Origin of the sequence: Myxococcus llanfairpwllgwyngyllgogerychwyrndrobwllllantysiliogogogochensis (assembly GCF_006636215.1) — a bacterium.
GTDB lineage: Bacteria > Myxococcota > Myxococcia > Myxococcales > Myxococcaceae > Myxococcus > Myxococcus llanfairpwllgwyngyllgogerychwyrndrobwllllantysiliogogogochensis.
On the sequence record NZ_VIFM01000045.1, the window covers coordinates 1 to 56,648 of the forward strand.

Sequence of the window (56,648 nt, forward strand, 5' to 3'; positions counted from 1 at the left end):
GGGAGGGGGCGGCGGGCGGAACGGATGCAATCAGCGACGCCAGGGTGCGTAGGTAGGGATGAGGGTGCTTGACGCCAAGGGGGTTGCCCCTCTGGGGAGACAGGTCATGGACGCGATGAAGCGGTGCTCGGGATGCGCGGAGGAGATGAGGGCGGAAGCGGCGAAGTGCCCTCGCTGCGGGACGCGAGGGGAGCGGCTTCACCGGGGTGTGGAAGGACGGGCGCTGACGGGCGTGTGCGCGATGCTGGCTCGCGAGCTGGGCATCGACGTGGCGCTGGTCCGCGTGGCGCTCGTCATCGCCACCCTGTTCTCCGGCGGCACGCTGCCCCTCGTCTATCTGCTCCTCTGGGGCTTCACTCCTTCGTCTCCGGTGGGGCAGGCCCCGCTGCAGCGCACGATGGAGTGGCTGTCGGGACTCGGGCAGTCGGAAGCTTCTCGGGTCGAGCGCCGGGTTTGAGGGCGCGGATTCACGGGCCCGCGGCCACGGTAGACACGGCTCGCGGGCCCCTCGGCTCGGCGCGGGTCCCCCCGTCAGCGGACGGGGCCCCCCACGCCGGCCGTCCCGCTCCCTTGCGGCACATGGCGCTGGTGCACACCCTTCGGCTCATTTCGGTCCGCACCGAAACGTTCGTCCTCGGGGACCCGTAGAAGCTCCTCACCGCTTCGCACTCCATCCCGGAATGCACGGCGGTTCGAGGACTCCGGATGTCACCCCCTCTGGACCCCATCGCCGCCGCGACCCACCCGGACCCGTACCCCTTCTACGCGGACCTCGTCTCCCGACGACCCCTGTACTGGGATGACTCCCTTCGCCTGTGGGTCGCCTCCAGCTCGGAGGCCGTTCAGGCGGTGCTCACCCACCCCTCCTGTCGCGTCCGTCCTGTCTCCGAACCGGTTCCTCGCGCCCTGCTCGGGTCGGCTCCCGGCGAGGTGTTCCGACGCCTTGCTCGCATGAACGACGGCTCCCCTCACGCCTTCGCACGGCGCGCCCTCGTCGCGCTGCTGCGCACGTGGGAGCCGCCTCAGGTCATCGAGGTCTCCGGGCGCTGGACCCGACAGCTTTCGCTTTCGGCTCCGAGTCACACGCTGACCTTTCTGCTCCCGGTGTACGTGCTCGGTGAGCTGCTGGGGCTTTCCTCCGAGTCGATCCCCCAGGTCGCCTCCTGGACGCGGGATTTCGTGCGCTGCATCGTTCCCGGCGCCCACCCGGACACCCTGGGGCCCGCGACCTTGGCCGCGCGGTCTCTGCTCTCGGTGTTTCGCTCCGCGCTGGAGGCCCAGCTCGCACCGGGCTCGTCCGGTGGCCCCCTGGCTGTGCTGGCCCATGAGACGGCCTCGCTGGGGCCCCAGGACTCCTCGGAGGTGGTGGTCGCCAATGCCATCGGTCTGCTCTTGCAGACGCATGACGCCACGGCGGGGTTGCTGGGGCAGGCCCTTCGCGCCCTGTTCACGGACTCCTCGCTGCTCATGGAGGTGCGGGACGACGTGTCGCTGCTTCCTTCGTTTCTCGACGAGGTGCTCCGGTTCGAATCCCCCGTCCAGAACACCCGACGGTTCCTGGCCGATGACGCCGTTGTCGCCGGACAGGCCATGGCCTCCGGGGATGCCGTGCTCGTCGTCCTCGCCGCCGCCAACCGTGACCCCGCCCTTCATCCGGAACCGCAGCGGTTCGACCTCCACCGGACACATCCCCGGGCGCTTGCTTTCGGCGCGGGCGCTCATGCCTGCCCTGGTGATGGGCTCGCGAAGTCCATGGCTCATGGCGCCCTCCTGACGCTGCTCTCTTCGGACCTTCGCGCGCTTCGGGCGGCCGTCCTCGGGGCTGCGTGGATGCCCTCGCTCAACTCTCGCATCCCCGTGTTCGCCGCTGCTGTCCTCCCGGAGGCTCAACCATGATTGCCGTCATCTTCGAGGCCCGGCTCAGCGCCGATGGACAGCGTGAGTACCTGGACCTGGCCGACCAGCTCCGGCCGCTGCTGGCTCGCATCGACGGCTTCATCTCCATCGAGCGCTTCCAGAGTCTGTCCTCGCCAGACCGGCTGCTCTCCCTCTCGTTCTGGCGGGACGAGGCCGCCGTCCAGCAATGGCGACAGCTCGAGGCCCACCGCGCCGCCCAGGCCCGGGGCCGGGAGTCCGTCTTCGCCGACTACCGCCTGCGCGTCGCCACGGTCCTTCGCGACTACGGACCCCACGAGCGCGAGCAGGCCCCCGACGACAGCCGACGGGCTCACGGCTGACACCCGGATTGCTCACGGAGCGACGGTCCACACACCTTCCGGGTGCCAACGGCTCCAGCCTGTTATTCGTGGGCTCACGGACACTTTTCGCCAGGAGCCCCGCGCGTGAGCACCCAGAACGTTCGCATCGAGAAGGACACCTTCGGCCCCATCGAAGTCCCCGCCGACCGCCTCTGGGGCGCGCAGACCCAGCGCAGCCTCCAGAACTTCGCCATCTCCACCGAGCGCATGCCCCCCGGCCTCATCCGCGCGCTCGTCCTCGTCAAGAAGGCCGCGGCCCTCGTCAACGTGGAGAACGGCGGCCTGGCTCGCGAGAAGGGCGATGCCATCGTCCGCGCCGCCGATGAGGTCCTCGCCGGCAAACACGACGCCGAGTTCCCCCTGGCCGTCTGGCAGACCGGCAGCGGCACCCAGACGAACATGAACACCAACGAGGTGCTCGCCAACCGCGCCTCGGAGCTGCTCGGCGGAGAGCGCGGCGAGGGCCGCAAGGTCCACGCCAACGACGACGTCAACAAGGGCCAGAGCTCCAACGATGTCTTCCCCACCGCCATGAGCGTGGCCGCCGCCACCTCCCTCGTCGAGCACGTCCTCCCCGAACTGAAGGCCCTGCGCGATGTCCTCGCCGACAAGTCCCGCGCCTTCATGGACGTGGTGAAGATTGGCCGCACCCACCTCCAGGACGCCACGCCCCTCACCCTGGGCCAGGAGCTGAGCGGCTACGTCGCCCAGCTGGACCTCGCGCGTTCCCACCTGGAGCGGACGCTGCCGCACCTGCATGAGCTCGCGCTGGGTGGCACCGCCGTCGGCACGGGCCTCAACGCCCCCAAGGGCTATGCCGAGCGCGTCGCGAAGGAGATTGCCCGCCTCACCGGCCTCGGCTTCGTCACCGCCCCCAACAAGTTCGAGGCGCTGGCCGCCAACGACGCGCTCGTCCAGGCCCACGGCGCCCTCAAGGGCCTGGCCGCCGTCCTCTTCAAAATCGCCAACGACATCCGCTGGCTGTCCTCCGGCCCCCGCTCCGGCCTGGGCGAAATCACCATCCCGGAGAACGAGCCGGGCAGCTCCATCATGCCGGGCAAGGTCAATCCCACCCAGAGCGAAGCCCTCACCATGCTCTGCGCCCAGGTCATGGGCAACGACGTCGCCGTCTCCATCGGCGGCGCCTCCGGCAACTTCGAGCTCAACGTCTTCAAGCCCCTCATCATCCACAACGTCCTGCAGAGCTGCCGGCTGCTCGCGGACGGCATGCGCAGCTTCCGGCTCAACTGCGCTGTCGGCATCGAACCCAACCGCGCCCGCATCCAGGAGAACCTGGAGCGCAGCCTCATGCTCGTCACCGCCCTCAACCCGCACATCGGCTACGACAACGCCGCGAAAATCGCCAAGCAGGCCCACAAGGAAGGCAAGACGCTCAAGGAGGTCGCCGTGGCGCTGGGCCTGCTCACCTCCGAGCAGTTCGACCAATGGGTCCGCCCGGAGAAGATGACCGGCCTGTAGGCCGCCCGTGTCCTACACCCCGCCTGGACGCCCCACCGAGGGGCATCCGGGGGGCCATCCCCGTCCCAACCGTGGGCCAGCTCACGCTGCGGGAAGAACGAGCGGGCGCGAGGGCGACAGGACGATTAGGGTAGGGGAGCCATGAACGTCCCTTTCGTCATTGAGACCACGCACCGCGGCGAGCGGGCGTATGACCTGTACAGCCGGCTCCTCAAGGACCGCATCATCATGCTGGGCACGCCCGTCAACGACGACGTGGCCAACATCATCGTCGCCCAGTTGCTCTTCCTCGAGTCCGAGGACCCCGACAAGGGCATCAACCTCTACATCAACTCGCCCGGTGGCTCCGTCACGGCCGGCCTCGCCATCTATGACACCATGCAGTACGTGAAGTGTCCGGTGTCCACCATCTGCGTGGGACAGGCCGCCTCCATGGGCGCCCTCCTGCTGCTGGCCGGTGCCAAGGGCAAGCGCTACGCCCTGCCCAACAGCCGCATCATGATTCACCAGCCGCTCGGCGGCGCTCAGGGCCAGGCCACGGACATCGACATCCAGGCCAAGGAAATCCTCCGCCTGCGCAGCTACATCAACGGCCTCATCGTCAAGCACACGGGCCACACCGTCGAGCGCATCGAGAAGGACACCGAGCGCGACTACTTCATGAGCGCCGAGGATGCCCGGCAGTACGGCCTCATCGACGAAGTCGTGGAGAAGCAGCGCATCATCTCTCCGTCCCCGTCCGCGAAGTAACGGCGCGTCGTCGCACCGCCCCCCGCTCTCATGGCGGAGCGGGGGCCGGGTGGGTGCTTCGAGCCCGCCCGTTGATTCCGCCCCCCGCCGCGCGCAGGTCCTACGCTGGTGCACCGAGCAGGCGCGAAACCCGCGCGCCGCCGTGCCCGCTCCCTCGGCTGCGAGTGTCCTGGCCGATGCCCAAACTTGGACACATGTCCTGGCCCCGCTCGCGCACCCTCCGTCGCCTCCTGCTACCCGCCGCCATCCTGCTTGGAGTGGGCTGCGTGGGGCCCACCGGTCGCCCGCCCGTTCCCCCCTCCTCGGCCTCCGTGCAGGCGGAGCTGGGCGAGCGCGACGTCATCCAGGCCGGTGAGGAATACGCCCGCAACAACAGCTTCGTCCTGGCCCAGGCCGGCGAGGCCGTGGAGATCCGCCCCAACCTCTGGCGCATCCGCTTCGGCTTGAAGGACAAGCCCGGCCGGGGCGTGGAGCTGGAGTTCGACGAGATTGCCCGCCGGGTGACGCGCGCCCAGGAGATTGAAATCCTCCCGGGCTCCACCACCACCCCCGACAACGTCCCCGGACGGGGAGAGGACGTGCCCTCCGGCGGTCAGGGGCGAGGACCCGTCCCCTGACGCGGCCGGAGCCGGCCGCTACGGCAGCGCGGTGACGCGATTCAACGCCGGGGCGGGCAAGGGGCTCGCCGCGCTGCTGTGCGCCTTCAGGTAGGCCTCCATCGCGTCGCTGTCCACGGCGCCACCCAGCCGGTTCGTCCCCTCGGGGAGCACCTCGACGCCATCACCCCCACTCGCGAGGTAGTTGTTCGCGGTGACGCGGTACTCCGCCGTCAGGCTCACTGGCACGCCGTTGATCCGGATGGACGCCGGGTCGACGCGGTTTCCGATGGGCGCCGACGCGCTGAACGCATAGGTGAAGCCCGCCGACGGAAGCAGCATGATGGTGGCTCCCGACGGCTGCCACTGCCCCTCCAGCAGTTGCTCGATTTGCGCGCCCGTCAGCGTCACGGTGACCAGGCTGTTGCCGAACGGCTGCGTGGTGAAGGCCTCGCCGTAGGTGACCTCTCCCTGGCCGATGTCCGCGCGCAGGCCGCCCGAGTTCATGAAGGCCACCTGCGCCCCACCCAGGTTCGCGGGCTTCGTCGCCTCCAACTGTGAGTCCGCGACGACGAAGCCCAGGGTGGACTGGCCCGCGGAGTCCGTCTGTGACCTGAGCGTCTGCGCCACCCAGCCGATGACCCGGTTGGCCCGCTGCTCGACGAGCCCCTGGTACTTCGTCACCAGCTCCTTCACCGCGCCGACCTCCTGCACGTCGCGAGTGACGATGACGTTGTTCGCTCGCGCCCCCACGACGTCGCCCGTCGCCTTGCTCAACGTCAGGTCGATGTCCGTGACGAGCCGCCCCATCGACGAGGCGCTCGTGACGACCTTGCCATCGATGACGCAGTTGTAGGCCTGATGCGTGTGGCCGCTGACGATGACATCCACCGCGTCGTTGAGGCCCTTGGCGATGCCCACGATGGCACCTGAGATGAGGCCGTCCGCACCCGCGCCCTTGCATTCGTTCACCAGCGAGCCCGGGGCCGGATTGCCGCCCTGGTGCACCACCACGATGATGGCTTCGATGCCCTGCTGCCGCAGCTCCGGCACCAGCGCGTTCACCGTCTGCACTTCGTCCTTGAAGGTGAGCCCCGCCACGCCCGTGGGGATGACGGCTTCCGGCGTGTTCTCCAACGTCATGCCGATGAAGGCCACCTTCACGCCCTCGAACTCGCGCACGTCGTAGCGGGGGAACAGCGTGCGGTCCACGCCCGTGGCCACGTTGGCCGCCAGGAACTTGAACTTCGCGCCCGGGAAGCCATCCCCGTCCAGGCAGCCATCCACCGGGTGGCAGCCGCCCGACTGCATGCGCAACAGCTCCGTGCTGCCCTCGTCGAACTCGTGGTTGCCCACCGCGACCAGGTCAAGACCAATCAGGTTCATCGCCTCGATGGTGGGCTCGTCGTGGAAGAGCGCCGACACCAGCGGCGAGGCGCCGATGAGGTCTCCCGCCGCCACCACCACCGTGTTCGGATTGGTGGCCCGCAGGGCCGCGATGTGCCGGGCGAAGTACGTCACGCCGCCCGCGTTCACCCGCACCGGCCCACCGTCGGGGGCCACGCCCGCCAGAATCTGGCTCGCGGGCTCCTCGAGCTGCCCGTGGAAGTCATTGAACGCGAGCACCTGCACGCTCACCGTGGTGGGACCCGAGTCGGGAGTCCCCGCGTCGGGTCTCCCCGCGTCGGGCGCCCCCGCGTCGGGTGTCCCCGAGTCGGGTGTCCCCGCGTCGGGTGTCCCCGCGTCCGGAGGCGGCTGCAGGACGGGGTGTTGCTCGCAGCGCTTGTCGTCGCAAACCCACTCCTTTCCCTCGGCCGGTGTGCCGTTGTCTTCACGGCAGTCGGCGGCGTCCTGGCACTCGTCACCTCCGCAGCCGCCATGGGCGAAGAGGAACATGCCGGTGACAAACGCTCCGGCGAGCAGGAAGACGCTGGGGCGCGCTCCCGGAAGTGACGAGCGCGGTGTGGCTTGAGGCATCGACGGAACTCCAACGAACGGGGAGGGGGAGCCTACTCAGGTTCGTGGAGGATGGCGCGCCCTTCATGGCGGCACGGTGAAGCTCGCGCCTCGACTTCGTCTCGACACGGGGTTGCGACTCATCGCCCTGCTTCAAGGAGCGGGTGGCGGCGCCTCGCCGCCGCACAGCAGCAACTCCGCGGGCCCCCCGGTGCGGCCCACGAGGACGGCGACCTGTCCGTGGGCGCGGCCGAAGCGCTCCGCCTCCGCGCGGGGCAGGCCCGGCACGAAGAGGCTCTGCTCGGACCAGCTCCCGTCCTCCGCCTCACCGATGGCGGGCGCCACCACCCAGCCGCCCGCGATGAGCTGGGAGGTCAGCCGCTCCTGTGCGCGCTGGTTCTCGTCCTTGCCCCGAGGGCGCGAACCCGGATTCCAGGCTGTCAGGAAGGCCCACTCCCGATGCCCCCGTGCCGCCAGGGCGGCGTCGAGGGCGGGGTGCAGCCTTCCAACTCGCAGCACCTGCTCCACGCCTTCCGTGGAACCATGGGGGCGAATGACATACCGCGTCGCCCGGTAGGCTCCCAGCAACCGCTCCTGGTCGAGCTGTCTCATCGCCTCATTCTCGCGTTGCCGACACCCCGCTGTCAGCCCCGGGGGCGACAGGTTCTGGCGAAAAGGTGTCTGGATATTCCCGGTGAATGTTCAGAACCCCTCAACGTCGGGAGCCCTCGCAACGTTCCAATGAGGGGGCGTTTGGACGTGGGGCGGATCCAGATGATGCGTCGTGCCGTGGTCGTCGCCGCGCTGTGCGGGGGCTTGGGGGGGACCGGCTGTGTTTCGGTGAGTCATGTCCAGACAGCCGACACGCTGGGCGCGGGCAAGTTCCAGATCGCCATCGAGCCGGGCGTCGGGGGCGCCGCCGTCATTGGTGAGAGCGGGGCGGCTGGCGTCTACTATCCACACATCGACCTCGCGGCGCGCTTCGGCGTGACGGAGCGCTTGGACCTGGGCGTGCGCTTCGGCTCGTCGCTGGCCGAACTCCAGTCGAAGTTCCTGCTCACCACCCCCGATGACCCGAACCTGGCCATCTCCCTGGCGCCCTCGGTGATGGGTGTCTTCGTGGGAAACGATGACGCCGCCGTGGGCAGCTACGTCAACCTGGCGGTGCCCCTGCTGGTGGGCTTCAAGACGGCGGGCGGCTCGGAGCTGGTGCTGGGGCCTCGCGTGTCCGCGACGCGAATCGCCGCGGGCAGCTCCACCGAAAACGCGGCGGTGAATCTGCTGAGCGTGGGTGCCTCGGTGGGCTACGCGCTGCGCGTCACCGAGGGTTTCCGCCTGATGCCCGAGGTGGGCATCTCCGTCCCCATCGTCGGTGAGTTCAACACCACGGATTCCAGCTCGGAGCTGGGCGCGGGCTTCGAGGGAGGCTTCGTCCAGTTCAAGCTGGGCTTCCTCTTCGGCCGCGGTCGTTCCATCCGGCGCGACGTGCGGGACTACAACACCGCCGACTCGAGCGACGTCGACATCTGACGTGGCTTCCCTTCGGGCCCGGGCAACGGCTGTCCTGGGCTCGGTGGGTGGATGATGGTCCTTGTCTCTGGGTGTGGGGCGCGCGCCCGTCCTTCTTCCGCTAACCTGCCCGGCTCCGGGCGTGCAGGGTCCGGTCAGAAAGAGGCTCGACATGGACTCGGTGGATGCGCGGCTGGAGCGACTGGAGCGCCGCTGTCGGCGGTTGCAGGGACTCACCTTCTCGGCGCTCGCGCTGGCGGGAGTGGGGCTGGGCACCGCGGCGTTGAAGCCCGCGCCGACGCTGGGGGGAGAGCTGGTGGCCTCGCGCCTGGTGCTCAACGATGCCCAGGGCCAGCGCCGGGCCTCGCTGGGGCTGGATGACTCGGGCGCCGCGGGGCTGGTGCTCCATGACGGCGCGGGACGTCCGCGCGCCTTGCTGGGCGTGGCGGGGGATGGCTCGCCCCGGCTGCGCTTCTCCACGGCCGGGGGCGAGTCCCTGGCCGAACTCACCGTGTACTCGGATGAAGCGCCGCGCCTGACGCTGTCCAAGCCCGGTGGCGTGGACCTGTTCGCGGTGGGGCTCCAGGTGGACGGCTCCTCGCGGCTGGAGCTGGCGGACGCGGACGGGCGGCCTCGCGCGATTCTGGGCGCGGATGAGCACGGCTCGCTGGGGCTGATGCTGGTGGACCGCCGGGGTCAGCCTCGCGTGGAGCTGAAGGTGAGCCCCGCCGACGGCGCCAGCCTGCGCGTGGAGGGCCGCGACGGCGAGGTCTTCCATGCGCCCGCCGTCCTGCAGTGACGCCACGTCACTGCTGGGGCGGAACGATTCTGTAGCCGCGTTGCAGGAGCGGGGCGAGGCGGTCGGAGATGTCCCAGGACTCCACCACCTTGCCGTCGCGCATCCGGTAGAGCGAGTGGCCGTTCAGCGCGAGGGGACGGGGCTTGCCCGTGTCGTCCGGGTGCTTCACGTCCGTGCCCTCGGCCTTCCAGTGCACCAGCACCATGTCTCCGTCCGCCACCACGTGGAGGACGTCGAAGCGCAGGTCCGGGAAGGCCTGGAACGTCGCCTCGGCCTGCTGGCGCACGGCGGCCGGGCCCACCACGTCCGTGGGCGCTCCCGTGGAGTGGTCCACGTAGTCCTCGGAGAACAGCTCCGCGACGCGGTCCAGCTTGCGCAGGTTGTAGAGCTCCTCGGTGAGCAGTCGCGCCTGCTGGCGGTTCTGCTCCTCCAGCGCGGCGGCGCGCTCCACCGGAGACACGGACGCACACGCGGACAGCATTCCGAGCACGCAGAGCCACATCGTCGTCGCGGGGCTTTTCATGGCCTGGGAAGCTGCGCAGCGCCGCCCAGGCCGTCAGCCCCCCGAGGTCCCCGAGTGTTCACCGCACATCAGGGCGACAGGTGCCCCAGGCCGATAGGCGAGGCGAGGCAGCTGTCCGGAATGCCGAAGGCATCCACCAGCGCCACCGCGTCCGGACGCAACTCCGTGCAGAGCTTCACGACCTCCTTGCGGATGGCCAGGGCCTTGTTGCCCTCCATGAGCCCGTTCTCCTGGAACCAGCCGCTCGACGACTCCAGGCACGACAGGCCATAGAGGTCGCACAACCGTCCCAGGACGACCTTGAGCCCCTCGTCCTTCACCGCCGCCACGCCGTGGAGGAACTGCTCCAGCACCACCCGCTCGATGTGCGCGTGCGCCAGCGCGACCAGGTGTGCCTGCACCTGGTTGAAGGCGCTGAACGCCTCCACGCCCGCGGACATCCGCTTGCGCAGCCGCTTCGCCACCGAGGCCAGCAGGTCCTCCTCGCGGTAGCGCAAGAGCCGGAGCTGGAAGTCGCCGTCGCGCAGGTGCTCGCTGCCGGTGCGCCGCGTCGCGATGGGGTTTCGGTCCGCCACCGACGTCGCCCTGTCGGCGATGAGCTTGAGCACCGCGAAGACGCGGTCATCCTCGAAGCGCTGCCGGTAGTCCGTCAGCAGGCTCTTGGCGACCAGCTGCATCAGCACCGTGTTGTCGCCCTCGAACGTCGTGAAGATGTCCGTGTCCGCCTTCAACCCCGGCAGCCGGTTGGCCTCCAGATAACCCTGGCCTCCGCACGCCTCGCGCGCCTCCTGGAGCACCGCCGTCACGTTCCACGAGGCATACGCCTTGAGACCCGCCGCCAGGGCCTCCACCTCCATGGAGTCCTCCTCCGTGCGCTTCACGTAGCGCTCCACCAGGTACTCCAGCGCGAAGTCGAGCGCGTACGTCTTCGCCAGCGGCCTCAGCAGGCGCAGCTGGTGCGTCTGGTGGTCGAGCAGCCGGACTTCCGTTGCGCCCGGAGGACCGAACTGCCGGCGCAAGTCCGCGTAGCGCACGGCGATGGTCAGCCCGCTCTTGGCTCCGCTCAGCGACGCGCACGCCACGCTCACCCGCCCCGCGACGAGCGTGCCCAGCATGGTGAAGAAGCGCCGTCCGTCGCTGGAGATGGAGCTGGTGTACTCGCCGTCGGCGCTCACCTGGCCGAAGCGGTCCAGCAGGTTCTCCCGAGGCACCCGCACGTGGTCGAACCAGATGCGGCCGTTGTCCACGCCGTTGAGCCCCATCTTCCGGCCGCAGTCCTCGATGCGCACTCCGGGAAGCAGCCTGCCGCGCTCATCGCGCAGGGGCACCAGGAGGGCGTGCACGCCCAGGCCCTTGCCGCCCACCTCCAGCTGCGCGAACACCGTGGCGATGCGGCCGTGGACCGCGGCGTTGCCAATCCACTCCTTGCGCGCGGAGTCCGACGGCGTGTGGACGAGGAAGTTCCCGGCCTCCGCGTCGTAGCGCGCCACCGTCTCCACGTCGCGCACGTTGGAGCCGTGGCCCAGCTCGCTCATGGCGAAACAGCCGGGCAATTCCAGCGTGGCGACCTTTGGCAGGTACTCGCGGTGGTGCCGCTCCGTGCCGAGGAAGAGGATGCTCGCGCCGAACAGGCCGAAGTGGACACCCGCCTTCACCACGAGGCTCATGTCGAAGAACGCCAGCGTCTCGAACGCGGCGATGAAGGCGCCCAGGTCCGCGCCCGCCTCGTCACCTTCCGGGAAGGCGATGCGGCCCAGGCCCTCGTCCGCCAGTTGCTTGAGCCAGTCGAAGACCTGCTCGCGCTGCTTCGCCGTGTCCTGCGTGGGCTGCTGGCGGAAGGCCGGGTCCTCCAGCCACGTGCGCACCTTCGAGCGGACCTCTGGGTACTTGCGGTCCAGCACCGCGCGCAGTGCCTCCGGGGCGAAGGACGTGGGCTCCGTGGGGCCGATGCGCCGTGGCTCGTGCGCGGCGGAGGGGACGAGGGCGCGCACGGCGTCCCGGCTGGAGACCCCCAGCACGGCCTCGACAGAGGCCAGCGCGCGCACCAGTTCGGGGACGGACGGGGGCAGCTCCTTCGTGCCGGAGACCAGCTCGGCCAGCTTCGCGCCCAGCTCCGCGAGGCTGTCCTGGGGACTGAGGGCCAGTCGCGTGGCGGCGGCGCGGATGTGCTCGCGCACCAGCGCCAGCTCGTTGGAGGTGGGCGGCAGCAGCGGGTCCAACCAGCGCGCGAGCACGGAGGTGGAGCGCAGGTCCAGCCAGGGCTGGGCGCGGGCCGCGTTGCCGAGCATCCGTATCTCCGCGGGTGTCAGCTCTCCGTCCGTCCAGGCCACGTACAGCATGGGCACCAGCGGCGCGAGGCGCGGCAGCGACAGCAGCTCCTTCGCGGTTGGACGAATCTCTTCCACCATAAGTCGACACTCCAGCAGGCGAGGGAACGGGCGCAGTGTGGACAGCATGGCGCCGGGCGGCAATGGGAGAGAGCACTCGGCTGTCGGGCAGGCGGGCGGGCCCTGCATGCCGGGGCCGGAGAGTGTCCCTAGCTTGCCACGTCATGGACGAGCCCCAGGACCTCACGGAGATGGAGATTCTGCCCCAGCCGGGCGCCCACGGCTTTGACGGCGCCAGGGAGCGCGGCAGGCACGAGATGCATGGCCCCTTCGTGCTGCCCCCCGGGCCCCAGGGCTTCTCGTTCTCCCTGTACCAGTCCACCGGCGCCGCGTTGATGCCGGGGCACCGGCTGGAGTTGCTCGACAACGGCGCGGTGTTCGACCGGATGCTGGAGGACATCCACGCGGCGCGGGAGAGTGTCCACATCCTCGTCTACATCTGGCGGCCGTGTGACGTGTCGGACCGCATCATCGAGGCGCTGGTGGAGCGCTCCCGCGCGGGTGTCGCGTGCCGCGTGGTGGTGGACCCGGTGGGCAGCGAGGAGCTCAGCGGCGACAAGGACTTCGACCAGAAGGTGGAGAAGGTGCTCTGCGAGGCCGGGGTGGAGGTTCACTACTACCGGCTGCTCGCGGGCAAGGTGATGGGGCGCCTGTTGGGGCGCACGCACCAGAAGCTGGTCATCATCGACGGACGCATCGCGTACACGGGCGGCTTCGGCTTCTGGAAGGTCTGGGAGGGCAACGGTCAGTCGCCCGAGGAGTGGCGCGACACGAGCGTCCGTGTCGAGGGCCCCGCCGCGCGCGAGATGCAGCTCTCCTTCTCGCGTTACTGGCAGGAGTCGGGCGGCGGACTGCTGCCTCCGAGCACCTTCCCGGAGCCCGCGCTGGTGGGTGACTCCGAGGCGTGCTTCGTGGAGAGCTCGGGCAAGCTGGGCATCACGGATGCGGAGCGCATGGTGCGCATGGTCATCGCCGCCGCGCGTGAGCGCCTGTGGATCGCCAACGCGTACTTCTCTCCGCCCAACGAGATTCTGGAGCAGCTGGAGGAGAAGTGCCGGCAGGGCGTGGAGCTTCGCATCCTGGGCCCCGGACCCATCCATGACGTGAAGGTCATCCGTGCCTCGCAGCGCTCCACGTACGAGCGACTGTTGGACGCGGGCGCGCGCATCTACGAGTACCAACCGTCGATGATGCACGCGAAGACGATGCTCGTGGATGACTGGCTCGCCGTGGTGGGCTCCACCAACATGGACTCGCTGTCGCTCAACAAGTTGGGTGAGGGCTCGCTCGTCATCAACGACGCGGAGTTCGTGCGCAAGATGGAGCGCTGCTGGGCGAAGGACCTGCGTGTCTCCAAGGAAATCTCGCTGGAGAACGGGGGCCGCACCAACCCGTGGCGACGGTTGGCTCGCAGGGCCACGCAGTTGGTGGGCCATGACCGCTGACGGTCAGCGCGGGTTCGTCACGCCGACCTGACGACAGGACTCGAGCACAGGACAGGTGGAGCACCGGGGCCGCGAGCCGGTGCACACGTGCTTGCCGAAGGGCACCAACAGGCGATTGAGTTCCACCCAGTACCTGCGCGGGAGCTGCGTCTCCAGGGCCGCCATCGTCGCCTCGGGTGAGTTGGCCTTCACGTAGCCCCAGCGGTTCGTCACGCGGTGCACGTGGATGTCCACGCTGATGGCCTCGTGGCCGCAGGCGATGCCGAGCGCCAGGTGCGCGCACTTGGGCCCCACGCCCTTGAAGGTTTGGAGCACCTGGGCGTCACAGGGCAGCTTTCCGCCGAACTCGTTCCGGGTGCGCACGGCGATGGCGTGGAGTTGGTGCGCCTTGGCGTCGTGGAAGGTGACGGGGCGGATGAGGGCGTCGAGGTCGTCGGGGCGCATGCTCGCGAGCGCTTCGGGGGTGGAGGCGCGCTGGAGCAATGCGAGCGCGGCGGGCAGGCTCACTTCATCGAGGGTGCGGATGGAGAGGATGCAGGCGACGAGCTGCTCGAAGAGGCTGTCGTGGCCTCGTGCCGCGAGCGCGAACATCGCCGCGTCCGCGAAGTCACGCACCGCTTCGCGCACTCGCGCCAGCACGTCGTCGATGTCGAAGGGAACTTTGTCGGCGCGCGGCTCGGGTTCGGTGACCACGCCTGTGTTGTCCGGACGTGCGCGCACGGTTCGCGTGCTGGTCCGGGACGGTGCCTGACGGCTTGTCGCGCGGCGATTCCGGGGTGTCGTCGCCATCCCTCTCCTCCCTGGGTTTCGAGGGAAGATGAGGACCTTCACGGGAACGGGTCCGCGGGTGCCTCCTGCCCGGTGGCAGGGCAGGGGAGCGCGTCAGCCGGGCGGCTTCGTCAGGTCCAGCGCGTACCAGTGGTCGCAGCCGAAGTGCCCGGTTCTTCCCAGGGGCGCGCACAGCGGAGTGAAGCCCAGGCGCCGGTAGAGCTTCTGGGCCTGGGTCATCGAGGCGAGGGTCTCCAGGTAGCAGCGGTGGAAGAACGCCTCGCGCGCGAAGTCGAGGCAGCGGCGCACCATGCGCTCGCCCACTCCCAAGCCCCGGGCCTCGGGCAGGAAGTACATCTTGCGCAGCTCGCACACGCTGGGGTCGCCGCCTTCCAGTGGTGCGATGCCACCTCCTCCCAGGATGCGGCCCGCTCGCTCCACCACGAAGTAGGCGTGGCGGGGGTGCGCGTAGGCGGCGGACATGGTGTCGACCTCCGCGTCATGCAGCGCGAAGCCGGGGCCATCCGCGCCGAACTCCGGCATCACCGCGCGGATGATGGAGGCGATGTGCTTGTCGTCCTGGGGCTGAATGGGACGCAGTCGCAGTTCGTCAGTACTCATGCGGGGCACACGGTTTCATGGATGCGGACCGAGGGCCAGAGAGACCCAGGGGCTGACGGGTGCGTCGGGGTGCACGCACCTGTTGTGCACCCGGCTGCACAGGTGGCACACAGCCGGCGCACCCTGAAGTGGGGCCCCGGTTTCCTCCCCTGGGAGAACCCAGGCATTCTGGGTGGCATGTCCGTTGTAGAGGGGGAACCCCATGTACTGCCCTGACTGCCGACAGGAGCGCCTGGGTCAATTCAGCCAGTGCGCCTTGTGCGGTACGGCGATGACCTCGCGCCCCCGTTCCGAGCTGGAAGCGGAGCTTGCTCACGTCCACTTCCTCCTGTCCGAGCTGACTCGCTGGGATTCCTCCGAGGTTCCCTCCAACGTCCGGCGCTTCCTCTCCGAACGCTACGAGCGGCAGTCTCGAATCCTCCTATCCGTGCTCGCTGAGTCGCCCGCTCCTGTCGCGGGGACCGGACAGCGTGCCGCTCGGGTGGAGGTCGTCGCGGACACTGGCGAGGCGCGGACGGTCGTGGTGGCTTCGCCGGAGATGGCGGGCACGGGCGAGGCGGCTGCGCGGGCAAGCGCCATGCGCCACGCGGCTTCGGGCGAGGACGCGGTGCGGGCGGGCGTGACGGGCTCGGCGGCTTCGGGTGACGACGCGGCGCACGCGGGCGTGGTGAGCCACACGGATGCGGACGCGCTGCACTCAGGTGCGACGGGCTTCGCTGCATCGGGTGACGACGCGGCACGGCCGGGCGTGATGCGCCACACGGATACGGACGCGGTGCAGTCAGGTGTGACCGGCTTCGCGGCTTCGGGTGACGACGCGGTGCGGGCGGGCGTCGTGCGCCACACGGATACGGACGCGGTGCAGTCAGGTGTGACCGGCTTCGCGGCTTCGGGTGATGACGCGGTGCGGGCGGGCGTCGTGCGCCACTCGGATGCGGATGTGGTGCAGTCAGGTGTGACAGGGCTCGCGGCTTCGGATGTGGCGCAGGCGAGTGCGATGCGCCAGGCGGCCTCGGGCGAGGACGTGGCTCGGGCGGATGGGTTGCACCTCGCGGCCTCGGCGCTCTCGGATGAGGAACTGGCGCGTGCGGATGCGACGCCCCGCGCGACTTCGGATGCCGTGGAGTCCTCTGTCGCCTCTCCGCGGGACGCGGCTCGACTTCCTTCGGTGGTTTCGAGGGACGCCGCGGCGCGAGAGGCTGCCGCCGCCGCGAGTGCCGCGCGTGCGGCCTCGGGAGCCTCGGTGGTTTCGGGTGAGGAAGCGGCGCGGTTGCTGGCTGCTTCCGTGGAGGCGGCTCGTGCCTCGCGACGTGATGCGACGTCGGCGCCTCGCAACCAGGCTTCGGCCGCGCAGCAGGCCCGTCCCGGTGCTCCGAATCGGGTGAAACCTCCGACGCAGCGAGAGCCTGGGGCGGAAGAGCTCCCTCTGCCCGAGAACCCCTCACAGCCTTCGTTCGAGGCGCCTCCGCCCCGGAATGCGACGGCGCGACTCGTCGAGGAAACCTCCACGTGGAATCGCGTGTGGAGGCCGTTCCTCTACGAGAGCATCATGTGGTTCGTCGGTGCCTTCCTCATCCTCTCGGGCACCCTCTACTTCGTCTTCGAGAGCTGGGCCGGAATGTCCTCCGTCACCCGCTCGCTCACCGTCTTCGGCATGACCGTGGGCTACTCCGCTGGCTTCTCCGTCTGGGGCGCGTACCTCGCCCGTCGCGAGGCGCTGCGCAACCCGGGGCGCATCCTCGGAATCATCGGCTCCGCGTCCGCGCCGATCGCCGGCATCGCGCTGGGGCCCATGGAGTTCGGAGACGCGCTGCTGCTCGGGGGCGTCAACACGGTGATGCTCATCCCGCTGCTTCTCGGCTGGGCCGTGGGCGCGGCCTTCCTCGTGCGCAAACCGGCGGATGCGTTCGATGCGCCTTCGCGTCCCTTCGTCCAGGTGGCCCTCGTCGCGAGCACGCTGATGATGGGACTGGCGCCGCTGGCCGCGAAGCTCGGCGGCACCGCGCTGTGGCTGAACATCCTCCCGTGCGTCCTCTTCTTCCTGCTGTCCGCGCGACCCGTGGCCAGGCCGCGCGAAGGCGCCGAGCTCACCTTCGCCCTGGGCGCGCCCCTCTACCTGCTCCTCGTCTACGCCGTCCGCCTCCATGTGGCGCTCGTCGATGCCGGAACGCCGCCGGACGTGCGCGTCTATGCGCCCTTCCTCGCGTTCCTCCTCGCCGCCATGCAGCGCTTCCGCTCGCTGCCCGCCGAGCGCGCGGCGGATCCGCTCGCCCTGGGCGTGGCCTCGCTCCAGGTGATGTGTCTGGTGGCCGCCATCGGCGCGCCGCCGCCGACCTTGTTCGTCACCGCCGCCGTCACCACGTGGACCCTGGTGTCCCTGGCTCGCGGCGCCATCGGTCGCCTGCCGTGGGTGTACCCCGCCTATGCGGCGTCCTACTTCGCCTATGCCACCAGCGGGCAGCTCATCCCCGGCCCCCTGAAGCGCTTGATCGCCGCGCTCAAGGCCGCGCTCGGCTACCCCGACGCGGGCAAGCTGCCCTTGCAGTACGGCGCCCTGACGGCGATGCCGTTCATCCTCGCCGGCGTCGTGCTCGCGGTGTCGCGCCTGTGGCGCGGTGAGCGCACGGGCAATGCGCGGGACATCGCCTTCGCGGAGGTGCTCTTCCGCTCCACCGCCGTGGCCAGCGTCGTCTTCACCGTCTACGGTCTGGCGGGGCCCGACACACGCCCGGGCTTCTGGAGCGTGCTGGGGCTGTCCCTCCTGTGCCTGGTCACGGGTCTGCTGGTGGAGCGCTTCTACCTGACCGTCGTGGGCGCGCTGCTGTCGCTGCTGGTGCCGGTGCTGGCCGCCGACGTGCTCTCGGTTCCGGCCGCTGCCGTCGTGTCCGGGCTGCTGTCGCTCGCGCTCGCGGGGGTCTGCACGGTGTGCACCGCGCGGACGCGCTCGTTGCTGGCGCCCATCGCGGGGCTCATCGCCACCGCGGGCTTCTGCATGGGCCTCGTGAGCAACTTCGGCTTCGTGGCCATGACGGGCGCGGTGCTGTGCGCGGTGAGCACGCTCGTCGTCGCGTGGGCGCTCCGGAGTGAGTACGCCATGGCCTATGCCGCCCTCCTGGCGGCGGCCCTCGTGCCGAAGTTCGCCATCCAGGTCTCGTCCACCGCGATGGCGTTCTCGCTGGTCTTCGTGGCGCTCGCCCTGGCGGTGCTGGCCGAGCGAGGACGGCTGCTGCGCCTGCTGGGCGGGGTCGCCGTCTTCTACGCGCTGTTCGGTTTCGTGGCGGGTGCCGTCGGCCAGGTGAGCGGACTGGGGCTGGTGGTGCTCCTGGCCGCGGCGGCCATCGCCGTGGTGTCGCGCACGTTCCCCCTCAGCCGGCCGCTGGCGGTGTTCATCGCCGCCTTCGCGCTGCTGCCCGACATCTCGAACTTCTATGCGCCCTGGAATGGAATGATGACGCCGGGGATGTCCCTGGGGTTGTTCCTCCTCTGGGGTCTGGGTGCCTCGCTCTGCGCGGCGCGATGGGGGCGCGGCGCGAGCACCACGGTCGCCGGACTGGTGGCGTGGGTCTTCCCGCTGGTCGCCGTGGTGGAAGCGAGAAGCTCACAGGGCGGCATGTTCCTGCTCGGCGCGGCCTTCGTGGCCCTGCTCACCGCGCGGGCGATGCCGGCCGGGCTCAGCGTCGCGGTGGCGGCGCTGTATGCGACGATGGGCCTGTATTCGGAAGGCCCCGTGGTGCTGCTGGGGTTGTCCGCCGTGCTGGGGCTCCTGGCCGTGGCGGAGGAAATCCCGGCGGTGTTGGCCGTCGGCGCGGGAGGAAAGCGATTCGCGTGGGTGGCCACCCTGGCATCGGCCCTGGTGCTGGCCATCGTGGTGGTGCGCTGGGACGATGCGCATCCCGCGTGGATGGTCTCTGGCGCGATGCTGCTTCCGCTGCTGTGGACGCGCGCCACCCGGCAGCCCGTCTTCGCCAGCCTCGCGGTGCCGTATGCCTTCGTCGGCTTCCTGGCGATGGGCGGCACTCCGCCCACCTGGGCGTATGCGCTGCCGCTGGTGTCGCTCGCCGTGGCACGGGCCGTCGCCCATGTGCCCGCGTTCAGCTCCCTGCTGCTCCGCTCGAACGAGGAGAAGGAGCGCGACGCGCTGTCCCTGTGGATGCAGTTGGCCCTCGCCTGCCTCACCCCGATGGTGATGATGGCGCCCTGGATGGGGCCGGTGCCCGTGTACTTCCTCACGGCGTCGCTGGCGTTGATGCCCGGGCCGCGTCCGTTCATGCGGGTGTGCGGCGCTTCGCTCCTGCTGCTCGTCATTCCGGAGGCGAGGCCTGTCGTCACCAGCATGCTGCTCGCACTGGCCCTGGCCGAGCACCATGCGCCCTCCGCTGTCTGGGCCTTCTTCCGGAGCCCACCGGATGTCTACCTGCGTCGGGCCTCCGTCATCACCGCGCTGGCCATCGCGGTGCTGCCGGTGCTGGATGACCCGTCGCCGCCGCGACTGGCGGGGCTCGCGGCCGTGGTGGCGGCGTCCGCGTTCCTGCTGTCGCGCCGGTGGCTGCTGGTGCCCGCCGTCTGGGTGCTCGCGCTGGCGACGGCGGGACGGACCGAGGCGTATGACTTCCTGGAGTGGAGGCCGGAGACGGGGCTCGCCGTCATCGCGGTGGCGCTGGGCGCGGGCCTGTTGTCCGCCCTCTGCCAGTCCGGAGCGGTGCAACGCGCGCTCAGCGCGGTGGCGTTGAAGCTTGCTCCCGGTCTGGAAGGCACCTGGAGCGAGCCGCTATGGGTGGGGAGCGCCGGAGCGCTCGCGCTGCTGCTCCTGGGACGACTGGCGGATGCGGGGCCGGGAGCGCTGGCGCCGCACGTGGCGGCGGGCGCGGTCCTCACGTCCTTGGTGCTGATGGTCGCTCGTGAGCGGTGGATGGCGAACGTGGCCACCGTGCTGCTCGCGGCTTCGCTGGTCGCCGCGGTGCCGGTGTTGTGGCTCCCCGCCGTCATCAGTGGCGCGGGCCTGGTGCTGTGCGTGGGGGGCATGGTGCTCGACTCGCGCGGGGTGCGCGTGGGCGCGGCCCTGCACCACGGCGGCTGGGTGCTGGCCCTGCTGTCGCTGGCCTCGCTGAGAGACCTGGAGCACCCGGCGACGCCGCTGTGCTTCCTCTTCGGGCTGGCCTCCGCGTGGACGGTGGTGTGGCGTCGGCGCGAGCGCGAGGTGGTGGGCTGGCTGGCCTCACTCGCGGCGGCGCACGGCTCGCTGATGCACCTGGGCGCGGTGTACTCGTCCGGGCGGGGCTCGGAGTTCATCCTCCCGCACTTCGGCGCGGCCAGCGCCGTGCTCGCCACGTTGGCGCTGTTCCTGGCGGGCGCGAAGCTCCGGCGGGGTGTGGGCCTGGGCTTCACCGTCGTCGCGCTCACCGAGGTCCTCCTAGGGTTGTCGTTCCTGGGCGCGACGGGAGATGCCTTGCGCGAAGCACTGGTGGCCTGCATCGCGCTGGCGGTGCTGTTCGTCGCGCTCGTGCGCCACGCCGCCGTGGAGAAGGACGAGCCGGCGGCGTTCCTCGCCCAGGCCGTGCTCGCGCTGGGCTACCTGTCCGTGCGCCTGCTGGGCATGGGGACGAGCCCGAGCACTGGGGACAGCCTCGCGGCCCTCGTCGGGGGCGCCCTCTTCACGGGCCTCTACTTCTTCGTGCAGCGCGAGGGCTCCAGCCTGGCCGTCTTCCGCAGGCCCGCGCTGTGGGGCGCATACCTCTTCCCGCTGGCGGGGTTGTTGTCAGCGCCCTGGGGTGAGCCGCTCCAGGTGGCGGCCCTGCTCGTGGGACACGCCGCGCACTTCGCCGCGCTGGCGTCGCATCCGACGCGTCGAGGGGTCGCCTCGCTCGCGTCGGTGGTGGCCTTCAACGTGGCGCTCTACCTCGTGTGGCAGGGCACCGGCCAGGGCGAGCCGCAGTTCTACGTCATCCCCGCGGGGCTCTCGCTGCTCGCGTTGCTGCGCGTGTTCCGAGGCGCCATCGACGAGGACACCTACGCGCGGCTGCGCGCGCTGGCCGTCACCGTCATCTACGTGGCGGGAGCGTGGAAGCCGCTGATGTTCAGCGACGGCAGCGCGATGCTCCTGTGCGTGTTCCTCTGCGTGGTGGGCGTGGGCTTCGGCATCGCCCTGCGCATCCGCTCCTACGTGTACCTGGGCACCGCGTTCCTGGTGACGTGCATCGCGGCGAACCTCGTGCGCTTCGGCATGAGGGACCACCGCGTGGCCGCCGCATCGCTGTTCCTCCTGGGCCTCTTCGTCATCGGCTCCATGGTGATGCTCAGCGCCCACCGTGCCGCACTCCTCCAGAGGTACGCACGGGTTCGCGCACTGCTGTCCACCTGGGAGGGCTGACACTTCGAGTTCTTGGCGGCACCCCCAAAAACGTGGGATTGAATGCGGCGCCAACTTTCGGAAGGTCCTTCGGTTGTCCCGTCTTCGCCTGCTCGCCACCGTTCCGCTGTGCGCTCTCATCGGCTGTGCCACCGTGCAGTCGCGCGAAGTGGGGACCGCCCTGGAGGTCCCGTCACACGCGGCGGTGGCACCCTCCGAGCAGGTCGTGACGGCACCCGCCGCCGAGGGTGTGGGGGCGGTGACACCGGGTGAGTCCGCGGCCGAGGCTTCCGCTCAAGCGCCCACGACGGTGAAGAGCGGTGAGTCGGCGACGCCGGAAGCCGCCGAGGGAGCGCCGCACACCGAGGTGGCGCCGCGAGTCGTGTCCACCGTCGTCCTCGAGGAGAAGGAGCGCCCCCTCGTGACGGGTGTCATCGCGGCCGCGCTGGAGGCTGTCGCCCTCGTCGTGCGCCCCGCCACCGACATGGAGGGCTTCTGGGATGCGTACCGCACGCCGATGCAACTGGCGCGGCTCATCGTGTCTCGCTCCATGCAGCTCGTCGGTGAGCGCAACCTCGCGAAGGTCAGCCGGGGCATGCCGAACGACTGCTCTGGCTTCGTGCGTCTGGCCTATCTCTCCGCCGGCATCGACCTGGTCGCGCATGGCTTCCTCGCGGGAGAGAACGCCGTGTCCGCCATCTTCCGTCGCGCCACGGATGGCAAGCGGCTGCACCACCGCGCGCCGCGTCCCGGAGACCTCGTGTTCTTCCGCGAGACGTACGACCGCAACCGCGACGGCCGTCGCAATGACGGGATGACCCATGTCGGCGTGGTGGAGGGTGTGGCAGAAGATGGCACCGTCACCTTCATCCACCGAGGCAGCAAGGGTGTGGCCCGCAGTCGGATGAACCTGTCACACCCGGAGAAGCATCAGCTCGCGCAGGGTGGCCCCGTGGTGAATGACTTCCTCCGGCCCGCGACGAAGGGTGCGCGCGCGTACCTCACCGGCGAACTCTTCGTGGCCTTCGCGTCCCCCGATGGACTGTAGTTTTCCAGTCGTCAACTCACACCCCGCGTGGCTTTGAAGCTCCGTGCGGTTGATGCGTCATGACGGCATGAGAATCGTGCTGCTTATCGGTGGGTTGCTGCTCGCGTCGGGCTGTCACCTCCATGCGCGCCCGCCGAACCGCCCCTCGCTCCCGCGGCCCCCTCCGCCCTCGCGGCCGTCCTCCATGTCCTACAATGAGGCGGTGGACCGGGGCTTCGGTGAGTGTCGCTCGCGCCGCTATGACTGCCGCCTCAAGGAGGCGCACCGGACGGGCAACGACATCTGGAAGGTGAAGTTCTTCGCCGCCGCTCCCGGTGCGCGAGGCCACCTGCATCTGGAGTACGACGCCTTCTCCCGCAACCTGCTCAGGGTGGACGAGAAGGTGAAGGCCCGGCGCGATGACCGGGACGATGACGACGACTGGGATGACGACGACCACCGTCATGGCCATGGCAAGGGCAAGAAGAAGGGCCACGCGCGGCGCGACGACTGAGCACCACCGATGGGGCCGGGGGTGACACGCCTCCCGGGTTTCAGCCGCCCTTCTTGTTCAACTTCTGGATGGCCCGGTTCGCCTCGTCCTGGCCGCAGTCGCCGCCCTTGGTGCTGCCCAACTCGGCGAGTCGGATGAGGGCGGGGACCGCGTCCGTGTTGCCCAGCACGCCCAGCCGCTTCGCGGCGGCCCTGCGCACGCCGCACTCCTTCGCCTCCAGGGCCTTGGAGTAGGCCACCACCAGGTCCACCTCGTCAGCGAGCTCCGAGGAGTCCAGGTAGCGAAGCGCCCCCCACTGCTTCAGCGAGTACTCGTCCTCGACGAGGGACTCGAAGTGAGGGCGCACCCGTTCCTTCGGGAGGGTGGCCAGCAGTTTGCGCACGGGTTCGTCGATGTCGCCGCGGCCGAAGTCCTCCGCGAGCCCATCCAGCACGGAGTCCTCCACCTCCGCGCGCCCGTCCACGTCCAGCGTGGCGAGCAGCACCCGCTCCTTGTCGTGGTTGCGCAGCGCGTGGTGGGTCGCCGCGAGCGCGCGCCGCACCGAGGGCTGTTTCTGCTCCTCGTTCGACGTCGCGTTCAGCAGCGCCAGCGCTTCGTTGCTCTTTCCAGCCTTCAGCAGCGACATGGCGCGCACGGCGGGGCTGTTCAGATGTACCACCAGGGCCACGCCGCCGCCCAGGAGCACCACCGCTCCGAGCACCGCAGCCGCCTGACGCGGCTTCGCGCGCGCGAGCACCACCGTCCTGCCGAGTCCCTCCTTCAGCTTCGGGGGGATTTTCAGGGCCGCGCCGAGTCGGGACAGGCCCGCGCCCAGCGTGCTTGTCGCCGTGCGCAGGGAGCTTCCGAGGGAGCGCACCCGCTGGGAGATGGGAGCCAGCGCCGCGCGCGTCCGTTGGACCGCGGGGGCCAGTCGCACCATGAGGGCGTTCTGCTTCTCGAAACGTACGCCGAAGGGAGGCCCCTCGGCCGCCTGCTGGCAGCGGTAGAGCTGGAGCTGTTCCTCGCGGCCGGGGAGGGTGATGGAGCCGCACGGCTCGACGTCCGCTCCTGCGCGATTGCGCGCCAGGTTCACCGCCTCCGTGAAGGTCACCTGTCCCGCGGAGGCGACGTGCTCCACCGTCTCCACCACTTCCATGGGCTCGCCCAGCACGGTGTCGGCGGTCAGCAGCACCTCGCCGGCATGCAGACACACGCGCACGTGCAGCCGCTCCTCGTTTGGCAGCGACTGATTGTGGCGCCACAGCCGGTCCTGCATGGCCATGCCGCACAACACGCCGGCGGTGGGAGAGCGGAACACCACCAGCAGGGCATCGCCGCGCTTCTGCACGAGGCGTCCCTCGTGCTCTCGCACCAGGGGCATCAGCAGCCGGTCATGCGTCTCCAGCATCCGCGCGTTCTCTTCGTGCGTCTGCCGGCTGGTGCGCTCGGTGAAGCCCTGGATGTCGGTGAGCATCACCGTCAGGTTCTGAGGCTTCACCGTCGACGTGCTGCCAGACAGCGAGGGCCGCGTGCCGAAGGACGCCGTGCCCGTGCGCATCGCCACGGGCGCGGACGCCGCGCTGTCGGGGCCCGTCGAGGACTCCATGCCGAACGCGGCGGTGCCTCGACTCGAGCGGCTCGGAAGAGGGGCTGACGCTTCTTCCGCGCCGAAGACGGACGTCCCGCTGGGGCCGCTGCTCGCTGCTTCTCCCGCGCCGAAGACGGATGTGCCGGACGGCGTGGTGCTGGTGGTGGGAGCGCTGACGTAGGCGGGCGTGCCCAGGCCGGGCGTGAAGGCGGACAGCGACGAGTGCGCCGCGGCCAGCGCATCCGCCAGCTCGTGCGCGCTCTGGGGCCGCTTGGCCGGGTTCTTCTCCAGGAGGCGCATCACCAGCGACAGCAGACCGATGTAGCGCGACAGGGAAGGCGCTGCCCTGTCCAACGGGAGCGGGGCGTGGGAGGCGTGCTGGGCGAGGAAGTGGCGCGCCTGCGGCCCATCGAAGGGGAGCCGTCCGGACAGCACGCGGTAGGTCAGCACGCCAAAGGTGTACAGGTCGCTGCGCGTGTCCACCTTCGCGCCCACTGCCTGCTCCGGCGACAGGTACTCCGGGGTGCCGAGCACCACGCCGACCTGACTGACGTTGCTCTGCGCGTCCGGCTCCACCAGTCGAGCGATGCCGAAGTCCAGGAGCCGGGCCTGCTCGCCGCGCACGCCGGGGGAGATGAAGACGTTCTCCGGCTTCAGGTCCCGGTGGATGATGCCCTTCTCGTGGATGGCGGACAGGCCCTCCGCGAGCTGGTGGAGCAGCGGCAGCGCGCGTCCCGGCGGCATGGCGCCCCGGGTGAGCACGTCGTAGAGGCTCTCGCCTTCCACGAACTCCATCACCAGGCACGCGTGGTCGCCGGACTCACCGAAGTCGACGATGTGCACCACGGCGGGGTGCTCGACGGCGGAGAGGAGGCGGGCCTCGCGCTTGAAGCGCTCGGCCATGCCGGGCTGGGCGTTGAGGTCGTGGTGAAGGACCTTGATGGCCACCTTGCGGCCCAGGGAGACCTGTTCACCCAGGTACACTTCGCCCATTCCGCCCGAACCCAAGGGACGGAGTACTCGGAAGCGACCGTCGAGGACGAGGGAGTCGGGAGCCAGCACGCCGGGCGCATATTGTCCGACTTCAGTCCGGCGCGCATGACGAACAACACATGCGGCCCTGGGGTCCCCCAGCCCCGTTGGTTGCCCCCCGGGCGGGGGATTGTCATAAATTTCGGGCGCTTGGACCCCGTGGTAGTTTCCAGGCTCCCGCGATGGCCAACGAGAGCGACTCCCCCAAGCCCACCGCGGCGCCCGATGCGCGCGCCGCCGCACCCGAGCTGCGCCTGCTGGACCGCAGGGCGTTCGTGGGCTTCCCGGCCCTGGAAGTCGTGCCGGGCCTGCGCATCTCCGACTTCGCGCTCCAGATTCCGGACGTCAGCTTCCCGTTCAACGTCAGCGCCGGTGCCACGCGTTATCAGCGCAAGAAGTTGCACTTCGGCTTCCTGGAGCTGTCCGTCGACGCGGACCTGGTGACGCGACGGGTGGCGGAGCTGGCGGGGCGACTCGCGGGCCTGGAGGAGGTGCGGCTGCACTTCCGTCCCGGATACCTGGAAGGACAGGGCCGACTGCCCGCGCCGGAGCGCACGCCCTTCACGTTCAAGGTGGCCTTCGACGCGGACGGGGAGAAGCTCGCCGTCTATCTCTACGACGTCCGCCTCTACGGGTTCTCTTCCACGCCGTCGGTGCAGGTGCCCGGGCTCCTGTCCGCGGCCGTGGGTGCGCTGGCGCTGGTGCCGGACGTGGAGGTGCGCGGTGCCTCCGGCTTCTCCACCCGCGTGCTGCCCGCGCTGTGTCAGCTCGCGGCGGTGAGCCGTGGGTACAAGATGCCGTCGCTGGACACCGCGCGCCTGTCCGCCGCGGAGGTGTCCAGCACGGGGCTGCGCCTGCGCTTCGCGGCCGGTGGCCTGCCTCCGCCGTCCGCGCCGGATGAGGAACTGCTCCTCACGCTGGAGGGCGCGCGGGCCTTCGCGGACGCGGAGGGACTCGTCGCCCAGGGCCGGCTGGCCGAGGCGCGACAGCAGTACCTCCAGGCCGGGGACGCGCAGGACGCGCACCCCTTCGCGGCCGAGCGCCTGCTCTCGCTGCTGGTGGCGGACCCGCAGGCGCATGAGCTGGCGCTGGACGTGGCCGCCACGCTGCAGCGTCGTCGAGACCGCAGTCCCGCCGCGCTGTGGGGCGAGGCCGTGGTGCGCGAGCGTCGGGGCGAGGGTGCCCGCGCCGCCGAGCGCTACCTGGCGCTGTGCGCGCTGGCCCGTCGCACCTCGGAGGAGGCCGCGGCCTTCTTCTCCGCCGAGGCGGCCGCGCGCTGCTCGCGAGACACCGCGCCCCAGGTGGCGGTGAAGGCGCTGCACGAGCTGCTGGGGCTGAAGCCGGACCACCTGCCTTCGCTCAAGGCGCTGGCGCGCGCGTCGGACCAGGCCCGGGACAAGGCGGGCGCGGTGCGGGCGTACCGTCGGCTGGCGGCGCTCGCTCGCGACCCGCATGAGGCCGCGGACGCGCACGTGCACCTGGCGCGACTGTGCGCGCAGACGGAGGACGACATCGCGGGGGCGCGCCTGCATTGCGAGGCGGCGCTGCGACTGTCGCCGGACCAGTCGGATGCGCTGCTGTTGCTGGGTGAGCTGTGTCACCGGGGCGGCGAGCACCTGCGCGCGCTGAAGGCGTTGGACCGGCTGCGTGAAGTGTCCATGGCCCGGCACGAGCTGGACCGCGTGGGCCACGCGGACCTGATGGCCGGCCGCGTGTGGGAAGAGGGCCTGAAGCAGCCGGAGAACGCGCTCCTGCGCTACCGCGAGGCGGTGTCGCTGCTGCCAGGGGAGGCCGAGCCGCTGTTCGCCGCCGCGCGCGTGGCGGAAGGACTGGGCCGGTTGCAGGAGGCGCTCGCGGGCTACCAGCAGGCGCTGGAGCTCGCGGGGCCGGCGCCGCGCTCGGAAGGCGTCCGCCATGCCGCGCACGCCAGCCACCATGCGCTGGCGCGACTGTACCGCTCCCGACTGGGAGACCCGGCGCGTGCGCGCGAGCACCTGGAGTCCGCGCTGTCGCTGGACCCGCGCGACGCGGTGGCGCTCGAGGAGCTGATTCCGTACTTCCGCATCACCGGGAAGTCGCTGGAGCTGGCCGACGCGCTGGAGAAGTCCGCCGCGCTCCAGGACGAGCCGGCGAAGCGCGCCGCGTCCTGGGCGGAGGCGGGTGAGCTGTATCGCGGCCGACTCCAGCAGCCGGAGAAGGCGGAGAAACTGCTGCTGCTCGCGCTGGAGGCGGATGCCGACCACCGTCCCGCGCTGGAGTCGCTGCTGGCGCTGGCCGAGGCGCGGCGTGACGGGCCGCTTCTGACGCGGTGCCTGTCCGCGCTGGCGCGACTGGCTCCGGACGTGAAGGAGCGCGCGCAGAAGTACCGCCGCCTCGCGGTGGCCGCGCGCGACCTGGCCTTCGACCTGGACCTGGCGGTGCATTCCCTCCAGGAAGTGCTGCGCGCGGAGCCGGATGACCTGCCCGCGCTGGGCGAGTTGTGCGCCCTGCAGCGCAAGCGCGCGGACATGGCCGGGCTGGCCGTGGCGTTGGAGGAGCGCGCGCGGGTGGCGGAGGCGCAGGGCGACAAGCGGCTCGCCGCCGCGGCGCTGCGAGAGCTGGCCGGTGTGCTGGAGGCCCGCCTGGGTCGGGTGGGTGACGCGCTGGTGGCGCTGGAGAAGGCGGCGCGGCTGGCCCCGGACTCCGCCGTGCTGCTGGACCTGGCGGACCTGTCGCTGCGCTGCGAGCGCCCCGAGCACGCCCGACGCGCGCTGGAGTCGCTCTTGTCCACGCTGCCGCGCACCGCGGCGCCGGAGAAGCTGGCGGACGTGCGCGCCCGGCTGGGTCGCGCGTGCGAGATGCTGGGCGACCGCGAAGGCGCCATCGCCGCGTACGCGCAGGCGCTGCCGCTGCGCCGGCTGGATGACACGCTGGCCGCGCGGCTGGAGTCGCTCTACACGGAGGCGGGCGAGACGCAGGCACTGGCCGAGCTGTGGGCGGGCCGTGCCCAGGCGCTGATGGGCGCCGACCGCGCCGAGGAAGCCGCGCCGCTGTTCCTCCAGAGCGCTCGTGCCCTGCTGGAGCGGGGCGAGAAGGCCGCCGCGTTGCTGCGCCTGACGGCCGCGCTGGAGGCCAGTCCCCAGGGGCCGCTGGCGGCCGAGGTGCTGGAGTCGCTGGCCGAGCTGGAGTTGGAGCGGGGCGAGAAGCTGGAAGCCGCCCGGCTGTATGCGCGCCGCGCCGCGCTGGTGCCGGAGGACCGCTCCGGCGCGAAGCTGCTCTACCGCGCCTCGCTGCTGGCGGCGGGCACCAGTCGCGAAGAGGCGTTCCTGGCCGAGGCCCTGGAGCGCGACGCGTCCTTCGCGCCCGCGCGCCAGCGACGCGGTGAGCTGAAGCTGCCCACCGACGCGCGCTCTGCGCTGGAGGACTTCGAGGCGGTGCTGGCGCTGCCTCCGGTGGACGCGGACGCGCCCCGGGAAGCGGAGCGGGTGGCGCTCACGCGCAAGGCCGCCAGCGCCGCCGTGCGCGCGGGCCGGACGGACTCCGCGCGTCGCCTGCTGTCCGAGTACTGCATCCGGGCTCCCGAGGACCTCGACGCCCGCGTGGAGCTGGTCAACCTGCACCGCAAGGCCGGCGCTCGCGAGGCGCTGGCGGACCTGCTGGTGGAGCTGTGGCCGCGCCTGTCCGGCGAGCCCCGGCGCGCGGCCCGTCGCGAGCTGGCGGAGCTGTCCCTCGTGCTCGGTCGTGCCGGCGCGGCGGTGGACTCGCTGCGCAGCCTGCGACTGGAGGAGCCGCAGGACACCTGGGCGGCGCAGGCGCTGCTGGACTTGCTGCCGCCTCCGGGCACGGGCTCCTCGGACGAGGAAGCCGAGCGCCTGGAGTTGCTGGGCGCGCTGGTGGCGTCCGCGACGGGCGAGGACCGCTCGGAGCTGCTCGCGCGTCGCGCCGTGCTCCATCGCGCCACGGGCCGGATTTCCGCCGCGCGCGAGGACTTCTCCGAGGCCGCGACGCTGGCCCGCCGTCCCGCGGCCCTGCTGCTCGCGCTGGCGGAGTTGGCGCGTGAGTCCGGAGACGAGGCCGGGGAGCTGGAAGTGTGGCGTCGCGCCGTGGTCGCCGATGCCCAGTTGGGCACGCGCGCTCGGGAGCGGCTGCTCGCCCTGGCCACCGTGTTGGCGGAGAAGGATGAGCGGGGGCTCGCGCGCGAGGCGCTGGTCTCCGCGGTGGCGCTGTCCCCGTCGGACGCCGAGCGCTGTGACGCCTTCTTCACCCTGGCCGACCTGGCCCACCGCGACGAGCGCCCGGACGAGGAAGCCGCCGCGCTCGCCGAGGCCGCTCGCCAGGGCCCCACGCCCCGCCGCGTCGAGGCCCTGCTCGCTCGCGCCACGCTGCTGGAGACGCGAGGAGAGCTGGCGGAGGCACGCGGGAGCCTTCAGGCCGCGCTGGCGCTGGCCCCGCGTCACGCGCGGGCCACCGTCTCCTTGCAGCGCGCGCTGCGGGCCCTGGAGGACTGGGCGGCGCTGGCGGAGCTGCTCGCGGCCGAGGCGCCTCATGCTCCGCCGTCCGAGTCCGCGGCGATGTACGCGGAGCTGGCGTCGCTCTACCTGGAGCGCCTGGAGCAGCCGGCCCCCGCGGAGGCGGCGCTGCGACAGTCGCTGCGGTTCGCTCCCGGCGACTCGGACGTGCGACGCCGGTTGGTGTCGCTGGTGGCCGGGCGCGGAGAGCTGCGCGAGGCCGCGGCCCTGCTGGAGACCGCCGCCGAGAGCGCCACGACGTCCGAGGCGGCCACGCTCCTGCGCGAGGGCGCCGCGTACGCGCGGGATGCCCAGGACCTGGACCGCGCGCTGAAGCTGGCACGCAAGGCGCACTCCCTGGTGCCGGCGCGCGGCGCGGAGCTGGCGTCGCTGGCGGAGCTGCTCTACCTGCGCGGCGCGGTGCTGGAGGCCCTGCCGCTCCAAGAGACGCTGGCCTCGACGGCGGACTTCACCGCGAGCGCCGACGCGGCCGAGGCCACCTGGCTGCGGCTGGCGGAGCTGGCGGAGAGCGCGGGCGAGACGAAGCGCGCGGTGGGGGCGTACCGGAAGCTGCTCGTCGAGCGGCCGCTGTGCGAGCCCGCGGTGCAGCGGCTCTCCGCGCTGCTGGAGAAGGACGACCCGCGCGGCGCGTTCGAGGTGCTCGTCACCCACGCGCGCGCCCTGGCGCCTTCCGAGGACACGGTGCGGCGGCTCGTGGTGCTCGCGGAGAAGGCGCGTGCCGCGCTCGCCGACGCGGGTGTGGCGGCGTCGCTGCTGTCGCGCGCGGCGGAGATGGCGACGATGCCGTTGCCGCTGCGCCTCCAGCTCGCCTCGCTCTACCGCGAGACGGGTCGCTCGCTGGAGCTGCTCGCGGAGCTGCGCCATGTGGCCGCGCTCAGCCTCCAGGTGGGCGACGTGGCCGCGACGCTCGCGGCCCATGAAGAAGAGGCGAGTCTCGCGGAGGCCACGGGCCGCGCGGACGACGCGCTCCGGGCACTGGCGGACGCGCGAGATTTGCTGGAGTCGCGCGGGCGCGCCCCCGAGGCCGCCGCGTGCGAGCGTCGGCGCGCGGAATTGCTGCGCGATGTGAAGCTGGACCTGGCTGCGGCGGAGAGCGCGCTGGACCGCGCCTTCTCGCTGGCGGAGGACCTGGGCACGGCGCGGCTGGGCGCGGCGCTGGCGGAGCGCCGGGACGATGCCGACGCGGAGGCCCTCTGGCTGGAGCGCGCGCTGCCCCTGCTGGACGACGCGAAGGAAGCGGCGGCGCTGCGACTGCGGCTGGCGAAGTTGCACCTGGGCGTGCTCGCGGATACGGAAGAGGCGGAGCGCTTCCTGCGCGGAGCGCTGCGGCAGGACCGTTCGCTGGATGAAGCCGAGACGCTGCTGGCCCGCCTCCTGGAGCGGGACGGGCGGCTGGCGGAGCTGGCGGCCTGGTACGAGGAGTGCGCCGAGGGTGAGCCGGACACGGAGCGCCGCGCGGCACTGCTCCAGCGCGCGGCCGTGCTGTACCGCGACAGGGCGGGGCGCCCGGACGCGGCGGCGGCGGCCTTCATCGCCGCACGGTCCGCTCGCCCGGATGACCTGGACCTCACCGCGCAGGCGGCGGAGCTGCTGCACGAGGTAAAGCGTCACGCGGACGCGGCCGAGTTCGACGCCGTGCTGCTGGAGGCCGACCCCTTCCGCGAGCCTGTCTTCTCGCGGCACCGCGCCTTCCTGGAGGAGAACGAGGACCCGCAGTCGCTCGCGGAGTTGATGCTGCGCCGGGCCCAGCGCCAGTCGGATGCCGACGCCGCGGACAGCTACCTCGCCGCCGCCCGGGCCTTCCGCGCGGCGGGTGCCCGCGAGCGCGCGCTGCTGTGCGAGGACCGGGCCTTCGAGCTGAGCCCCGCGAGCGTGGAGGCCTTCGAGCGCGTGCGCGAGCGCGCGGCCGGAGACGTGCGCCGGCTGTCGGAGTTGCTGGCCGTGCGCGCCGCGGCCCTGCCTCCCGAGGAAGCGTTGCCGCTCTTGCGTGAGCGCGCCACCCGCTTGCTGGACGCGGGCGAGGCGCTGCTGGCCGCCGAAGCGTTCGACGTGTACCTGGGCTCCTCGGGCGACGACGTGGAGGCGCTCTCCGCGCGCGCGGAGCTCGCGGCCCAGAGCGGAGGCCCCGCCGCCGCGCGACCGTATGACCGACGCCTGCTGTCGGCCGGTGGCGAGACGCTGCCCGTGACGGTGCGCGCGCGGACGTGGCTGCGGCTGGGCCATGCCTCGCTGGGCGCGAACGCGTACCACGACGCGGCGGATGCCTTCGAGTCGGTGGTGTCGCTGGAGCCGGAAGGCGAGCGCGGCCGCGAGGCGCTGTCGCTGCTGGCGGAAGTCCACTCGCGCACGGGCAACGCACCGGGGCTGTACCGGGCCTCGTTGCAACTGGCCGGGCGGGCGGAGGACACGGCGACGGCGGAGGTGTTGTACCGCCGCGCGGCGGACCTCTTCGACGACCCGAAGGACGCCATCGACGCGCTGCTGCCGCTGGCGCGACTGCGTCCGGCGGATGCCTCCGTCATCGACCGCGCGGTGGCGGGCCTGCGCGCGCTGGGGCGCCACGGGGACCTGCTGGCGGTGTACGAGTCCGGCGCCGAGGCCGCCGGTGGCGTGCGCGCCGCCGAGTTGTTGCTGGCCGCCGCCACCGTGGCCGCCGAGTCGCTCGCGGATGTGGACGCGGCCTGGGAACTCACCCAGCGCGCGGCCGAGGCCGCCCCCGAGGATGTCACCGCGCTGCGCGCCCTCGTGACGGGGCTGCGCGAGCGGGAGGAGACGACGCGGCTGCTGGAGGCGCTGGAGCGACTGGTGCCCCACCTGGAGGATGCCGACGAGGCGTCCGTCCTGCGCCTGGAGCTGGCCACGCTGCTCCGCGACTCGGACCAGGTGTCGCGGGCCCGCGAGTCGCTCGAAGCCGTCGTCGAGCGTGGCGCCTCGGGCGCGGGCTATGCCGTCGCGCTGGAGGAGCTGGAGAAGCTGCTGCGTGATGAGCCCGCGCGCCGGGCCGAGGTGCAGGTGGCTCGCGCGGAGCTGGTCTCCGGTCGCGAGCGGCTGGTGCTCCTCTTGTCCTCCGCTCGGGCCTTCGAGAGCGCGGGGCGCCTGCGGGACGCGCTGAAGGCGGCGAAGGCCGCCGTGGCGACCGAGCCGGACGTGGACGCGGCGATGCGCGTCGCCCACCTGCATCGCGCCCTGGGTGAGGCGCCCCGGGCCGCCAAGGCGCTGCTCCAGGCGGCGCGGCTCGCCTCGCCGGAGGAGCGTCCGCCGCTGCTGCTGGAGGCCGCGGACCTCTGGGAGAAGGCGGGCGAGCACGGTGAAGCGCTGGAGGTCATCGAGCGCATCGCCACCGAAGCACCGGACATCCTCGCGCCCGCGGAGCTGGCGGAACGCTTCGGCCGGCTGGGTGCCTTCACTCGCGCGCTCCAGGTGGGCTTCGCGCCCGCCATGGCCGCCGGAGAGCTGACGGATGCGCTGGCCATGGCCGCGCAGGCCGGCGACACGGCGCGCACGCGCGAGGCGCTGTGGGCCCTGGTGGCTCAGCCGGACGCGGATGCGGCCCATGCCTCCGCCCTCGCGGACGGCCTGCGCGCCGAGCGCGACGCGGAAGGACTGCTGGAGCTGGCGGCCCTCTCCGTCACGCGTGACGAGCCCTTCGCCGTCGCCCTGCGTGACGAAGTGCTTCGCGCGGCGGATGCCCCGGCGCTCCAGCGCCTGCGGGCCCTGGACGAGCTGTCGTCCGATGCGAACTTCGGCACCCGGCTCACCCTGTTGTTGCCGGGGCTGGAGAAGCACCCGGAGGCGCTCTCGGAAGCGGTGCTCGGCCGTGTGCGCGCCCTGTCTGATGCCGCGCGCGTGGAAGCGCTGGCCATGGCGGCGGAGGGATGGACGTCGCGCCGCAAGCCGCTGCTGCGCGAGCGTCACACGCTGGAGTACGGGCTGGGCCGCTTCGACGCCGCCGCGCGCTCGCTGGCGCGGCTCATCGAAGTGGAGGAGGACGCCCGCGTCCTGGCCGCGCTGCACCTGGAGCACGGCGAGCTGTTGCTGAGCCCGCTGGACCAGCCCGACGCGGCCCGCGCGGCCTTCGAGCGCGCGCTGGACACCGATGGCACCAGCCTGCCCGCGCTGCGCAACCTGCTGGCGCTGGTGGACGAGTCGAAGGAGCCCGCCGTCTTCGTGTCGCTCGCGGAGCGGCTGACGGTGGAGGAGGGGCCCGACGCGGCCACGCCCCATCGCGAGCGACTGGCGGATGCCTACGAGGTCCTGGGCCAGGTGGCGGACGCCGTCGCGCAGTTGGAGGCGCTGCCGGAGACGGAGGAGCGGCTCGCTCGCCGCGCGAGGCTGGCGGAGCAGCGCGGTCTCACGGGCGAGGCCCTGGGGCTGCGCGAGAGGCTCACCGACGAGCCCGGCGTGCTGGAGTCCATCCTCCGCGGCTATCTGGACGCGCAGCTCGTGTCTCCCGCGGCCCGGCTCGCCGAACGCCTCTTCGACGCGGGGGTCCTGTCTCCAGAGGTCCTCCGCCTCGCATGCGAGCGGCTCTCTCCGGTGATTGAAGGCGCGCCGTTCGCCGTGCGCGTCTGGCCGGAGCTGCTGCGCGCGGCGCCGCTGGACGTGGATGGTTGGACGCTCTTCGCGGAGGCCCTGCGGCTCCTGGAGCGTCAGGACGCCGCCGAGCGCGCGGACGGTGTCGGCGCGGCCTTGTCCTCCAGCACGGCGACGGTGCCCGCGGCGGCAGTGTCCGCGCTGCCGGTGCCCACGGGCTTCGAGCATGCGCTGCCCGCGGATTCGCTGCCGGTGACGGCCGAGCGCTTCCCCCGACTCTTCGCCGCGCTGCGTCCCCTGCTGTCGTCGCTGGGGGCCAGCGGCCTGCGGGTGTACGTGGACCCCTCGGGTGGTGTTGAGGGGTACCTGGTCAGCTCGGAGGCGCTGGTGCTGGGCGCGGGCGCGCTGTCGTGCTTCGGCTCGGTGGAGCTGGGCTACCTGTCCGCGCTGGCCCTCGTGCTGGGCGAGGACGGCGTGAAGCTGTCTCGTCCTGGAGAGGTGCCCGGCTTCGAGGCCGCGGCGGTTGCGGCCTTCCGAGCGGTGCCCGCCTCGCTCGCCGCGGGGCGCGTCCTGGCGCGTCTGGATGCGGAGGTGCGCGGGAGTGACCCAGCGCGGGTGGATGTGGGCGCGGTGCTCGGACGTGGAGGCGCCTTCCGTGCCGTGGCCCTTTGCGTGCTCGACGTCGGGTAGCCGTGTAGCCTCCGCGCCGTATGCGCCTGAAGCACATTGCCCTCTCCGTCCTCCCCGCCGCCGCCGTCGTGACGGCCATGGCCTGTTATTCGGACCCCGTGTACCCGGGCAATCAGCTCCTGGGCACCTTCCAGTTCGAGGCACGGCTGGACCCGGCGAACACCACCTGCGACGCGGCGATGCCGGAGTTCGCGCAGCTCGACGACGGCGGCGTGTTCCGCTTCGAGGGCACGTTCTCCAAGAACGACGACGGTGGCGCCGGCTGGTTCACCGTGCAGGGCTTCGACCGCGAAGCGAAGTACGAGGGGCAGCTTGTCGACTCCGCGCTCCGTGCCACGGCGCCGCGCGCTTCGTGCGGCACCGGCTGCAAGGACTCTCAAATCGAGGAGTCGCTGAAGGTGACCATCTTCAGTGACAGCCAGGCGCGCGTGCTCAACCGGGACTGCAACGCGTTCGACGGAGGAGTCCCCGACGGCAGCCCGCCTGCTCCCACGGAGAACGGCTACGACGTGTCGCTGGCGTGTGGTTCGCTGACAGATGTCTTCCTGCCGGGCTCCTGTACGTGTACTCCCGCGACGTGCAAGACGGCGTACAAGGTGCAGGGAGTGCGGAGGGACTGATGGCGAAGCGAGCGGTGGTGTTGATTTCGGGTGGCCTGGACTCCACGACGTGCGTGGCCATGGCGAAGGCGAAGGGCTTCGAGCCGGTGTGTCTCGCCGTGGCGTACGGACAGCGACACGTGGTGGAGCTGGAGCGGGCGCGGGACGTCGCGAGCGCCATGGGCGTGAAGGACTTCCGCGTGGTGAGCATCGACCTGCGGCAGATTGGCGGCTCGGCGCTCACCGCGGACATCGACGTGCCGAAGGACCGGCCGGCCGATGAGATGAGCCACGGCATCCCCGTGACGTACGTGCCCGCGCGCAACGCGCTGTTCCTCTCGTTGGCGCTGGGGCTCGCGGAGGTGGTGGGCTCCACGGACATCTACATCGGCGTCAACGCGGTGGACTACAGCGGCTATCCGGACTGCCGCCCGGAGTTCATCCGCTCGTTCGAGGCGATGGCGAACCTGGCGACGAAGGCGGGCGTCGAGGGCGCGAGCTTCACGGTCCACGCGCCGCTGTCCGGACTCACGAAGGCGGACATCATCCGCGAGGGCACGCGGCTGGGCGTGGACTACGGGATGACGCATTCCTGCTACGACCCGGACGCACAGGGGCTCGCCTGCGGACGCTGCGACAGCTGTCTGTTGCGCAAGAAGGGCTTCGAGGAAGCGGGAGTCCCGGACCCGACACGCTACACGGTGGGGGCATGAGCATGACGACGCGGCTGGGGTGGGTGGTGGTGCTGGGGCTGTGTGTGAGCGGCACGGCGCTGGCCCAGGACAGTGGCGCGGCGAAGCCCACGAAGACCAAGGGCGCGAAGGCGGGTGGCATTGCGCCGCTCGTGGACGCGACGACGGTGGTGGAGGACCTGGCGCTGGACCTCCGCTACGCGACGGCGGACAACTTCCTGAAGAAGCAGGTGTATCCGGACACGGCGCGCTGCCTGCTGCTGCCGGAGTCGGCGCGCAAGCTGAAGGCGGCGGCGGACGTGCTGCGGCCCAAGGGTTACCGGCTCAAGGTCTACGACTGCTACCGGCCCCGGGCCGTGCAGTGGGAGATGTGGAAGATCATGCCCGTGCCCGGCTACGTGGCGGACCCTCGCAAGGGCTCCAACCACAACCGGGGTGGGGCGGTGGACCTGACGATGGTGACGCTGGAGGGCAAGGAGGTGGAGATGCCCACCGCCTTCGACACCTTCACGCCGGAGGCGCACCACGGTTATGCCGGTGGCAGCGAGGCGTCGCGCAAGCACCGCGAGGTGTTGCGAGAGGCGATGGAAGGCGCGGGCTTCGCGCCCAACCGCATGGAGTGGTGGCACTATGACCTGCCGGATGCGAAGTCCCGGCCGGTGCTGGACGTGCCCTTCGCTCCGGTGAAGTAGCGCGAGAGTCCAAGGCCCCGGCTCCATGATGGAACCGTGATGCAGCCGGGCGCCACCTGCGGCACGCTGGGCTGAATCCGAAGGGAAGGCTCCGCCCGGTGTCCGCGTTGGTCCCACGATGAAGACCGCTCTCTTGCGCTCCCTGTGCGGTGTCCTCTTGTGTCTCGCCACGTCGGCGTGGGCACAGGCGGGCACGGTGGCGGGCTCGGTCCTCCAGGCGCGGAGCCAGCAGCCTCTCGCGGGGGTGAAGGTCTCCGCGACGTCCCCCGTGCTCCCGGCGCCGCGCACCGTGCTGACGGACGCGAAGGGCCACTACCAGCTCGCCCAGCTCCCGGCGGGTCTCTACGCGCTGCGCTTCGAGAAGGAGTCCTTCCAGGCCGTCACGCGCGCGGACGTGAAGGTGGAGTCGGGCCAGACGCTCACCGTGCAGGTGGAGCTTGCGCCCGTGACGTCGTCCCCGCCCGCCGCCGCGACGAATGGCACCGCGTCCCACGCTTTCGCTCCGCTGGCTCCGTTCGCTCCCCCGCTGCGACTGGAGTCGGACGGTGTCGCGTGGATGGTCGTCCCCCGGGCCGGGGACATTCGCGACCGGGCTCCACCGTGGGCGCTGCCCCAGCTCTCGGTGCTCGGGCCCGACGGTACGAACCAGAGCCTCTTCGCTCCCGGCAGCAAGCCCCTGCGTGACTCGGACACGCGGGGCCACGGCGTCAATCCGACCATCGACACGGAGGAGGAGCGCATCTCCACGTATACGTTCCAGGTGAGCACGGCTTCGTACGCGCTGACGCGAGGCTATCTGGAGCGCGACTCCCTGCCGGCGGAGGAGGCCGTGCGGGTGGAGGACTTCGTCAACAGCTTCGAAGTGGGCGAGGACGGCGACGTGGTGGGCCCGTTCGTCATCCACGTGGAAGGCTTCCCGTCGCCAAGTCGCAAGGGCTACCACGTGGTGCGAGTGAGCGTGCGCGCACGCGAGTCCTTCACCGACGTGGGCGTGCAACTGGAGTTCGACCGGAAGGCCGTGGCCCGCTACCGCCTGGTGGGGTACGAGAACCAGTCCGCCACGCCGGAGCCGTTCGACGATGACGCGGAGCCAGAGTCCGTGCCGCTGGCGGCGGGCACGTCCGTCACCGCCATCTACGAGGTGAAGCTGATAGGGCCCGCCATCGCCTTCGGCACCCTGCGCGTCCTCTATGAAGAGGGCGAGAACACCATGTGGCGCCGCGTGCAGAAGCTGCTGCCCTCCAGCGTCCTGCGCTCGTCCTCCGCGCGCGTCGCCGCCTCCACGCGGCTTGTGTACGTGGCCGCCGCCTTCGCGGAGAAGCTGCGCGGCTCCTACTGGACGCGCACGCTCGACTGGCCGCGGCTGCACGCGCTCTGGCAGGACATCGGGGAGCCGCTGGTGAGCCGTCAGGACGTGGTGGAGTTGGGCGCGCTCATCAAGAAGGCGGGCGCGTTGGACCAGCGCAAGGACCGCTTCGGCCCCCCAGGCTCCCTGTCCACCATGGACCCCGACACGGGCCCGGGTCCCGGAAGGTAGCCGCGAGCATGCTCCGCAGGCTGCTGCCCATGCTCGTCGCGCTGCTGCTGGGCCTCGTCGGGCTCGGCTGGGGACTGGGCTACCTCCATCGCATCTTCGCCAATGAGCGGGAGGACGCCCGGCTCTCGCTCGACTCGCGGCGCGAGGCGCTGGAGCAGTATGCGCGCGCGTCGCTGACGCAGTCCCTGCACGACAAACTGGAGGCCGCGAAGCCCGCCCTCGAGGCCGCGGTGGCGGACCCGCTGGCTCCCGACACCGGCCTCTATCTGCGCGAGCGCGGCACCCAGGTGCTGCCCCGCCTCGCGCTTCATGACACCGGTGACGTCTCGCCGGCCCGCGAGCGGTATGCGCGGCTGCGCGCCGGCACGGAGGTGTCGGAGGACCCGGAAGACCCGTGGGCGGAGCGGCTCGTGAGGACGCGGGCGGTGGAGCTGGCGCTCGCGCGGGGAGACCGTCGCGCCTCCACGGTGGCGCTGATGGCGCTCTTGCAGCACCGCTCGCAATACGTGCTCGCCTCCACGCGAGACGTGCCGGGCCTGCTGGTGGTGCTGGAGTCGCTGGCGGAGCGCGGCGACCCGGTGCCGCAGCTCATGCAGGCGCTGGTGCGGGACGGCCTGGCGGACGGCAAGGGTGGCCGGCTGGATGGCCTCCAGCGGCTGCTGTTGTCCCGCCGCTCGCGCTTCACTCCGGTGGACTTCCAGTTCCTGCTCGAGCGGGTGGCCGCGCTCTCCACGAAGGTGGGCGCGCCGGTGGACGACTTCGAGTCGCGCGCTCGCGAGCTGACGGCCCGTCCGCTGCCCCTGCCGGCGTTCCTCCCGGGCCCGGCCCTGGTGCGCGCCGGCTGGTACCTGGAGCCGCGCGGCGGCAACCAGGTGCGAGGCGTGGCGGTGGATGCGTCGGAGCTGCTGGAGTCGCTCACGCGCGAGATGCGCGAGCGCGGATTGCTGGACACCGAGGGCAAGGTGCGGCTGCTCGGGGACGCGGCGGTGCTGTCGCTGGACGCGCTGCCGTTGTCGGTGGCCACGCCCGAGTGGGCCCGGGCCCAGGCCGCGCTGGAGAGCCGCTACCGCTTGAAGACGGGCATGGTGGTGCTGTGCGCGGGGCTGGCCCTGGGCATCGCCGCGCTGGCCTTCCTCGCGCAGCACCGCAAGTACCGCTTCCTGGAGCTGAAGAGCGACTTCGTGGCCACGGTGTCGCACGAGCTGCGCACGCCGCTGGCCTCCATCCGTCTGCTCGCGGAGACCCTCGAGTGGCGGCTCGCCGAAGGCACGGACGCCCGGGACTATCCGGCGCGCATCGTTCGCGAGGCGGACGGGCTGGGCTTCCTGGTGGAGAACCTCCTGTCCTTCAACCGCATCGACAAGGGCCGCTGGGTGCCGAGGCTGGAGCCGGTGCGCCTGGACGAGCTGGTGTCGCTGCTGCGCAGGGACCTGGAAGCCTGGTCGAAAATCCCCGTGGAGTTGGAGGCGGAGGTGGGCGAGCTGGAGCTGCGCGCCGACGCCCAACTGCTGCGCCTGTTGCTCTCCAACCTCGCGCGCAACGCCTGCGCCTACAACACCCGCGTCCCCGTGCGCCTGCGCGTGGAGGCGCTGCCGGGTGGACGCGTGCGCTTCTCCGACAACGGCGTGGGCATTGCTCCGGGAGACTGGGAGCGCGTCTTCGGCGAGTTCGTCCGCCTGCCCGGGCAGGGGCGCGAAGTTCCCGGCAGTGGCCTGGGGCTCGCGCTGTGTCGCCGCATCATGCGCTTGCACTCCGGTACCCTTCGCGTGGTGGCCTCCAGTTCCGAGGGCACCACCTTCGAGCTCTCCTTTTCCCCCAACGCGACGCTATGAACCCCACCCAGCCCACCATCCTGCTCGTGGAGGATGACCCGAACCTGCGGCTCGCGCTGCGCGACAGCCTGGAGCACCAGGGAGGCTACGCCGTGGAAGAGGCGGCCTCCGTGCGCGAGGCCCGCGAGCACCTGGCCCGCGGCGCCTTCCAGCTCATCCTCCTGGACGTCATGTTGCCGGATGGCGACGGCTACACGCTGTGCCGGTCGCTGCGCGAGGAAGGTGTCACGTCGCCGGTGCTGATGCTCACCGCTCGCACGCTGGAGGATGACGTCGTGCGCGGCTTCGAGGCGGGCGCGCAGGACTACCTGGGCAAGCCCTACCGCCTGCGCGAGCTGCTGGCCCGGGTGGGCGCGCTGGTGCGCCGCGCGGGTGGCGGTGCTCCGGCGAAGCAGGTGCGCTTCGGCGGCTATCGGATGGACCTGGACCGCCGCAAGCTGGAGACGCCCGAGGGCGCGAACGTGGAGCTGACGCGCACGGAGTTCGACCTGCTGGCCTTCCTGGTGCGGGAGCGTGAGCGCGTGTTGCGCCGCGATGACATCCTCGACGCGGTGTGGGGCCGTGACATCGTCGTGGACCCGCACACCGTGGACAACTTCGTCTCCAGCCTGAAGAAGAAGCTGGGGTGGAACAGCGCCTCGCGCTTCGCCATCCAGACGGTGCGCGGCGTGGGCTACCGCATGGAAATCGAGGCGCCCTGATGCTCAGCGCAGCGGGTTGTTCGCCATCCGCCGCGACAGGCCTTCCAGCGCGGGGTGGTTGGACTCCCGCGTGCGAGCCCGCATCGACTGGATGAGAGCTCCCGTCTCCGGCGCATCCACGCGCATGAGCGCCTGGGTGAGGGCCTGCTGGACGTCTCCGGTGTAGTTCAGCCAGGCGTTGACCAGGGCCTCTGCGGCCACGCGGCGCACGTCCCCTTCCTCGGGAGCGGCCTTCGGCTGGGACGTCTTCCACGCCCAGAAGGAGCCGATGTCGCCCAGCGCCACGGCGAGCCGCCGGGCCTCCGAGGGCGCCGGGGTGCGCGCGAGGGCCTCCGCCAGCGCCTGGGCGACCACCAGCCTGCGACACTGGCCCATGGCCTCGCGCACCGTCTCTCCGCGGAAGCCCTCCTGGGGGGACAGCGTGATGAGCAGCGCCGCGGCCTCCAGGGACTCCAGCTTCGCCAGGGCCACCGCCGCCGCGCGGCGCGCGGGACGCCGCGTCTCCGCGCCTTCCAGCAGGGTCTTCCACAGCGGCAGGAGTCGCGCGTCCCGCAGGTCCCCGGTGGCCTCCACCATGCCCACCTGGAGGGCCAGCTTCGCCGAGTCGCGCGCGGGTTGAGTCGCCAGGCCCGCGTCGAAGACCAGTCGCTCCACCATGGGCCACAGCGCCTGCGCACCCAGTTGTCGGAACAGCGGCGCGGTGGCGGCGAGGGTGCCCCGCTTGCGTGAGTCCAGCACCTCCACCTGGGGGATGACCGCTTCCAGGCGCGCGAAGGCCTCGGGCGTCTGCTGCCGCGCGCGGGCCACTTCTTCTCGCAGCTCGCCCAGTCCATCCACAGGGGACGTCTGGGCGGTTGCGGGCGAGGTGAACCACAGCATCAACAGCGCGGCGCCCAGGCCGGCGGACAGTGCGTGACTCATCGGCCGCTCTCCCACCACTTCGTTGAAGGCACTTCGCGCGCGCTGTTCGTCGCGCAATGAACCTCGCCACCTCCCAGGTGGTAGAGGTCCCAGGTGTCCGTCCAGTGCACCCGGATGCCGTGAGGAGCCAGCGCCTCTTCGAGCTGCACCTTGAAGATGTCCTTCCCGTCGATGACGAGCCCGTGCGGGTCCGGCGCGATGACGAGCGAGCGGGACACCGACAGGAGATTCACCGTCCCGGGTTGCAGCGCCGTCGCGCCGTTCGGCGCGTTCTGGAAGAGGAAGGGCACGCGGACAATCTCATCGTCGGTGAGGCCCGTCGCTTCACGCAGGATGAGCAACTGCTCGTCGATTTCGAGCGCCGCCCGCGCGTTGGCGTCCATCACCCCGGCATGGTTCAACAGCTCCGACACCGTCGCTTCCGCGGGCCGGTCATACGGCCAGCGCATGCCTGTGAAGAGCTTCGCTTCGCCATGTCCCTGGGCCTGGGCGTTCTGCAACATGCGCCGCGCCTGGGCCGGGTCCGCCACCAGCGCAATCCAGCCGCGAGGCGTGTCGGCGGGGAGGAAGCTGAGCGTCTCGTCCACGTGGGCCACGGCGAGCCAGGACGTGTCCAGGTACACCGGCGGCTGCACGGCCTGGGCCTCCAGCATCTTCGTGAAGCTGGGGTCCGGCTGGAAGTCGGGCTCCGAGTCGGGACCCCGGCCGCGCAAGAGCCGCCCCAGGGGATACTTCACGCCGTCCTTCTCGTAGGGCGGGATGACCTCCGTGTTGCCCAGGGAGTTGAGCGTCTGGGATTCGGAGGACATGCCCGTCTGGTATTGCTGCACCGCCGCCTGATTCCTGCCCCGGAGCCAGTAGACGATGCGGCCCGCCTCTCGGAGCGGGGCCTTGGTCGCGCCCCAGTTCACGTTGGCCGAACGGTAGTTGACCTGGATGACGTGCTGGGCGCCGCCACCCTCGAGCCGGGGCATCGACATGTATGCGGGCTCGAAGTAGTCCTGCGCCCACAGGTCCTCCACCGCGAACTCGGAGAAGGCCGTCGGCTCCCCGGACTCGGCGAGGGCCCTGCCCAAATCGCCACGGAAGCGCGACGAGTCCTCGATATCCAACCGCGACACGTAGACGTTCCGCACCGGCGTCAGGTGATGGAACATCACCACCGGCGCGACGCGCAGGCGCACCGTGTCCTGGAACCGCTCCTGCGGCCGATCCACGTGGTAGATGGACAGCACCACGTCCGCGTACCCGTCCCACTCCGCTGGGTCCCTCGCGATGTCGTTGGCCTCGATGGCGATGTTCACGCCCTCGCGCAGGTTCTTCGCTGACAGGGGCAGGACGTTGGCGATGCGGAACGAGACGAACTCACCTTCGATTTGCTTGAACAGGCGCACCTTGTCGCTCGCGGGCCCCGTCACGGAGATGCTCCCCACCGCGTAGCCCGGCGCGTCCGCCCAGCGCTCGACGCGCAGCCGCGCCAGGTCCAACAGGTCCTCGTCCCCATTCACCTCCGAGTCCCGCGCGTCGTTGCAGGCCGCCAGCGCGTCATCACTCAGGATGGAGGAGGACATGCTGAAGGCGCAGAGCTCTTGGTCATCGTCGATGTTGGCCAGGAAGATGGCGCCCCGGTCGGCGGTCCACGCGTCCTCGCCCGCCTCGTCCTCCGCGTCCACCACGCCATCGCGGTTCACATCCGCGAGCAGATTCACATTCGGCTCGAAGGGCGCGGTGAGCCGGTCCGAGTTCTGGCTCGTGTCGTTGCCCGAGTCGAAGGCGGAGCACCCGCTGAACAGCACCAGCGAGAGCAGCACGCCCAGGGGCACGCAGGAGGTGACGCGCTGTTCGGGAGGTAGGCTCATGAAGGTCCGGGTCGATGGATGACCGGTCCGGTGCCGGGGGGCACCCACCCATCGTTGGTATGCATACGAAAAGCATCTTGGCCTCGGGTTCAAGCAACATCGGGTGCGTCCCGGGGCGACCTTCGCGAGGCAAGTGATGGTTGACATCGCGTCCGCTTCCGTCGAGGCGACCCCGGGGGAGGGCAGGCGAGCGAGGCCGAACGCGCTGTAACTTCGGGCGCCTTCGTGGGTTCAGTTCCCGCCATGCGCCTTGTGTCCCTCTGCTCCCTGGTGGCCCTGCTGCTCTCATGTGCGAGCAGCCCACACCCTGTCCGGAGTGAGGCGCCGCCAGACTTCGGCCCGGGCGCGGAGGTGCACCTGCTTCAGCGGTGGGCCTTCGGTCCGTCGGAGCGTGACCTGGCCGAGGTCCGCGCGCTGGGCGTGCGGGGCTGGGTGGAGGCGCGACTCGCGCGGCGGGACGCGCCGGTGTCACCGGTGCTGGAAGCGAAGCTCCAGGAGCTGCCCACCCTGACGATGTCGATGACCCAGCTCGCCAGTGACTACCCTGGCAAGAAGGAGCGGGAGCAGGCGCTGCTGGATGGCCGGGAGCTGCTGCCACCCGCGCGTATTGGCCTGGAGCTGTCCGCCGCCAAAGTGCTCCGCGCGGTGGAGGGACCGAATCCACTGGAGGAGGTGCTGGTGGACTTCTGGTTCAACCACTTCAACGTGTCCGCGGACAAAGGAGCGGTGCGGTGGATGGTGACGTCATACGAGCGTGACGCCATTCGCCCGCATGTCCTCGGGCGCTTCAGGGACATGCTGGGGGCGACGGCGCGCCACCCGGCGATGCTCTTCTATCTCGACAACTGGAGGAGCACGCGCGACGGGATGCCGAGGCCCGCACGGCGAATGGCGAAGCGCGACGTGGCGCCGACGATGGAGGAGGACGGCGACGACGAGGACCCCGCTGCGTCCGAGCCGAGGCCGGGCCTCAATGAGAACTACGCGCGGGAGCTGCTGGAGCTGCACACGCTCGGCGTGGACGGAGGCTATTCGCAGCAGGACGTGCGGGAGGTGGCGCGCAGCTTCACGGGCTGGAGCATCCGCCGTCCTCGTCGAGAGCCGGAGTTCTTCTTCCGACGACGCGCGCATGACACGGAGGCCAAGCAGGTCCTCGGCCAGGTCATCCCCGCGCGCGGTGGCGAGGCGGATGGAGAGAAGGTGCTGGACCTGCTCGCGCGTCACCCGGCGACCGCGCGGCACCTGGCGACGAAGCTGGCGCGGCGTTTCGTCTCGGACACGCCGCCGCCCGCGTTGGTGGACCGGTTGGCGAAGGTGTTCCTCGACTCGGACGGGGACTTGCCCACGGTGTATCGCGCGCTCATCGACTCGCCGGAGTTCTGGGCTCCCGAGGCACGAGGGGCGAAGGTGAAGACGCCGTTCGAGTTCGTGGTGTCCGCGCTGCGGGCGACGAGGGCGCAAGTGGAGGTGCGTCCCCGGCTGGTGCAGGCGCTGGCGAGGATGGGTGAGCCGCTCTACCGCGCGCCCGCGCCCACGGGCTTTCCGGAAGGGGCGGCGCCGTGGGTGAACAGTGGCGCGCTGGTGGCTCGGCTCAACTTCAGTCTGGACCTGGTGTCGGGGCGGCTTCCCGGGGCGCGTGTGACACTTTCGTCACTCGCCACGCCAGCGACACCCACGGCGGAGGCCTGGGTGGACACATTAGGGCACACGCTGTTGGGGACAGCGCCCTCGGCGGAGACACGGGCCACGGTGCTCGCGGCGCTGTCTCGTCGCACCGAGGCCGCCAGCGCTGAAGGAGAACCAGGCCCCGTCGACGTGCAGCTCATCGCGGGGTTGCTGCTCGGCTCACCTGAGTTTCAACGGCAATAGCGTTGCGCTCGTCAGGCATCTGGCACTGGCTTGCCAGATTTGCCTGTATTGCCGTAATTTTCGGCCTTGGCTTGGGTGTCTCACGGACCGCTCGGTCCCAATCGAGTCAGGAGCTTCCTTGTGAAGATGTTTCATCCGAGACGGTGCGCCGGAAGTACATCCATCGAGTCGCCTGCAGGGTGCCTGGATTCACGCGGTACCTTGCGTGTCGCGGTGATGTCCATCGTGGTGGGGCTGATGGGTTGTCAGGTCGGAGGGAGCGACGAAGAGGTCGCGAGCCTCGAGGAGGCAACCTCCACCGAGGTCCTGCTGGAGCGACACCCGAGAGACCTTCCGGTGGCCAGTGGCTATGTGGATGCACATGGCGTCGAACACTCCCTGAGTGCCGATGTCGCCACCCGTGGCACCGTGAGGGCGCAGGTCGACTATCCGGGCTGTGATTTCGACTACGCCGATGCCTCCAGGCTGACCTACCGTGGCTACACCGTCACGGGGAGCGGCGGCGTTCGCAACGTCCGCGTGGCGTGGTGGCACGTTGTCCCGGCCGACATCGCGCTGCTGCCGGGTGCGAGTGGCTCATATGCGCGGACCCGGCTCACCCAGGCCCCGGGATGCGGGACGAACAGTGCGTACACGACGGCTCCGCTGAGCGTCACTTTTCTCAACAGCTACACGGATACCCTCACGGGTCTGGTCGTCAATCGATACGAGGTCTCACACACCTTCCAGGTCAGTGGTGTGGACTTCGAGCAATACGCCGGATTCTCATCCACGTTCCGGCTCATGACCGACTGTGGAGGCCTGGGCGCCGTCTTCCCCCAGACGCAAGCAGATGTCTTCTCTCCCCAGTCCTTGCTGGCCGCGGGGGATGGTACTTCGCTGGTGGTGCGAACCGACGCCAGTGTCTGGGGCGCGGGCTACAGTGGACATGGCAGCCTGGGGGACGACTACCCTGAGGACCACTCCGCGCAGAATCCGCTGCGAGTGTCGGTGTTGAGTTGCATGAAGACGGTGTCGTCCTCGTATCTGAGCGTGCAGGGGCTGCGCTCCGACGGCACGGTCTGGGGATGGGGCAACAACTTCTTTGGCCAACTGGGCATCGGAACCCAATCCTCTGCCCACTACACTCCCACGCAGGTGCAGAACCTCACCAATGTCCGAGCGGTCTCGGCCGGTCCCTTTCATTCCCTTGCGCTGCGCTGGGATGGAACCGTCTGGGCCTGGGGGGCGGGTTACTACGGGAAGCTTGGGACTGGAACGGAGGACTCCTTCATCGTCCCTGTCCAGGCGACGGTCCCCACGGGGCTCATTTCGGTGTCGGCGGGAGGCAGGTACAGCATGGCCTTGAGGTCCGACGGCACCGTCTGGACCTGGGGAATCGATGGCACGACGCCGCAGAGCAATCTCCCCGTGCAGAAGCCTGGGTTGAGCGGTGTCATCTCCATTTCAGCTGGGGAGGCTCACTCGTTCGCACTCAAGTCCGACGGCACGCTCTGGGCCTGGGGAAACAACAGCCACGGTGAACTCGGTGATGGCACGACGACCTCCCGGAATACACCCGCCGTGGTTCCAGGCCTCGTCGACGTCGTCGCCATGTCAGCGGGAACGCGCCATTCGCTCGCGCTCAAGGCGGATGGCACGGTCTGGGCCTGGGGGTTGAACGACAAGGGGCAGTTGGGGGATGGCACGGTCCTCACGCGGCTCTCCCCGGTGCTGGTGGGCGGATTCGAGCGAGGGGTGGCGGTGAAGGCGGGCTTCGACCATTCCCTGGCCATGCGTGCCGATGGTGTTGTCTTCGCCTGGGGCGACAACACGAACGGACAGGCCGGCAACGGAACGGAGGGCAACCACCACCTCACCCCGATTCTCTCGTCCTTGCGTTGATGGATGCGTGAATCAGCGCGCCTCCCGCCCAGCCACCTGACCCGAGGTGGCTGGGACCTGGATGCGTGGCGCTCGTCTGGACGGACCCAGGGCGCGAGTTCCTCGTGAAAGAGGATAGACTTCCAGCCATGGACAGAGTCGCCCTCTTCTTCTGGCTGTGGGTGCTGTTCCTCGCGGTCAACGTGATGTGGGCGCTGGCGCAGGCGGTGGTGGCGAGTGCCTTCGGGGCTCGACCGCTCGCGGTGCGGATTGGTTATGGGCCCCAGTTGGTGGCGTGGCGCATGGCCGGTATCGGCTGGAGCCTGCATCCCATCACCCTGGGCAGCTCCGCGTCATTCGTGCCGGAGCAAGACGACGCTTCGCCCGAGCCGCCGCTCAAGAGCCGGCTGCTCAAGCTGCCTCCTCCGCTGCATGCGCTGGCCCTGGCCGTCCCCTGGTACGTGCAGATTGGCGTCGCCATGGCGTGCCTGGGACCCGCGGAGGGCTTCCATCAGTTCACCGAGGGCTTCCCCGCCGTGTTCAACGTCGCCGCGCTGCCGGGCCGCGTGGAGCGCTTCGTCGGGTTGCTGCGAGAGGGCGAACTGGTGCGCGCGTGGGGCATCATGAGCGCCCGGATGGCGGCCCTCAACCTGCTCCCCATTCCCTCGCTGGCGGGGGGCTACTTGATGCTCCTGCCCTGGCGCGACAAGTCCCCGACGTGGGTGCGCCCGGTCGCCGCCGTGTTGCTCGCCGTCTCGCTGGTGTGGGCCGCGTGGGTGGCGTCGCTCTTCGTCCGGGCGATTCTCTGAAGCCCCCGTCGCACTGGGTCCTCCGGGTGTGTCTGGAGGAAGGGAAGTGGGGACCCTGACTCGCGGCCGGGGATTTGGCACGGATGCTCGTAACGTCCGCCCGGGTCCGGTGTTGTGTCCCTTGAACGGCCCCGCGGAATGGCCAGGGCCTCCTTTCACTCGCCGGAGCCGCGCAAGCCCATGAGTCCGCTGCTGTCTCGTCGCCTCCTGCTGCGCGCCCTGGGGCTCTCGGGCGTGGGGCTGGCATTCGCTCCAACGCTGTCGAGCCGCGCGCTGGCCGCCCCGTCCTCGCGGCGCACCCTGGTGACGGTGTTCCTGCGAGGCGGCGTGGATGGCCTCTCCCTGGTGCCTCCCGTGGATGACGCGGCCTATCACCGCGCGCGTCCCACGCTGGCGCTGCGCAGGACGGGAGAGGGTGCCGCGCTGGCGCTGTCGGGCCCCTTCGGACTGCATCCCCGGCTGGAGCCCTTGTTGCCCCTATGGAACGAGGGCCGCCTGGCGGTGCTGCATGGGGTGGGACTGCCCACGCCGGTGCGCTCGCACTTCGACGCGCAGGACTTCGTCGAGTCGGGGACGCCGGGCCGCAAGTCGACGCCCGATGGTTGGCTCAACCGCGCCCTCGGTGTCGAGGAGTCCGCCGCGCCGCTGCGAGCCGTGGCCCTGCAAGCCACGTTGCCCCGCGCGTTGTTCGGTGACGCGGGCGCGCTGGCGATGGGACGGCTGGAGGAGTTCCGCCTCCGCGTGGGCAGGCGAGGCGCCGAGGCGACGCGCGGCTTCGCGGCGCTCTACGCGGGCGCGGTGGATGAAGCGCTGCGCACCACGGGCCAGGGCGCCTTCGACGCGCTCTCCCAACTGGACGCGGAGCACCTGTCGCGACTGCCGCCGACGTCGGGCGTGGAGTATCCGCGCGGCCCGCTGGGCCAGCGACTGGGGGACATCGCGCGGCTCATCCGAGGCGACGTGGGCCTGGAGGTCGCCGCGACGGAGATGGGCGGCTGGGACACGCACGCGGCGCAGGGCGCGGCCACGGGCACCTTCGCCAACCGGTGCGCGGAGCTGGCGGGCGCGCTGTCCGCCTTCGCGCGGGACGTGGGGCCGCTGCTGGAGCGGGTGACAGTAGTCGTGCTGACGGAGTTCGGCCGCACGGTGCGGGAGAACGGCAGCCGGGGGACGGACCATGGCGTGGGCAGCGCGATGCTGGTGCTCGGCGGCGGCGTGAAGGGTGGCCAGGTCCACGGGCGCTTCGAGTCGCTCACCCCGGACCGGCTCCAGGACGGGCGGGACGTGCCCGCGTGGACGGACGTGCGCGCGCCGCTGGCCGAGGTGCTGCGCGCCTGCCGCCCTGGCGTGGACCTGACCCGGGTGTTCCCCGGCTTCACGCCCGGCGCGCCGCTGGGACTCTTCGCGTAGCGCGGCTCGAGTTCGTGCAGACTGGAGGGGCCCATGGTCCGGCCTCGTCGCGTGCTCGTCATCCTCGTCTCCATCTTCGCGGTCGCCTACCTCGCCCTGTGCCTGGCGGCCTTCGTGCTCCAGCGCCCGTTGATATACCCGGCGCCCAAGGCCCCCATCCCGCTGCCGGCCGAGCTCGGCTTCCGGCACCTGCCACTGCCAGGAGACACGTTCGTGGACGTGCTCCATCTCCCCGCGCCGCCCGGCGCCCCGACGGTGGTGCACTTCCATGGCAATGGAGAGCAGTTGTTGGGTCAGCTCGACCTGGGCACGGTGCTGAACCAGAACGGGCTGGGCTTCCTGGCCGTCGAGTACCCGGGATATGGCGCGTCGCCCGGACAGCCCACGGAGCAGGGCATCTACGCGGCGGCGGAGGCGGCGCTGGCGATGCTGCGAGCGCGGGGCGTGACGCCGGAGCACACCGTGCTCAGTGGCCGCAGCCTCGGCACGGGCGTGGCCGTGGAGATGGCGCGTCGGGGACACGGCTCGCGCATCATGCTGGTGTCGCCCTACACGTCACTCACGGAGATGGCGGCGCAGCTCTTTCCCTTCCTCCCCGCGTCCCTGCTGGTGAGGGACCGCTTCGACTCCACGTCGAAGGCGCCGGACATCACCTTGCCGGTGCTCATCATCCACGGAGAGCAGGACACGCTCATCCCGGTGGAGATGGGGCGCAGGCTGGGCGCGCGCTTTCCCAGCGCCACCGTGGAGACGGTGCCCGGGGCGGGCCACAACGACGTGTTGGAGAAGTCAGGCCCCGACCTCGTGCGGCGCATGGCCGTGTTCGCCCTGGGCGGAACCTGAGCAACGCCCCGAGGCGCGTGAGTCCACCGCGCCCCGAGGTGTTTCGTCAGTGGACCTGTGAAGGGGACTCGGTGTCGACGGACACTTCGCGCATCAGCTCCGCGGTCTCCTCCGCCTTGAGCTGCTTCACCAGGTCCGCCTGCGCCACCATGCCGCAGACGGTGCCGTCGTCGTCGAGCACCACCATGCGGCGGACCTGGTTCTGCTCCATCAACTCCAGGCAGTCCTCCAGGCTGGTGTCTCGATACACCGTCGCCGCGGGCATGCTCATCGCATCGCTCACGTTGAGCATGTAGGGGTCCTTCCCCTTCGCGATGATGCGACAGGTGATGTCGCGGTCGGTGATGACGCCGATGGGCTTGTTGTCCACGTCGATGACCGGCAGGGCTCCGCAGTCACACTCCACCATCCACCGCGCGGCCTGCTCGATGCCGGTGTCGGGCAGGCAGGTGACGGGGTTCTCGGACATGACTTCTTCGACGTTCATGGGGCCTCCCGGGGCGAGTGTCTCTCCGCCTCAAGGTGGGCCTCTCCTTGGAAGGCGACAGCGTGAGACCCGGGTGTTCGCCGTTCGGTCGGCCCGGGATGCGGGGGCGCGGTTCGAGGACCGGACAGCGGTGGGGCAAGGGTCCGAGCCGATGAAGGGCCCCGGACCCCTTGTCCCTCAGTCGCGCGGAAGCCGCTGCTCGTATTCTGCTTCCAGGCGGGCGTGCGTGGACCAGAAGCCTCGGGGCGCATGGCCGGAGAGCTGGTCGTCGAGGATGCCCAGGTGGGTGTCCCAACCGCTGGCGACGCTGACCCTGTCCGCGCGCGTGGTGAGCCGTCGGTGTGTCAGGACGAGCAGCACCTCGGTGCCGCGCTCGCTCAGCTCGAACGACACCTCGGAGGGTGCGCCCGTCTGCTCGGCCCAGGTGTAGCTCAGCGCGTGGGGTGGCTCGTAGCGGGTGACGTGGCCGAGGTGCCGATGGCCGTCGCGCATGACCTCGTAGCGTTTCGGCAGGGGCTCGTGGGAGAGCGTGGAGTGGAGGAAGTGCAGCTCGACGCGGCCTCCCACGCGCGGCTCCAACTCTCCGGCGGCCAGCCACTTGCCGCGCTTCTCCGAGTCGGTGAGGAACGCCCAGACGCGCTCGATGGGTCCGGGCAGCACGCGCTCGATGCGCACCGTCTGGGGCTCCGTGACGATTCCGTACTCAGCCATGGCGGGGCTCCAGCGCATCGGGCGCGGCGAGCGCGCGCGTCAGGGCGGTGAGCATGGTGGCCCAGCCCGCCTGGGTCCGGTCGGCGTACTCGGCCCACTTGGACGACATGACGTGGGTCAGCGTCAGCTCGCAGCCGGTGCCCTGGGGACGAAACTCCAGGCTCACCCGGCTGATGTCCTCCTCCGCCAGGTTGTCCTCCCGGATGGCCCAGGTGAAGACGAGGCGGTGGGGGCGGTCGACCTCCAGGTATGTGCCGATGTGGTCGATGTCCATGTCCCGGCGGCGCACGAGGAAGGAGAACGTGCCGCCCACGCGGGCATCGAGGTGGAGGTGGACGACCTGTTCGTCACGCACGCGCGGGCCGAACATCCACTGGCCCAGGAGCTTCGCGTCGACCCAGGCGTCGAAGACGCGCTCGACGGGTACGTCGAAGTGGCGCACGAGCTGGACCTGGATGGGGGCGTGGGGACTCACCGGGAGCGTCCTTTCTTGCGGGGGGAGGAAGGGGGCGTGGGCGCGTCCTCTCGGAGGAGGGCCTCCAGGACGTCGAGGCGCTCGCTCCAGAAACGCTCGTAGTACTGGAGCCAGTCCTTCACCTCCGAGAGCGGCTTCGCGTCCAGTCGGCAGACGTGCGTGCGGCCCTTCACCTCGCGGCGCACCAGCCCCGCGCGCTCCAGCACCTTGATGTGTTTGGACGCCGCGGCCAGGGACATCCGGAAGGGCGCCGCCAGCTCTCCGACGCTGCGCTCATGTACGGACAGGTTGCGCAGCATCGCCCGGCGCGTCGGGTCCGACAGCGCGTGGAAGGTGTTGTCGAGCTGGGCGAGACGTTGTTCAACCATGAGGTTGAATATAGGTCCGTGCGTGGGACTGTCAACCGACGAAGCCCGTGCCGCCGTGGGCCGGGGAGGCTGGTACGCTCGCCCGCGCCTTTCGTTTCCGGGAGAAGACCTCATGTCCGATGCCTCCCCGCCCGTCATCGGCATCATCGGTGGCAGCGGCCTGTACCAGATTGACGGTTTGAAGGACGTCGCCTGGAAGAAGGTGTCCTCTGCCTTTGGCGAGCCCTCCGACGAGTTGTGCTTCGGCACCCTGGAGGGACAGCGCGTGGTCTTCCTGCCGCGCCATGGCCGGGGCCACCGCATCGCCCCGAGCAACATCAACTTCCGGGCGAACGTGGACGCGCTCAAGCGCAGCGGGGTGACGGACCTGCTCTCGCTGTCCGCGGTGGGCAGCCTTCGCGAGGACCTGCCGCCGGGCGTCTTCGTGGTGGTGGACCAGTTCATCGACCGGACCTTCGCGCGGGAGAAGAGCTTCTTCGGCACGGGGCTCGTCGCGCACGTGTCCATGGCGAAGCCGGTGTGTTCGCGGCTGGGGGACGCGGTGATGGCCGCCTGCGAGAACCTGGGCGTGGCCGCGCGGCGGGGCGGCACCTATCTGGCCATGGAGGGGCCGCAGTTCTCCTCGCTCGCGGAGAGCCGCCTGTACCGGACGTGGGGCTGTGACGTCATCGGCATGACGAACATGCCGGAGGCGAAGCTCGCCCGGGAGGCGGAGCTTTGTTACGCGACCGTGGCCATGGTGACGGACTTCGACTGCTGGCATCCGGACCATGACGCCGTCACCGTGGATCAGGTCGTCTCCGTGCTCCTGGGCAACGCGGGCAAGGCGCGCGGACTGGTGAAGCAGGTGACGCCGCTGCTCGGTGGACACGAGGGGCCCTGTCGCCAGGGTTGTCAGCGCGCCCTGGACCACGCGGTCATCACCGCGCCTGAGGCTCGGGATGCCGCGCTCGCGCAAAAGCTGTCCGCCGTGGCCGGCCGGGTGTTGAACCGATGAAGGTCCAGGGCAGGCCCATGCGCACCATCTGGCTGGAGCCCGACGGGCAGGCGGTGGGCATCATCGACCAGACTCGCCTTCCCCACGCCTTCGTCACCGCGCGGCTGGGCACGCTGGAGGAGGCCGCGCACGCCATCCGTGCGATGCGTGTGCGAGGCGCTCCGCTCATCGGCGCCACCGCCGCGTATGGCGTCTGGCTCGCGCTGCGCGAGGACGCTTCGGATGCGGCGCTGGCGCGGGCCCGCGAGGTCCTGGGCGCGACGCGTCCCACCGCCGTCAATCTGCACTGGGCGCTGGAGCAGATGCGCCAGTTGCTGGAGCCGCTGCCCGTCTCGGAGCGTCCGTCCGCCGCGAAGCAGCGCGCGGCCGAGTTGTGCGACGAGGACGTGGCCATCAACCGCGCCATGGGTGGGCACGGTCTGAAGTTGCTGGAGGCCGCCTGGGAGCGGAAGGGACGCCAGGGGCGGCTGGAGGTGCTCACCCACTGCAACGCGGGGTGGCTGGCGACGGTGGACTGGGGCACGGCGCTGTCACCCATCTACCTGGCGCACGACGCGGGCCTGCCCGTGCATGTCTGGGTGGATGAGACGCGTCCGCGAAACCAGGGCGCGGGGCTGACGGCCTGGGAGCTGGGACAGCACGGTGTCCCGCACACCGTCATCGCCGACAACGTGGGAGGCCACCTGATGCAGCATGGGCAGGTGGACCTGTGTCTGGTGGGCACGGACCGCACCACGGCGCACGGAGACGTGGCGAACAAGATTGGCACCTACCTGAAGGCGCTCGCGGCGAAGGACAACGGCGTGCCCTTCTACGTGGCGCTGCCTTCGCCCACCATCGACTGGAGCCTGCGGGACGGGGTGCGGGAGATTCCGATTGAACAGCGCGACGGCACCGAACTGAGCGATGTCACCGGGCGACTGGCCTCGGGTGAGGTGGCCACGGTGCGGGTGACGCCGGAGGGCAGTGCTTCCGCCAACTACGCCTTCGACGTGACACCGGCGCGGCTGGTGACGGCGCTCATCACCGAGCGAGGCGTGTGCCCCGCCACCGAGGAGGGACTGCGCTCGCTCTTCCCGGAGCGGGCGGGGAGGGCTTCGTGAGCAGTCGGGATGACCGCGCCTCGCGCGAGGCGATGATTACCACCTGCCGGAAGATGAACGCGGCCGGGCTCAACCAGGGGACGTCCGGCAACCTGAGCCTGCGCGTGGCGGAGGGCTTCCTGCTGACGCCCACCGGCATGGACTACGACGTGCTGGAGCCGGAGGACATCGTCCTCATGCGCCTGGATGGGAGCCATGAGGGGCGCCGTCTTCCGTCGTCGGAGTGGCAGTTGCACCGGGACCTCCTGGTGGCGCGCCCGGAGGTGGGCGCGGTGCTGCATGCGCACTCCATGTTCTGCACCACGCTGGCCTGTCTGCGCCGGGGCATCCCCGCCTTCCACTACATGGTGTCCGCGGCGGGCGGCGTGGACGTGCGGTGCGCGGCCTATGCGACGTTCGGCACCGAGGAGCTGGCGCGCCGCGTGTTGGAGGCGCTGGAGGGACGCAAGGCGTGCCTGATGGCGAACCACGGCATGCTCGCGCTGGGCGCGGGCCTGGCCCAGGCCTTCAAGCTGGCGGTGGAGGTGGAGACGCTCGCGGCCATGTACTGGCGGGCGCTCCAGGTGGGCGAGCCGGTGCTCCTCGACGATGAGGAGATGGCGCGCGTGCTGGAGAAGTTCAAGACGTACGGGCAGCAGTCGCCGCCCGGAGGTCGCTGAAGGCGCGCCTACGCCGCGCGCAGCGTGAGCACCGTCACCTCGGGAGGGACACCCAGACGAAAGGGCAGCCAGTGGCCGGTGCCGCCGGACACGTAGAGCTGGTGGTCCCCGCGCCGATAGCGGCCGAGCATGTACTGGAAGGCGAACCAGAAGGCGGGCACGCCGAAGAACGCCACCTGGCCGCCGTGGGTGTGGCCGGCGAGCGTGAGCCGGGCGCCGCGCTCGGCGGCGTGGTTGAAGAAGTCGGGATGGTGGGACAGGCAGAGGACGACTTCGTCCGAGGCGGTGTCCTGGAAGGCCTTCTCCGCGGATTGGCGCATGCGCTCGGCCTTCACGCGGTGGCTGCGGCCGGACATGGGGTAGTCCACGCCGACGATGCGCACGCGCTGGCCGCCGTGCTCGATGACGTGGGACGAGTCCACCAGCAGCCGCACCGGGCCGCCGCGCTCCTGGGATTGGGCGTACGCGCCGAGGACCTCGTCCAGGCCGCGCCAGTGCTCGTGATTGCCGAGTACCGCCAGCATGCCGTGGCGGGCGCGGCAGGACTCCAGCGCGGCCATGGTGCCGTCGAGCTGGTCCAGGTCATCAATGAGGTCACCCGTCATCACCTGGAGGTCGACCTGGGCCTCGTTCATCGCGGCCACCGTCTCGCGCAGGTAGTGGGTGTCGATGAAGGTGCCGACGTGGACGTCGGTGATTTGCCCGATGCGAAACCCGTCCAGCGCGGCGGGCAGGCCGGGCAGGCGCACCTCCACCGACTTCAGCGTGAAGCCCGTGGCGCCGCCCGCCAGGCCCACCGTGCTCGTCCCCGCCGCGAGCAACGGCACCGCGCGCCCCGCGTTCGTCAGCAGGCTGCGCCGGCTCATCCCACCCAGGGCGGGGGGTGGAGTGATGGGGGCAATCGCGTCGGAAG

41 protein-coding genes are annotated in these 56,648 nt (G+C 70.8%); 27 read left to right on the forward strand and 14 right to left on the reverse strand.

Annotated features, from left to right (window positions below; genetic code table 11):
- Positions 1-106 precede the first annotated feature (106 nt).
- The 6 genes from FJV41_RS13865 (at position 107) to FJV41_RS13890 (ending at position 5,104) form a co-directional block, all read left to right on the forward strand.
- Positions 107-457, forward strand: coding sequence for a PspC domain-containing protein (locus FJV41_RS13865; RefSeq protein ID WP_246137195.1), 351 nt, complete (start codon positions 107-109; stop codon positions 455-457).
- Positions 458-705: 248 nt separating this feature from the next.
- Positions 706-1,896, forward strand: coding sequence for a cytochrome P450 (locus FJV41_RS13870; RefSeq protein ID WP_141642948.1), 1,191 nt, complete (start codon positions 706-708; stop codon positions 1,894-1,896).
- Positions 1,893-2,237, forward strand: a complete 345-nt coding sequence (locus tag FJV41_RS54590) for an antibiotic biosynthesis monooxygenase family protein (RefSeq protein ID WP_141642949.1) — start codon at positions 1,893-1,895, stop codon at positions 2,235-2,237. The genes FJV41_RS13870 and FJV41_RS54590 overlap by 4 nt, the downstream gene beginning before the upstream one ends.
- A gap of 105 nt (positions 2,238-2,342) precedes the next feature.
- Positions 2,343-3,737, forward strand: a complete 1,395-nt coding sequence (fumC, locus tag FJV41_RS13880; protein ID WP_141642950.1) for a class II fumarate hydratase — start codon at positions 2,343-2,345, stop codon at positions 3,735-3,737.
- A 141-nt stretch (positions 3,738-3,878) separates the two neighbouring features.
- On the forward strand, positions 3,879-4,487 hold the full coding sequence (gene clpP, locus FJV41_RS13885; RefSeq protein WP_141642951.1) for an ATP-dependent Clp endopeptidase proteolytic subunit ClpP: 609 nt from the start codon (positions 3,879-3,881) through the stop codon (positions 4,485-4,487).
- A 194-nt stretch (positions 4,488-4,681) separates the two neighbouring features.
- Positions 4,682-5,104, forward strand: coding sequence for a hypothetical protein (locus FJV41_RS13890; protein WP_174457887.1), 423 nt, complete (start codon positions 4,682-4,684; stop codon positions 5,102-5,104).
- Between the two features lie 18 nt (positions 5,105-5,122).
- Here the strand turns inward: FJV41_RS13890 and FJV41_RS13895 are convergent, their stop codons facing one another.
- Together FJV41_RS13895 and FJV41_RS13900 are read right to left on the reverse strand one after the other, a co-directional pair.
- On the reverse strand, positions 5,123-7,060 hold the full coding sequence (locus FJV41_RS13895; protein ID WP_141642952.1) for a bifunctional metallophosphatase/5'-nucleotidase: 1,938 nt from the start codon (positions 7,058-7,060) through the stop codon (positions 5,123-5,125).
- 132 nt (positions 7,061-7,192) lie between these two features.
- Complete coding sequence (locus tag FJV41_RS13900; RefSeq protein ID WP_141642953.1) at positions 7,193-7,651, reverse strand: DUF3293 domain-containing protein; 459 nt, start codon at positions 7,649-7,651, stop codon at positions 7,193-7,195.
- Positions 7,652-7,813: 162 nt separating this feature from the next.
- On the opposite strand from FJV41_RS13900, the gene FJV41_RS13905 reads away from it, so the two are divergent.
- Both FJV41_RS13905 and FJV41_RS13910 read left to right on the forward strand, forming a co-directional pair.
- Positions 7,814-8,569 carry a hypothetical protein gene (locus tag FJV41_RS13905; RefSeq protein WP_141642954.1) on the forward strand — a complete coding sequence of 252 codons (756 nt, stop codon included), beginning with the start codon at positions 7,814-7,816 and terminating at the stop codon, positions 8,567-8,569.
- 151 nt (positions 8,570-8,720) lie between these two features.
- Positions 8,721-9,347: a hypothetical protein gene (locus FJV41_RS13910; RefSeq protein WP_141642955.1), complete on the forward strand. Its 627-nt coding sequence runs from the start codon at positions 8,721-8,723 to the stop codon at positions 9,345-9,347.
- Positions 9,348-9,354: 7 nt separating this feature from the next.
- Here the strand turns inward: FJV41_RS13910 and FJV41_RS13915 are convergent, their stop codons facing one another.
- Positions 9,355-9,870: an ester cyclase gene (locus tag FJV41_RS13915; protein ID WP_141642956.1), complete on the reverse strand. Its 516-nt coding sequence runs from the start codon at positions 9,868-9,870 to the stop codon at positions 9,355-9,357.
- Positions 9,871-9,938: 68 nt separating this feature from the next.
- On the reverse strand, positions 9,939-12,278 hold the full coding sequence (locus FJV41_RS13920) for an acyl-CoA dehydrogenase family protein (RefSeq protein ID WP_141642957.1): 2,340 nt from the start codon (positions 12,276-12,278) through the stop codon (positions 9,939-9,941).
- 143 nt (positions 12,279-12,421) lie between these two features.
- On the opposite strand from FJV41_RS13920, the gene FJV41_RS13925 reads away from it, so the two are divergent.
- Complete coding sequence (locus FJV41_RS13925; RefSeq protein ID WP_141642958.1) at positions 12,422-13,702, forward strand: phospholipase D-like domain-containing protein; 1,281 nt, start codon at positions 12,422-12,424, stop codon at positions 13,700-13,702.
- Between the two features lie 3 nt (positions 13,703-13,705).
- Here the strand turns inward: FJV41_RS13925 and FJV41_RS13930 are convergent, their stop codons facing one another.
- Together FJV41_RS13930 and FJV41_RS13935 are read right to left on the reverse strand one after the other, a co-directional pair.
- The gene (locus FJV41_RS13930) at positions 13,706-14,395 is read right to left on the reverse strand and encodes an endonuclease III domain-containing protein (RefSeq protein ID WP_246137196.1); all 690 of its coding nucleotides are present in this window, start codon (positions 14,393-14,395) and stop codon (positions 13,706-13,708) included.
- A 189-nt stretch (positions 14,396-14,584) separates the two neighbouring features.
- Positions 14,585-15,091, reverse strand: a complete 507-nt coding sequence (locus FJV41_RS13935; protein ID WP_141642960.1) for a GNAT family N-acetyltransferase — start codon at positions 15,089-15,091, stop codon at positions 14,585-14,587.
- 202 nt (positions 15,092-15,293) lie between these two features.
- Here FJV41_RS13935 and FJV41_RS13940 point away from each other — a divergent pair, with 202 nt between their 5' ends.
- From FJV41_RS13940 to FJV41_RS13950, 3 genes are all read left to right on the forward strand, one after another.
- Complete coding sequence (locus FJV41_RS13940; RefSeq protein ID WP_181790623.1) at positions 15,294-21,458, forward strand: hypothetical protein; 6,165 nt, start codon at positions 15,294-15,296, stop codon at positions 21,456-21,458.
- Between the two features lie 73 nt (positions 21,459-21,531).
- Positions 21,532-22,485, forward strand: a complete 954-nt coding sequence (locus FJV41_RS13945; protein ID WP_217441700.1) for an NlpC/P60 family protein — start codon at positions 21,532-21,534, stop codon at positions 22,483-22,485.
- Between the two features lie 184 nt (positions 22,486-22,669).
- Complete coding sequence (locus tag FJV41_RS13950) at positions 22,670-22,978, forward strand: hypothetical protein (protein WP_246137197.1); 309 nt, start codon at positions 22,670-22,672, stop codon at positions 22,976-22,978.
- Between the two features lie 40 nt (positions 22,979-23,018).
- On the opposite strand, the gene FJV41_RS13955 is transcribed toward FJV41_RS13950, so the two are convergent.
- Positions 23,019-25,607 (reverse strand): protein kinase domain-containing protein, encoded by a 2,589-nt coding sequence (locus FJV41_RS13955; RefSeq protein WP_141642962.1) that lies wholly within the window; start codon positions 25,605-25,607, stop codon positions 23,019-23,021.
- Positions 25,608-25,759: 152 nt separating this feature from the next.
- Here FJV41_RS13955 and FJV41_RS13960 point away from each other — a divergent pair, with 152 nt between their 5' ends.
- The 7 genes from FJV41_RS13960 (at position 25,760) to FJV41_RS13990 (ending at position 41,361) form a co-directional block, all read left to right on the forward strand.
- On the forward strand, positions 25,760-35,308 hold the full coding sequence (locus FJV41_RS13960) for a flagellar hook-length control protein FliK (RefSeq protein WP_141642963.1): 9,549 nt from the start codon (positions 25,760-25,762) through the stop codon (positions 35,306-35,308).
- 20 nt (positions 35,309-35,328) lie between these two features.
- On the forward strand, positions 35,329-35,928 hold the full coding sequence (locus tag FJV41_RS13965) for a hypothetical protein (RefSeq protein WP_141642964.1): 600 nt from the start codon (positions 35,329-35,331) through the stop codon (positions 35,926-35,928).
- Complete coding sequence (gene queC, locus FJV41_RS13970; protein WP_141642965.1) at positions 35,928-36,620, forward strand: 7-cyano-7-deazaguanine synthase QueC; 693 nt, start codon at positions 35,928-35,930, stop codon at positions 36,618-36,620. Before FJV41_RS13965 ends, queC begins: the two co-directional genes overlap by 1 nt.
- 2 nt (positions 36,621-36,622) lie before the next feature.
- Positions 36,623-37,291 (forward strand): D-alanyl-D-alanine dipeptidase, encoded by a 669-nt coding sequence (ddpX, locus tag FJV41_RS13975; protein WP_141642984.1) that lies wholly within the window; start codon positions 36,623-36,625, stop codon positions 37,289-37,291.
- A gap of 118 nt (positions 37,292-37,409) precedes the next feature.
- Positions 37,410-38,828, forward strand: a complete 1,419-nt coding sequence (locus FJV41_RS13980; RefSeq protein ID WP_141642966.1) for a YfbK domain-containing protein — start codon at positions 37,410-37,412, stop codon at positions 38,826-38,828.
- 8 nt (positions 38,829-38,836) lie between these two features.
- On the forward strand, positions 38,837-40,660 hold the full coding sequence (locus FJV41_RS13985) for a sensor histidine kinase (protein WP_141642967.1): 1,824 nt from the start codon (positions 38,837-38,839) through the stop codon (positions 40,658-40,660).
- Positions 40,657-41,361, forward strand: a complete 705-nt coding sequence (locus tag FJV41_RS13990; protein WP_141642968.1) for a response regulator transcription factor — start codon at positions 40,657-40,659, stop codon at positions 41,359-41,361. The genes FJV41_RS13985 and FJV41_RS13990 overlap by 4 nt, the downstream gene beginning before the upstream one ends.
- 3 nt (positions 41,362-41,364) lie before the next feature.
- On the opposite strand, the gene FJV41_RS13995 is transcribed toward FJV41_RS13990, so the two are convergent.
- A complete protein-coding gene (locus FJV41_RS13995; protein ID WP_141642969.1) occupies positions 41,365-42,282 on the reverse strand; it encodes a hypothetical protein in 918 nt (305 codons plus the stop codon).
- Complete coding sequence (locus tag FJV41_RS14000; protein WP_141642970.1) at positions 42,279-44,141, reverse strand: protein-arginine deiminase family protein; 1,863 nt, start codon at positions 44,139-44,141, stop codon at positions 42,279-42,281. Before FJV41_RS14000 ends, FJV41_RS13995 begins: the two co-directional genes overlap by 4 nt.
- A gap of 270 nt (positions 44,142-44,411) precedes the next feature.
- Between FJV41_RS14000 and FJV41_RS14005 the strand changes: the two genes are divergently transcribed.
- The 5 genes from FJV41_RS14005 to FJV41_RS14025 all read left to right on the forward strand — a co-directional run bounded on the left by FJV41_RS14005 (position 44,412) and on the right by FJV41_RS14025 (position 50,935).
- Positions 44,412-46,010, forward strand: coding sequence for a DUF1800 domain-containing protein (locus FJV41_RS14005; protein ID WP_438616741.1), 1,599 nt, complete (start codon positions 44,412-44,414; stop codon positions 46,008-46,010).
- Between the two features lie 201 nt (positions 46,011-46,211).
- Positions 46,212-47,894 carry an RCC1 domain-containing protein gene (locus tag FJV41_RS14010; protein ID WP_181790625.1) on the forward strand — a complete coding sequence of 561 codons (1,683 nt, stop codon included), beginning with the start codon at positions 46,212-46,214 and terminating at the stop codon, positions 47,892-47,894.
- 128 nt (positions 47,895-48,022) lie between these two features.
- Positions 48,023-48,682: a site-2 protease family protein gene (locus FJV41_RS14015; RefSeq protein WP_141642973.1), complete on the forward strand. Its 660-nt coding sequence runs from the start codon at positions 48,023-48,025 to the stop codon at positions 48,680-48,682.
- A 180-nt stretch (positions 48,683-48,862) separates the two neighbouring features.
- Positions 48,863-50,092 (forward strand): DUF1501 domain-containing protein, encoded by a 1,230-nt coding sequence (locus tag FJV41_RS14020; RefSeq protein ID WP_141642974.1) that lies wholly within the window; start codon positions 48,863-48,865, stop codon positions 50,090-50,092.
- A 33-nt stretch (positions 50,093-50,125) separates the two neighbouring features.
- Positions 50,126-50,935, forward strand: a complete 810-nt coding sequence (locus FJV41_RS14025) for an alpha/beta hydrolase (protein WP_141642975.1) — start codon at positions 50,126-50,128, stop codon at positions 50,933-50,935.
- 46 nt (positions 50,936-50,981) lie between these two features.
- Here FJV41_RS14025 and FJV41_RS14030 read toward each other — a convergent pair whose 3' ends face one another.
- The 4 genes from FJV41_RS14030 to FJV41_RS14045 all read right to left on the reverse strand — a co-directional run bounded on the left by FJV41_RS14030 (position 50,982) and on the right by FJV41_RS14045 (position 52,976).
- A complete protein-coding gene (locus FJV41_RS14030; RefSeq protein ID WP_217439553.1) occupies positions 50,982-51,422 on the reverse strand; it encodes a CBS domain-containing protein in 441 nt (146 codons plus the stop codon).
- A 177-nt stretch (positions 51,423-51,599) separates the two neighbouring features.
- Positions 51,600-52,133: an SRPBCC family protein gene (locus tag FJV41_RS14035; protein WP_141642976.1), complete on the reverse strand. Its 534-nt coding sequence runs from the start codon at positions 52,131-52,133 to the stop codon at positions 51,600-51,602.
- Complete coding sequence (locus FJV41_RS14040; RefSeq protein ID WP_141642977.1) at positions 52,126-52,608, reverse strand: SRPBCC family protein; 483 nt, start codon at positions 52,606-52,608, stop codon at positions 52,126-52,128. The genes FJV41_RS14035 and FJV41_RS14040 overlap by 8 nt, the downstream gene beginning before the upstream one ends.
- Positions 52,605-52,976, reverse strand: coding sequence for an ArsR/SmtB family transcription factor (locus FJV41_RS14045; protein WP_141642978.1), 372 nt, complete (start codon positions 52,974-52,976; stop codon positions 52,605-52,607). The genes FJV41_RS14040 and FJV41_RS14045 overlap by 4 nt, the downstream gene beginning before the upstream one ends.
- A gap of 112 nt (positions 52,977-53,088) precedes the next feature.
- Here FJV41_RS14045 and FJV41_RS14050 point away from each other — a divergent pair, with 112 nt between their 5' ends.
- From FJV41_RS14050 to FJV41_RS14060, 3 genes are read left to right on the forward strand one after another with little or no spacing between them, the layout of a single operon-like run.
- Positions 53,089-53,973 carry an S-methyl-5'-thioadenosine phosphorylase gene (locus tag FJV41_RS14050; protein WP_141642979.1) on the forward strand — a complete coding sequence of 295 codons (885 nt, stop codon included), beginning with the start codon at positions 53,089-53,091 and terminating at the stop codon, positions 53,971-53,973.
- Positions 53,970-55,076 (forward strand): S-methyl-5-thioribose-1-phosphate isomerase, encoded by a 1,107-nt coding sequence (gene mtnA / locus FJV41_RS14055; protein ID WP_141642980.1) that lies wholly within the window; start codon positions 53,970-53,972, stop codon positions 55,074-55,076. Before FJV41_RS14050 ends, mtnA begins: the two co-directional genes overlap by 4 nt.
- A gap of 32 nt (positions 55,077-55,108) precedes the next feature.
- The gene (locus FJV41_RS14060) at positions 55,109-55,735 is read left to right on the forward strand and encodes a class II aldolase/adducin family protein (RefSeq protein ID WP_141642986.1); all 627 of its coding nucleotides are present in this window, start codon (positions 55,109-55,111) and stop codon (positions 55,733-55,735) included.
- Positions 55,736-55,743: 8 nt separating this feature from the next.
- On the opposite strand, the gene FJV41_RS14065 is transcribed toward FJV41_RS14060, so the two are convergent.
- A partial coding sequence (locus tag FJV41_RS14065) for a metallophosphoesterase (protein ID WP_141642981.1) occupies positions 55,744-56,648 on the reverse strand: 905 nt, incomplete at its 5' end.

Bases quoted from the DNA above. Each gene is read 5' to 3' on its own strand.
- FJV41_RS13905 (WP_141642954.1), top strand. From the start codon at position 7,814: ATGATGCGTCGTGCCGTGGTCGTCGCCGCGCTGTGCGGGGGCTTGGGG.
- FJV41_RS13950 (WP_246137197.1), top strand. From the start codon at position 22,670: ATGTCCTACAATGAGGCGGTGGACCGGGGCTTCGGTGAGTGTCGCTCG.
- FJV41_RS13980 (WP_141642966.1), top strand. From the start codon at position 37,410: ATGAAGACCGCTCTCTTGCGCTCCCTGTGCGGTGTCCTCTTGTGTCTC.
- FJV41_RS13990 (WP_141642968.1), top strand. From the start codon at position 40,657: ATGAACCCCACCCAGCCCACCATCCTGCTCGTGGAGGATGACCCGAAC.
- FJV41_RS13900 (WP_141642953.1), bottom strand. From the start codon at position 7,651: ATGAGACAGCTCGACCAGGAGCGGTTGCTGGGAGCCTACCGGGCGACG.
- FJV41_RS13870 (WP_141642948.1), top strand. From the start codon at position 706: ATGTCACCCCCTCTGGACCCCATCGCCGCCGCGACCCACCCGGACCCG.
- clpP (WP_141642951.1), top strand. From the start codon at position 3,879: ATGAACGTCCCTTTCGTCATTGAGACCACGCACCGCGGCGAGCGGGCG.
- FJV41_RS13865 (WP_246137195.1), top strand. From the start codon at position 107: ATGGACGCGATGAAGCGGTGCTCGGGATGCGCGGAGGAGATGAGGGCG.
- FJV41_RS13910 (WP_141642955.1), top strand. From the start codon at position 8,721: ATGGACTCGGTGGATGCGCGGCTGGAGCGACTGGAGCGCCGCTGTCGG.
- FJV41_RS14000 (WP_141642970.1), bottom strand. From the start codon at position 44,141: ATGAGCCTACCTCCCGAACAGCGCGTCACCTCCTGCGTGCCCCTGGGC.
- FJV41_RS14015 (WP_141642973.1), top strand. From the start codon at position 48,023: ATGGACAGAGTCGCCCTCTTCTTCTGGCTGTGGGTGCTGTTCCTCGCG.
- FJV41_RS13890 (WP_174457887.1), top strand. From the start codon at position 4,682: ATGTCCTGGCCCCGCTCGCGCACCCTCCGTCGCCTCCTGCTACCCGCC.
- FJV41_RS13920 (WP_141642957.1), bottom strand. From the start codon at position 12,278: ATGGTGGAAGAGATTCGTCCAACCGCGAAGGAGCTGCTGTCGCTGCCG.
- FJV41_RS13915 (WP_141642956.1), bottom strand. From the start codon at position 9,870: ATGAAAAGCCCCGCGACGACGATGTGGCTCTGCGTGCTCGGAATGCTG.
- queC (WP_141642965.1), top strand. From the start codon at position 35,928: ATGGCGAAGCGAGCGGTGGTGTTGATTTCGGGTGGCCTGGACTCCACG.
- FJV41_RS13995 (WP_141642969.1), bottom strand. From the start codon at position 42,282: ATGAGTCACGCACTGTCCGCCGGCCTGGGCGCCGCGCTGTTGATGCTG.
- FJV41_RS13985 (WP_141642967.1), top strand. From the start codon at position 38,837: ATGCTCCGCAGGCTGCTGCCCATGCTCGTCGCGCTGCTGCTGGGCCTC.
- FJV41_RS13925 (WP_141642958.1), top strand. From the start codon at position 12,422: ATGGACGAGCCCCAGGACCTCACGGAGATGGAGATTCTGCCCCAGCCG.
- FJV41_RS14060 (WP_141642986.1), top strand. From the start codon at position 55,109: ATGATTACCACCTGCCGGAAGATGAACGCGGCCGGGCTCAACCAGGGG.
- ddpX (WP_141642984.1), top strand. From the start codon at position 36,623: ATGACGACGCGGCTGGGGTGGGTGGTGGTGCTGGGGCTGTGTGTGAGC.
- mtnA (WP_141642980.1), top strand. From the start codon at position 53,970: ATGAAGGTCCAGGGCAGGCCCATGCGCACCATCTGGCTGGAGCCCGAC.
- FJV41_RS14020 (WP_141642974.1), top strand. From the start codon at position 48,863: ATGAGTCCGCTGCTGTCTCGTCGCCTCCTGCTGCGCGCCCTGGGGCTC.
- FJV41_RS14045 (WP_141642978.1), bottom strand. From the start codon at position 52,976: ATGGTTGAACAACGTCTCGCCCAGCTCGACAACACCTTCCACGCGCTG.
- FJV41_RS13935 (WP_141642960.1), bottom strand. From the start codon at position 15,091: ATGAGTACTGACGAACTGCGACTGCGTCCCATTCAGCCCCAGGACGAC.
- FJV41_RS14030 (WP_217439553.1), bottom strand. From the start codon at position 51,422: ATGAACGTCGAAGAAGTCATGTCCGAGAACCCCGTCACCTGCCTGCCC.
- FJV41_RS14050 (WP_141642979.1), top strand. From the start codon at position 53,089: ATGTCCGATGCCTCCCCGCCCGTCATCGGCATCATCGGTGGCAGCGGC.
- FJV41_RS13940 (WP_181790623.1), top strand. From the start codon at position 15,294: ATGTACTGCCCTGACTGCCGACAGGAGCGCCTGGGTCAATTCAGCCAG.
- FJV41_RS13960 (WP_141642963.1), top strand. From the start codon at position 25,760: ATGGCCAACGAGAGCGACTCCCCCAAGCCCACCGCGGCGCCCGATGCG.
- FJV41_RS13965 (WP_141642964.1), top strand. From the start codon at position 35,329: ATGCGCCTGAAGCACATTGCCCTCTCCGTCCTCCCCGCCGCCGCCGTC.
- FJV41_RS13895 (WP_141642952.1), bottom strand. From the start codon at position 7,060: ATGCCTCAAGCCACACCGCGCTCGTCACTTCCGGGAGCGCGCCCCAGC.
- FJV41_RS14035 (WP_141642976.1), bottom strand. From the start codon at position 52,133: ATGGCTGAGTACGGAATCGTCACGGAGCCCCAGACGGTGCGCATCGAG.
- FJV41_RS54590 (WP_141642949.1), top strand. From the start codon at position 1,893: ATGATTGCCGTCATCTTCGAGGCCCGGCTCAGCGCCGATGGACAGCGT.
- FJV41_RS14025 (WP_141642975.1), top strand. From the start codon at position 50,126: ATGGTCCGGCCTCGTCGCGTGCTCGTCATCCTCGTCTCCATCTTCGCG.